The sequence below is a fragment of the Arthrobacter terricola genome (assembly GCF_004354015.1).
GTDB classification, from domain to species: Bacteria; Actinomycetota; Actinomycetes; order Actinomycetales; family Micrococcaceae; genus Arthrobacter; species Arthrobacter terricola.
The window spans coordinates 111,693-155,642 of the sequence record NZ_SMRU01000012.1 but is presented as its reverse complement, the minus strand read 5'-3'; the positions used below and the strand labels follow the sequence as shown (position 1 = coordinate 155,642).

Genomic DNA, 43,950 nt, shown 5'->3' with positions numbered 1-43,950 from the left:
GTCCTGATCATGCAGCCCGGCAATCCCTGCGGACTCGTACCGGCTGCGCCACCCTATGACCGTCGTCCGTGTCGCCCCGACACGCTCGGCGATCACGGTGTTCGACAGCCCCTCCGCGGCCAGCAGCACGATCCGCGCCCGCTGGGCGAGTCCCGCCCGTCCCGCCGAGGACCTGGACAGACGATTCAACGCCTCAAAATCACCATCACGAAGACCCAGGGCAGCAGCAGGACGATTGGCCATAACCAATCCTCCCAAACACCCAAACGTCTAGCTATTAACGACACGCGACACTAGTGCTGGCCGCGTTTGCCGGCTTCCTGTTCCTCGACGAACCCGGGCTCGGGGCTCGCATCATCGCCCGAGGCCTTCCGCTTCGCCAGGACCCCACGGATGACCTCGACGGCCACCGGGATCACGGAGACCAGGACGATCACGACGAAAATGATGTCCAGGTTGTCCTTGACCCACGGGACGCGGTCGCCCAGGACGAAGCCGAGCAGTGTGACTCCGCCGCCCCACAGCACGGCTCCGATGACGTTGAAAAGGAAGAATTTGCGCTTGTCCATTTGGGCGACGCCCACAATCACCGGGACGAACGTCCGGATGATCGGCACGAAGCGGGCCAGGATCAGGGCCTTGCCGCCGTGCTTTTCGAAGAAGGCATGGGCGCTTTCCACGTTTTCGCGCTTGAACAGCTTGGAATCGGGCTTGTTGAAGAGGGCAGGGCCTGCCTTGGCCCCGATGAAGTATCCCGACTGGTTGCCGATGATGGCCGAAACGACAATGAGGGCCGCGAGTGCCCAGATATTGAACTTGATGGTGTCCGTGGCCACGAGCAATCCGGCGGTGAAAAGCATGGAGTCGCCCGGCAGGAAGAATCCCACCAGCAGCCCCGTCTCCGCGAACACGATGCCGCACACGAGCAAGACCACCCAAGGGGCCAGTGCGGGGTCGGACAAAAAGATCTTAGGGTCCAGCCAAGAGGGGAGGAGCGCGGACATATGCGGTTGCACCGGTCCTGCGCCCCCCAAAGCGGATACGGCAAAGTCGTTTATCGCAGAAAGGGTCACTCTTCAAGGGTACGGGACATCCGCCGTCGGGCAGGGGCGTCGCGCGGCGGAGCGCCGGGCGGGGCCGGGGCGCCTGTAACCTTGACGGGTGGCATTGGACTTTACGGCGATCGACTTCGAAACTGCGAACGGCTTCAGGGGCTCGCCGTGTTCGGTCGGGTTGACCAAGGTCCGTGGCGGAGTGGTGGTGGAAGAAGCCTCGTGGCTCATGAGGCCTCCGGAAAACCATGACCACTTCGACTTCCACAACACCCGGATCCATGGCATCAGGGCCGAGGACGTCGCGGAAGCCCCGCGTTTCGCAGAGGTTTTCCCGGAAATCGGTGCGTTCATCGGAGAAGACATCGTGGCGGCCCACAACGCCGCATTCGACCTCGGCGTCATCCGTTCCGGCCTGGAAGTGTCCGGACTCCCCGGTCCGGCGTACGAGTACGTCTGTACCGTGATGCTGTCCAGGCGCTGCTACTCCCTGGTGTCCAACTCCTTGCCTTACGCCGCCGAAGAGGCGGGTGTGCCGCTGGTGAACCACCACGACGCCACGGAGGACGCGAGGGCGTGCGCCGGCATCCTGGTGGATATCGCGCGACGCAACAACGCCAACAGCATCGCCGAACTCTATTTGTCGCTCGGCTTGTCCTTGCCGGTGCAGCCGGCATTCCGTCCCGGCGAAGCGTTGTCGAAGCAAACGCTCGCCGCGCTCGCAGCAGTCGGGACCCGGCGCACTCAGTCGTCCGCAGCGGGCAACGGCGGCCGGAGCTGGAGCAGTTGGCCCGAAGAGGGCTCGAATCCGGAGCCCAACCTCGCTGCGGAGCCGAGCCACCCGTTGTTCGGCCAGACAGTCGTGTTCACGGGCGAGCTCGGCATTGCCCGCCCCGATGCGAAACAACGGGCAGCGGAAATGGGCGCGCGGCCGGAAAGCCGCGTCACGGGAAGGACCACCGTCCTCGTGGTAGGCGATGGTTTCGTGGCGGGCGATCTTCGCACGGGCCGCCTCACGGGCAAGGCCAAACGGGTCCTCGAACTCCATAGCCGCGGCCAGCAGATCGAAGTGCTGTCCGAGGGCGAATTCCTCCAGATGGTCGGCGGAAACTAGGACGACCGCGCGGCAGAGACTACGCGCGGCAGCGGCTATCCGAGAGTGACTGCGACCAGCCGCTGGGCCATTCCCCGGATGACGTCCTGCCCCTCAAGGTGATCAAGCCATTCGGAAGGCAAACCGGCTTCGCCGTAGAAGGCCCCAAGGATGTTGCCCGCAATCGACCCCGTGGAATCGCTGTCGCCGCTGTGGTTCACAGCCACCGCGACTGCGCTGCGGAAATGGTCCGCCGGATCTCCGTGCGCGTCGGCCGTCGCCAAAACCGCGTAGAGCCCGACGGCGAGTGCCTCCTCGGCCACCCAACCCTCACCGAGCCGGGCCGTGAGTTCCTCCGGGCTGAGTAGCGATCCCGACGCCGACAATTCGAGGGCGGCGCGCAAACGCTGCGGGAGTTCCGGGGCAGCGTCCGGCAAGGCCCCCACGACGTCGAGCGCGTGTTCGGCTGCCGTCCGTACCTTCGAACCCGCGGCCACTTTGTGGATCAGGAGGCTGAAGGCGCCCGCGCTCTGCCTGGCCGAAGGGTGGCCGTGGGTCAAGGCTGCGCCGTCCGTGCTGAGTTTGTAGACGGCTGCCTCGGAAATATGCGGGACCAGCCCGAACGGGGCGGAGCGCATCACCGTGCCGCAGCCCTTGGAGTCCGGATTGACGGGGCGCGCAAGGGTGCCCATCTCGCCGGTCCTGAGTCCGCTGAGGCAGGCTTTTCCGGGATGCCGGGCGTGCTTGAGGACTTCGTGGCGGTCAATCCACCGTGGTTGCGGGATGGGAGCGGAGGCCGGGAGGGCGACACCTTGGGTCCCGAGCCATCGCAAGTAGGCAAGCCACAGGCACGCGGTCTCGTCGGCGGCCACGCCGTCGTTTGCCCATTCGAGGGCCTCCACGAGGCCGTCCACGGTATACAGCGTCATCTGGGTGTCGTCCGAAAAGTGGCTGCCGCCGTCGAGCTGTTGAAAGGAAGTGAGCCCGGCGGCGCCGTAGCGCGAACGGATGGCGGCGACGTCGTCGAACTCGACCGCGTAGCCGAGCGAATCGCCCAAGGCGCCCCCCAACAGGGTGCCGTGGATGCGGGACTCGAACGACGGCACGGCGGGGGACGGTTCAGCACTCATAGTGGTAAATCTACCGTGGGCCGTTCGCCTCTCCTCAACGTGGCGATCCGCGGTATCGATGCTGGCAAGCGCGCTGTCCATCATTGCGCCTGGTTGCTCCGCGGTCGCCGCAATCGCATTGGGCGGCTAGGCTCAGATACAGGAAGTGTCCAGACTCGGCTGACAGGATGCTTCAAGGCAGCACCTGCGCCAACAACGCCGCGCCATGCCGTGGAACGCGCCTCCGCGAACGCCCGACTCAACTTCGATTTAGGGGAACTTTCGATATGACCACCACTGCGCCCAATTCCTCCTCCCGCGGAACCGGGCTCATTGCCCGAGCCTGCGCTGAAGCATTGGGGACGCTGTTCCTTGTGGTCATCGGCCTAGGTGTCCTGATCTTCATCAACCCCCAGGCCGTTCCCGTCCCGGCGCCCCTTGCCAGCGGCCTTGCCGTTGCGGCGGCCATGCTCGCATTCGGCTATGTGTCCGGCGGCCACTTCAATCCGGCGGTCACCGTCGGCCATGTAATCGCCGGCCGCCTCAAGCTCGCCGACGGCGGCGCCTACTTGGTGGCCCAGGTCATCGGGGCGTTGGCGGGTGCCCTGGCGATCTACGCCGTCGTGCGTTCCGTGCCCGGGATCACCGACAGCCGCACAGTCTTTGACACCGCGACTTCCGGTTTCGGCACGCATTCCAGCTTCCAGGTCGCTTTCTGGGGCGTGGCCTTGGTGGAGGTTCTGGGCTCGGCCCTCCTGGTGACGGTCTTCCTCAGCGCCACTGCCCGTCGTAATCCCGCAAGAGTTACCGCGCCGATTGCGGTGGGCCTGACCGTTGCCGTGCTCATGCAGCTCGGCCAGTCCACGGGCAACCTCGCCTTCAACCCGGCCCGCGCCACTGCGTCCGCAATCTTCAGTTCGAGCTGGGCGGCCGGGGAGCTGTGGCTCTTCTGGGTGGGACCGTTGGTTGGTGCCGCGATTGTGGGCTTGCTTTTCCGGGTTTTCGGCGAGCCGGCGCGCATCGTGGAGTCCGGGAACGGTGATACCGACGTTGCCGACGAAGCGGCCGACGACGAAGAAGTGCCCGACGACGAAACCGGCGTTGGTGCCGAGGGCATCAGCGACGCTTCGGTACCGCCTGTCGAGCCCGCACCGGAGCCTGAAGCGGATCCTGCCCGCGACTTCTTCGACGGCAAGCGTCGCTGACGCCGGACGTGCATCCATAGGATACGAGCGCTGTTCCGGGTCCCGGAAAGGACAGCTAGGGATAGTTGCGGCCCATGCCGCCGCGCCGTGCCAATAATGTCGGTGGCTCCCGTTAGCGTGAAAATATGAAGCTTCTACACACATCGGATTGGCATCTCGGCCGCTCGTTCCACGGGGTCGGGATGCTGGACGCCCAACGCGACTTCATCGAGCAGTTGGTGGCATTCGTCCGCGAACGTTCGGTGGACGTCGTGTTGATTGCCGGTGATGTCTACGATCGCGCCCTCCCGGCGTTGGACGTCGTGAAGCTTCTCGATGATGCTTTGGTGAGGATCACCGATGCCGGCGCCAAGGTGGTCCTGACCAGCGGTAACCACGATTCCGCGATCCGGCTCGGCTTCGCTTCGCGATTGCTTGAACGCGGGGGAGTGCATCTGCGGACCCGCGTGGAGGATCTTGATTCTCCGGTGCTCTTTCCGCTTGAAGGCGAAGCCGGGGAAACGGCCATGCTCGCGGTCTACGGCATTCCGTACCTTGAACCGCGGCTCGTCGCGGACAAACTCGGCGTCGAGGCAGCGAGTCATTTTGAGGTAACACAGGCCGCTGTGCGCCTGATCCGCGAGGATCTTTCCCGGCGAAAGGAAACCGGTCCCGTCCATTCGGTGGTGCTTGCCCACACCTTCGCGAGCGGGGGCATCACCTCGGACAGTGAACGCGATGTGAGCATCGGCGGCTTGGGAGCGGTGCCCCTGGACCTGTTTGACGGCTTTGGGTACACGGCCTTGGGCCACTTGCACGGGCGCCAGGAATTGGCCGGCCACGTTCGGTATTCGGGATCGCCGCTGGCATACTCGTTTTCCGAATCCAAGCACCGGAAGGGCGCTTGGCTGGTCGAGGTTGGCCCCGGCGGCGTCGGGAACATCGAAGAGGTCCTGTGGCAGGCGCCGCGTGAGCTTGCGGTCCTTCGCGGAAAGCTCGCCGAGCTCCTGGAGTCCACCGAACACGCGTGGGCTGAATCAGCGTATTGCCAAGTCACCCTCACCGACCCGGTGCGGCCGGCCCAGGCCATGGAACAGGTTCGTGTCCGTTTTCCTGACACGATTGTCCTCAGCTTCGACCCCGAGGGCACGGACGGAAAATCCAAAGCCAGCTACAGCGCCAGGATCTCCGAAGCTGAAGACGACCTCGGTGTGTGTTGCGGCTTCCTGGACCACGTCCGGGGAAGACCCGCAGACGAGTCGGAGCAACAGGCGCTGCTCACGGCGTTGGAAGCGGTGCGATTGGAAGGGGCGGAGTTGTGAGGATCCATCGCCTTGAGATCGCGGCTTTTGGCCCTTTTGCCGATGAACAGCGGATCGACTTCGACCACTTGGGAGCGCAAGGGCTTTTCCTCCTGAACGGTGCCACCGGTGCGGGTAAAACCAGTGTGCTCGACGCCATCTGTTTCGCTTTGTACGGCTCCGTGCCGGGCGCGCGCCAAGACGGCAAGCGGCTTCGCAGCGACCACGCGGCCCCGGCTGCCGAGCCTAGGGTCGTATGCGAATTCTCGGCCCGCGGGAGGCGTTTCGAAGTGACACGTTCGCCGGCCTGGGAGCGTCCCAGTGCCCGCGGACGCAACGGCTTCACTACACAGCAGGCGAAAACACTGCTTCGTGAACGCGTGAATGGTTCATGGGAAGACAAGACCTCACGCAACGATGAAGCCGGGGCGGAAATAACGGACCTCCTCGGGATGGACAGGGAGCAATTCACCCGCGTAGTCATGCTCCCGCAAGGGGACTTCGCCGCCTTTTTGCGCTCGAAGGCCTCGGACCGGCTTGACTTGCTCCAGAAGCTCTTCGGAACGCAGCGCTTCGAAGCCATTGAGCGGCAACTGGCGCTTCAGGCCAATGCTGCCCGTGCCGAGGTGGAGGAACAACGCTCGGCACTTCAAGTGCTGTTCCAGCGTGCGGAATCGGAGTTCGCGCAACTGGGCATTGACGCCGGCGCCCATGGCCGGGATTTTGCGAGCCCGGATACTGCGAACCAACACACGGACAACCAGCACCCGGAAAGTGATGCCACTGGTGCCCGGGAACCCGTCCCCGCCGAAGCTACACCGGAAGCGCGACTTGAGGAGCTGGGGGAGCAGGCGCGCGCTGCGTCTGCGGAGCGGGAGGAAGATTCCACTGCTGCCGACGTCGTGCGGCTTCGGCTTGCTGACGAACTCGCCTCCGCCCGCGAACGCGTCCAACGGCATTCCAGGCTCGACGCCGCCACTCGCCGGCGTGAGGCGCTCACCGCGCGTGCGGCCGACGTCGAGGAACTCCGGGATCGCCTTGGCCGGCATCGGAAAGCGGCCGTCCTCGGCGGGCAGTTGGAAGCCGCGGACCGTGCATCCAGCGCTTTGCGGGCTGCGGAATCGAAGGCTGAACTCGCGTCGGCGAACCTTCGTGGGACGGGCTTGGCCCCGGAGCAGCCTGCTGTAGCCTTGGCGGGAATCCAGGAAACCATGGCTGTCCTGGAAGCCCGGATCGCGGACGAAGGCCAGCTTGAGGACATCGCCAAACGGCTTCGTGACCTCCAAGCCGCCGCCGAGCGGCGGGACGTGGCCCGAAAGGCCAGGACCGTCGCGTTGGAAGGGCTGCGCACCGAGGGCGTGGCCTTGGAGGGAGAACGCGAACTCCTCGAGGAGGCTGCACGGAACTTGCCGCTGCGCGAAGGCGAACTCGCTGCCGCGCAAAACACTGTCGCCCTGGTGGCCCGCCATGCGGCCGCGATCGACTCCCGCTCTGCCGCCGGGAAGGATCACGCGCTCGCCCGTGCGCTTTCGCAGGACCTTCGCCAGGAGTGGCTTGACCTGCGCGAAGCCCGTTTGGTGAACGCAGCAGCCGAGCTAGCGGCGAAGTTGCGGGACGGCGAAGCGTGCATGGTGTGCGGGAGCGAGGACCACCCGGCCCCTGCGCCTGCCGGACCCGCAGCCCTCGCTCTCGCCGAAAAGGCCGCGCACGAGCGTTATGAGCAGAGTGAACACGAGCTCCTCCAGGCAGCGGGCGAACTCGCCGCTGCCGAGCAGGAAGTTGCGGTTCTCGCCGGCCAAGGCGGAGGCGTCGATCCGAAGGTGGCAGCGGACGTGGAAGCCGCGGCGCGGGAAGCATTGGCGTCCACCCGGTCCGCCGTTGAAAGGCACGCACGCTGCAAGGGCGAACTTGCCTTGGTGGCAACCCGGATTGTGGAGTTGGAAGAAGAGCAGGACCGGGAGGACAAGGCTGCCGCCCAGGCAGACTCGGCCATGCGGCTGCTCAGGGAACAACAAGAATCCCTCGAAGCCCTGCTTTCCGGACTTCGCGCGGACTTCCCCAATTTGCGGGGAAGGATCGACTCCCTGGCACGCCAACGGGATTTGCTCCAAGCCGCCGTCGCCGCAGACCGGCAGGTGGATAGCGCCCGCGAATCCTCGGAGGATGCGTCCGCAGCGCTGAGCCGTGCCCTTTCGGTCAACGGATTTGAAGACGCAGAGACTGTCCGGGGCGAAATCCTTGAGGACAAGAAAGCCGTCTCGCTGGAGAATGCCATCCGGGATGTGGAGACCGAAGCCGCCCGGCTCGCGGAGCTGTTCGAATCGGAAGACCTTGTCCTCGCCGCCAAGGAAGCCGGGAACGGGGAGCTGCCCCTTGGCCCGGCAGAACTCGCCGCCCTCGAAAGCGAAACAGGGCAAGCGGAGGAAACGGCGCGCCGGCTTGCGCTTGCGGCAGGCCTTGCCACCAGGACCGTGGCGAGCCTTGCGATGATCCGCGGGCAATACCTCGATGCAGCGGCCGCGGGACGCGAACCCCGCGAACGTGCACGGATGCTCACGGACCTGGCCGACACCGCGCGCGGGGCGGGCAACAACGGCTACAAGATGAGCCTCAACAGCTACGTCCTGGCTGCCCGCCTCGAGCAGGTCGCGGCTGCCGCGTCTGAACGGCTCGTCGCCATGAGCGACGGCCGCTACACGCTTCAGCACACGGATGCCAAGGCGGCAAGGGGCGCGAAATCCGGGCTTGGCTTGGAAGTGGTGGATGAGTGGACCGGCCAGCGGCGGGACACCGCTACCTTGTCCGGCGGCGAATCGTTCATGGCTTCGCTCTCGCTGGCATTGGGGCTCGCCGATGTGGTCCAACAGGAAGCCGGCGGCGTGGACATCGAAACCCTGTTTGTGGACGAGGGATTCGGCAGCCTCGACGAACAGTCCCTCGAACAAGTGATGGATGCCCTCGAGGGCTTGCGTGACGGTGGCAGGGTAGTCGGACTCGTCAGCCACGTGGCCGACATGAAGCAGCGGATCACCAGTCAACTGCAGGTCCTCAAAGGCCGGAACGGATCCACAGTGCGCATAGTCGACGCAGCAGCGTTGGCCGCCTAGGAACGTCGGGCCCGAACCTCCCAAAGCGGGCTATCGGCTAAGCTTGGAGGGTTATACCGGGTCGCGCGCATCGGGAGGAGGGACGATGCGCACCCTTCAGCGAGCCTGGAAAGATGAACACGACTCCACAAAACGCCGCGGCCACTTCCGCGTTGACACACGCACACGATCTTCAGTCAACCGTTGATCCTGCCGCTGCCATTCACGGCGCTCCCGCCGCATCGCGTCGTTCGCGCCTGCCAGGCCGCTTCGCGAGGCTTCCTGAACTTGCCGGTAGCGGCTTCTTGCCGTTGGGCCTTTTCGCCAGGCTTCCCCTCGCCATGCTGACCGTTGGCACCCTGACCCTCGTGACCGCCGTCAGCCATTCCTACGCTATTGGCGGCATGGCCGCCGGAGCTGTCGGAATCGGGTCGGCCGTAGGTGCACCCATCCTCGGTTCGCTGGCCGACCGGCTGGGGCAACGGTCCATCCTCCTCGTTGCCGCCGTGGTCAATACCGCGATGGTTGTGGCACTTTTGCTGGCGGCCTACCTGACCCCTGGGTTCGATGAGCCAACAGATCCGATCGCCGTGCTCGTCGCAGCGTTCCTGGCGGGCTCGAGCTGTCCACAGGTGGGGCCGATGGCGAGGGTCCGTTGGATGGGGCTCACTACCCGAAACCTCACCCGAAACGGTTCTGCTGGACCCGGGAACGACGCCGGACGTGCAGCGCCGGGTCCGCTTGGTCCGGCGGCACACAGCGTTGCCGGAAGCCGGGCAGACCTGGATACAGCCCTGTCCTACGAAGGAACGGCTGACGAGATCACCTTCGTCCTCGGGCCGGCCCTGGTCGGTCTCCTCGCCAGCCTCGTTGCCCCGTGGTTGCCGCTCGCGCTCGCAGCAGCACTCACGGCCACGCTCGTTCCCGCGTTCGCGGTCCATCCCTCCCACCTCGCAGTGGTGCCGCACCAGCGAAAGGCGACGGCCGCCGTCGAGCATGTCCAGGGTGAAACCAAGCCGGGCGTCCGCTCGCGGGCACTGGCGAAGGTGGCTGTTCCGGTTCTTGCCATGGTGTGCATGGGAACGTTTTTCGGTGCTACGCAGAACGCTTTGAGCGCATTCTCAGCGCAGTTCGCCACAGCGGAAATCGCGGGACTGATGTATTCCGTTGTCGGTCTCAGCTCCGCCGTGGCGGCATTGTCGGTGGCCTACTGGCCCCGGCGTTTCGGGTTCGCCGCCCGCTGGGTGGCAGCCGCGGCACTGATGACGGCGTCCTCGCTGTTGTTGTTCCTGCCGTCCGGGATCTGGCCCATGGTCGGCGTGCTCCTGGTACTCGGAATTCCTGTGGGTCCCGTTATGGTGACGGTCTTCACCATCGGGGGAATAGTGGCTCCGGACGGTCGTCTCGCTACCGTCATGACGGCGCTCGCGAGCGGAATCGTTGCCGGAACTGCGTTGGGCGCTTATCTCGCCGGGCAGTTGGCGCAAGCCCAGGGACCTGCCGCCGCCTTTGCGGTGTCGTGTGCCGCGTCGGCTTCGCTCCTTGTCCTCGGGATCGTGGCGGGACTCATCCTGGGACGCAAGAAGGGATAGCCCCTAGGCGAGCTGGGACTCGATCCGGGCAGCGCTCGCGGCCAGGGCCTCCCCGACGGCGGCCTGGTCCTGTTCGCGGCGGATGTAGACGACGGCGATGGCAGCAGGCCTGCCGCCCGGAACCATGATCGGGGCGGCGAGGGAAGACAAGCCTGCGATGACTTCGTCGTGGCTCGCCGCGTAGCCGAGTCGTCGCGCTTCGAGCGCCTCGTGCCGGTACGGAATCCCCGGCACGCGGTCAGCCCACTCGTCTTCGCTCATGGTGGACTGTATGGCAATTCCAGGAGCCCCTGTATTCACGGGGTGGCGTGTTCCCGGATGCTGTGCCAAGGTCGCGGGGGAATGGCGCGGTTCAACGGTCACGAGGGTGACGCAGTCCTGGTGGTCCCACACGGCCACGAAGGCAGTCATGTTCAGTGTGTTGGCAAGCTGGGTCAGTTCGGGGAGGGCCGCGGTCTGGAGGTCGCGCGAGACGCCGCGGGCCAACACAGCCAAACCGGGTCCGGGCTGGACACGTCCGCCGTCGTCACGGATGAGGAGGGAGTGGTCTTCCAGGGTGCGCAGGATCCGGTAGGCAACGGAGCGGTGGACACCGAGTGCAGCTGCGAGTTCGGCGATTGTCAAGGGATGTTCCGCGGCGGACAGGATTTCCAGGGCCTGGATTCCACGGGAGAGGGTCTGCGAAGGCGAGGCGGCCGCCGTCGTTTCCTGTGGCTTCTTGGTGGCGCTGGGAGACATCATGGGCTCCATCCTATGTTGGCGGTATCCTGCAACCGGCCGGGTGTTTCGCGGGTTACCGCCGTCTTGTGCTGTGCTTCGCGGAAGACTATGGTCTATATGAGAATCTACTGTTCAACTATAGAACATTCAACAGGGATCAACGATGATTGCCAAGTCCAGCCATAACGCGGAACCCGGCGCCGTGGGCCGAACCACGCGGCCGCGGGAACACCATTTCCGCGGAAGCCTGGGCCGGTTCGCTACGGGCGTCGCGATCGTCACGTTCGATGGAGCCACCAAGAGGCATGGCATCACCGTCAACTCCTTCACCTCGGTGTCCATGGAACCTCCCCTTGTGCTCGTCAGCATCGCCCGCTCCACCAAAGCCCACGACGAACTCGCCGGGCGCCCGTTCAGCGTCAACATCCTTGGCGCGGAGCAGAAGCAACTCGCCCTCCACTTCGCTGGCCGCCCGGGCCCCGATCCCGTGTGGGTGGAAGGCGCCACCGCACCGCGGCTCTCACACGTCCTGGCATATTTCGAATGCACTCCCTGGGCCGCTTACGACGGCGGAGACCACACCCTCTATGTCGGCGAGGTTGTCGACTTCAACTACCGGAACGGCGATGCGCTCGCCTTCGCCAACAGCTCCTTTACCACCATCCCGGAAAGCCAGCTGGGAATGGAGGAGCTTCTGTAGCCGCTTGGCACTCCCGCCGCGCCCATCCCCCGCGATGGGCATTCAGCCTGACCAGCATTGGAGACGACCATGGGAATCCGGACCGGACAGCAGTACTTGGACAAGCTCAATTCGATGAACCCGCACGTCCTGATCGACGGCGAGATGGTCACCGAAAAGATCGCGGACCACCCGTCTTTCAAGAATGTGGCGCGCAGCTATGCGCAGCTCTTCGACATGCAGCATGACCCGAAGTATGCGGACGCACTCACCTACGAATCCCCGACCACGGGCGACCGGGTCAGCGCCTCGTTCCTGGTGCCGCGGACCAAGGAAGACCTCGAGCACCGGCACGCGGCCATCCGCACGTGGGCAGAGTATTCCAACGGATTCCTGGGACGGACGGGGGACTACATGAATGGAGCCCTCACCGCGCTCGCGGCAGCGGAAAAGTGGTTTGCGCAGGCTGATCCGATGTTCGGCGAGAACATCCGGCGGTATTACGAGCACTGCCGCGAGAACGACCTCCTGGCCACCCACACCCTGATTCCTCCGCAGGCCAACCGTTCGGTGTCCGGATCCGAGCAGCTTGGCGGCCAGTTGTCCGCGAGGGTGGTTGAGGAGCGGGAGGACGGAATCGTCATCCAGGGCGCACGCATGCTCGCCACGATCGCCCCCATTGCCGACGAGCTCCTGGTCTTCCCCTCGACCCTCCTTCGCGCCACGCCCGAGGACGCCCCCTACTCCTACGCCTTCGCCCTCCCGAACGATGCACCCGGCATGCGCTACTTGTGCCGGACGTCCCTGTACAACGGCGGAAGCACCCACGATGAACCCCTTGCCGGCCGCTACGAGGAGATGGACGCCGTCGTGGTGTTCGACCACGTCTTCGTTCCCAACGAGCGCATCTTCATGCTCGGCCACCCGGAGCTGTGCAACGCCTTCTATTCGGAAACGGGCGCGGGCGCCCTCATGACGCACCAAGTGGTGACCCGGACCATCGCGAAGAGCGAGTTCTTCCTGGGCCTTGCTTCGGAAATAGCCGCGTCCATCGGCATCGACGGTTTCCAGCACATCCAGGAGGACCTTGCCGAGCTCATCGAAACGGTGGAGATCGGCAAGGCGCTCATCGTCGCCGCCGAGGCCCAAGCGGCACCGAGCCCGGACGGGGTGCTGCTCCCACACTGGCCCACCCTGAACGCCGCCCGCAATTGGTACCCCAAGGTTGCCCAACGTTTCCCGGCAATCATCCGGAAGTTCTCGGCGTCGGGACTCATGGCCCTTCCGGGGGAAGCGGACGTCGCCAGTGAGGCTTTGCCGGACATCGAGATGTACCTGCAAGCGAAGACGCTGACCGGGCCCGAGCGCGTGCGGCTCTTCAAGCTTGCCTTCGATGCCAGCATTTCCTCGTTCGCCGGGCGTCAATCGCTGTATGAATACTTTTTCTTCGGCGATCCCGTCCGGATGGCCGGCGCGCTGGTCAACAGCTATGACCGCGAGCCCGCCCGCGCCCGGGTCCGGGAATTCCTCGAGCGCAAGGACTAGCGCAAGGACTAGCGCATGGGACCAGCTAAGCGAGCCGGGACGGTCAGGCCTGTCCGGCCCGCTCGAGCAGGCGCACGGCGTCGTCGTCTGTGAGTTGCTCGAAATGTTCGTAAAACGCGCCCACGGCATTGAACCGGCCGGGGGTGTGGAGGCACATCACGAGGTCGCAGACGCGGGTGATGGATGCCTGCGCCTCCAAGGAAGACACGGGAACCGCTGCGATGACCGTCGCCGCGCCGGCAGCCCGGACACCTTCGACGGCGGCGCGCATCGTAGCGCCGGTTGCAAGGCCGTCGTCGACAAGGACGGCGGTTTTGCCCTCGAGGTTGAGGTTGATGCCGGGATAGGTCCTGGCGCGCCTGAGGAGTTCTCCGCGCTCGCGCACCTCCACGGCGTCGAGGGATTCCTGGGTGATTCCGTGCTGGAACATCCGTTCGGCAAGCGGCCGGTTGACGATCCGGACTACCCTGCCGTTGGACCAGGCGAGCGCGCCGAACGCTGTCTCCTCCCGCCCCGGCATGCCGAGCTTGCGAACCAGGACGGCGCCATAAGGCTGGCAGAGATCGACGGCGGCCGCGGCAGCTACGGGAATCCCCCCGCGCGCGAGGCCCAGCAGAATGGTGTTCGGCCGCTCCCGCAGTTGGGGGAGACCTGCAGCCAGCCGGCGGCCCGCTTCAGTGCGGTCCTTGAAACGCATGCCCATTCGTCTCACTTCCACGTAATCCGGCGCTGAATCAAGCCTACCTTTCTTGCCGGGACCGCTCTCCACTGCCACGATTGCCGTGTGAACAAGCCCATCGGTTACTGGATCAAACGCCTGGACGCCGCGCTGGAGGGGCATCTTGACGCTACCCTGGCGAGGCTGAGGCTCAGCCGCAGGCAATGGCAAACACTCAATGTGCTTGCCGAGTCCCCGCTCAGCCCCGGCCAGTTGGAGGGCATCCTCAACCCCCTCTGGGGTAGCGACAAGCGGCTCCGCGAAAACGAATTGGCCGCTTTGGTGGGCCACGGCTTGATCATCATGATCGACGACCGCATCACCCTCAGCGAATCGGGCCACGCCAAGTACCTCGAGGCGCAGCGGATAGTCGAAGAATCCCGCAAGGACCTCTCGATGGGGATCGGCATCGACGAGTACGCCATGGCCCTCAGTGTCCTGGAGCGCATGACCCTCAACGCCGAGCGGCTGGCGCGCTAAGCGCCAACCCGCCCTAAGCGAATCCGTCCTAGGCGCCGAGGAACGCCACCGCGGCGTCCTTGAAGACCCTGCTGGTCACCGCATTGCTGTGGTTCCGTCCCGGCACCAACAGTTGTTCCACCATGCCCCCGGCACGAGCAGCCAGTTCGGCCAGCTCAGGCATGGTGGTTGCCCGTTCGTCTTTCTCTCCCGCCACCAGCAGCATCGGCATGTGGGGGACAGCTTCGGCGGGATCGAACGGTTCGCTCTTGATGGCTTCGATCAGGGAAAGCAATGCGAAAAGGTCGTTGCTGGGCAAGAGCTGCGCCATCTTGAGCAGGCCGGCGGTGGATTCGTCTTCGATGGGGGTGCCGTCCGCGAGGTAGCGCTGCGCGGCGAGGAGGTCGAAGGACGCCAAAGGGTCCTCCTTGTTGGGACCTCCAAGGACCAGCCGGTGTACGAGTTCCGGCTGGGTCGCCCCGAACTCCCAGGCGAGCCGGGATCCCAGGGAGTAGCCAATGACGTCGAGTCCGCTGGAAGGATCGCCGGGACGCACTGGGCGGGCTCCGGCGTCGAACACTATCTGCAGGAGATCCGCGCGGATCCGGCTGGGGGAGTACGAGTCCAGGTCCTCGGGCGAAGCGCTGCGGCCGTGTCCGGGAAGATCCACGCTGATGACTCGGCGGCCCGCGCCCTGGAGCGTTGAAATCCAGCCGGTGTCACCCCAGTTGAGCTTGCTGGACGAGGAGAAACCGTGAATCAGCAGGACGGGGCGCAATCCGGCGTCGGCACCTTCGGCGGGTTCGTGGACTTCCACGTGCAAGTGGGGATCCGTTCCTTCCACCGTGTGAATGTGCTCTCCTGTGTGCCTGCCGCTCATGGTGTCAGTCCTCATCAAGTACGGCGCTCAGGCGGACCCGGCGCTTGGGTGCGTCATCCTTTGGAACCGTGCCCACGATGCCGGCCGTGTTGTCCGGCACCTCGAACACCACCAGCGGTTCGCCGACGTTGATCGTTTCGCCCGGCGCACCGTGGATACGGATCACTTTACCCGCCTGCGGGCTGGGCAACTCGAGTGCGGACTTGCTCGTTTCCACCTCGACGAGCGGCTGGTTCCGCTCCACTTGGTCCCCCGGCGAGACGAGCCAGTCGAGGACGGTTGCTTCAATGAGGCCTTCGCCGAGGTCGGGCAGGGGGAAGCTGATTTCAGCCACGTCGATACTCCAGTACTCGTTGGATCCCCAAGAGGATGCGGTCAATGTTCGGGATGTATTCGTCCTCCAGGTCGCCGGAGGGATAGGGCACGTCGAAACCGGTGACCCGCTCGACCGGCGCCTTGAGGGTGTCGAAGCACTGTTGGGTGATGAGTTGGGCGACTTCGGCGCCTAGTCCGGAGGTCAGCGGAGCTTCGTGCACGACGACGGCGCGGCGCGTCTTCCCGACGGACCTCGCCAGGGCCTCGGCGTCGATCGGCTTGAGCCAGCGCAGGTCCAGGACTTCGACGTCGATGCCGTCCTCCGCGGCGAGCTCAGCCACCTGCAGGCAGCGGGCAACCATGGCGCCCCACGCCACCAAGGTGAGGTGGCGGCCCGGGCGGACGATGCGCGCGCCGCTCAGGGTACCGCCGTCGCGCATGTCGACTGGGCCCTTTTGCCAATAGCGGGACTTGGGTTCCATGAAGATCACCGGGTCCGGCCGGGAAGCCGCGTACTTGAGCAGGTGGTAAGCGTCATGCGCGTCGGATGGCGAAACAACCTTGAGTCCGGGAACGTGGGCGAACAACGCCTCGAGGCTTTCGCCGTGGTGTTCCGGAGCGCGGATGCCGCCGAAACTGGGCACGCGGAGGGTCACGGGCATGGGAAGCTTGCCGCGGCTGCGGTAGTTCATCCGCGCGATCTGGCAGACGATTTGGTTGATGGCCGGGTAGGCAAAGCCGTCGAACTGGACTTCCGGGATGGGGTGGAAGCCGGCCATTGCCAAGCCGACCGACATGCCGAGAATGCCCGATTCGGCGAGGGGCGTATCGAACACACGGGCATCGCCGTGCTTCGCCTGCAGCCCGTCAGTGATACGGAATACGCCGCCCAGGCGGCCGCAGTCCTCACCGAAGACCAGGGTTTTCGGGTCGGCGGTGAGGACGTCGTCCAGCGCGCGGTTGAGCGCTTGCTGCATGGACAGGTGCTCTACTTCGGCATATTCGACGGCGGCGTCGAGGGTGGCTGTGGTGCTCTCAAGCATGGTCGGACTCCTCTCGCCAGCGGTTGGCCTGGGTTTCAAGGGACGGGGTGGTTTCCTGGAAGACGAACTCGAACATTTCGCTTCCCGGCCGGGGGCCGAGGGCTTCGATTCCGGCCCGGATGGCTTCTTCTTCGGACCGGGCGGTTTCGTGCGCGGCGGCGAAGAAGTCGTCGTCGGCGATTCCATCGGCGAGCATGCGCTTCCGCAGCCGCTCCAAAGGGTCTTTGCCGGCGTCGATGCGTTCGTCGTCGAGGCTGCGGTAGCGTCCCGGATCGTCCGCGGTGGAGTGCGGGCCGCGGCGGTAGGTCATCGCTTCGACAACCATGGGTCCATGTCCCGTGCGGGCGTGGTCCAAGGCGCGACGGGTCGCCTCGTAAACCGCGACGACGTCGTTGCCGTCCACTTGGATGGCCGGCATGCCGTAGCCGGCAGCCCTGGCCGATACCGAGCCGCCGGCTACTTGCTTTTCGGTGGGGACGGAAATCGCCCAGCCGTTGTTCTGGATGAAGAAGACAACAGGGGCGTTCATCACTGCGGCGAAGTTCATCGCTTCATGGACATCGCCCTGCGACGAAGCGCCGTCGCCGAAATAGCTGAGCGCCACCCCAGGGGTTCCTTGGAGCGTTTGGCCGTGGGCCCAGCCGACGGCATGGAGGACGGACCCGGCAACCACCGCCTGGATGGGTGCCAGCCGGCTTTCCTGTGGATCGTACATTCCGCCGTGCCACGTCGCCTTGTGCGTGGACATGTACGCGACCATGTCCACGCCTATGGTCCTGGCAACGCCCATCTCCCGGTAGGTCGGAAAGGCGAAGTCACAGTCCAGGTCCAGCGCATAGGCGCTGCCCACCTGGGCTGCTTCCTGTCCGAGTTCCGGGGCGTAGCCGGGAATGATGCCTTGGCGTTGCCAGGCGACGGCGGAGGTGTCGAGGAACCGGACAGAGGCCATGAGGGAGTACAGCTCCCTGAGCTGCTCCGGTGCCAGGCCGGGGGTCGTTTCCGAAGCCGACGGCGCTGTCCCCACAGTCACCGGGCCGGGTTGAAGTATGTCCATGGACGTGACCGTAGTCACTCGCCGATCAGTAGGCAATCAGCCTATTCAATGCTGGGCAAACTGCCAAGAACTGTCAGTAGAATCTCTGGATCAATAGGCAGTTTGCATAGTCGTGGCTCGCCTACTTGAGCGGCAGTTCAGCGGGTTGCGGCGCGCGGGCAGCCTTGGCCTTGGCACCCAGGCGGCATGCCACTGCGATGCAGGCGACCAGCAGGAACGTGCCGAGCAACTGGCCCGCGCTGCCTGCGTCCGAGAACCCCACGCCGAAAATGAGGGCAAGGAGTGCCAGTCCGAGGATCGTCAGGGCCGGGAACCCCTTCATGCGCAACGGCAGCGGCGTACCTTCACGGTCGGCCCGGCGTCGAAGGATCAATTGCGAGACCAGCGCCGTTCCCCACACCACGAGGCACGTTGAGCCGACCAGGTTGAGCAGTGCCGGGAGGACGTGGTCCGGGAAAAGCAATTCGAGGATCGTGGCGATGAAGCCGAATGCGACTGAAACCCCGACGGCGGCCATCGGCACCCGGGCGCCGCGCAGGCGCGAGAGGAATGCCGGGGCTTCGCCGCGCTCGGACAAGGAAAAGACCATCCGCGACGCGCCATAGAGGTTCGCGTTGAGGGCCGAGAGCAGGGCGACGACGGCAACGAGGGTAATGGCCGTGCCGGCACCAGGGATTCCGGCGAGGTCCAGGACGCCGGCGAACGGAGACTTCAGTTGTGCGGATGTCGACGGCAGGACCGCGGCGATAACGAAGACCGATCCGATGTAGAAGACGAGGATGCGCCACACCACGGTGCGGATGGCCCGCCCGACGCTCCGGGCCGGCTCCGCAGTCTCCGCAGCGGCGACGCTCACGATTTCAGTGCCGCCGAAGGCGAAAATGACCACAAAGAGGGCCGAAGCGATTCCTCCCCAGCCCGAGGGTGCGAAGCTCCCGGTGATGTTCCCGAGGCCGGGCGAGGCCACGCCGGGAAGCCAGCCGAACAGCAATGCCGCGCCGATGATGAGGAAAGCCACAATCGCCGCGACTTTCAGGATGGCGAACCAGAATTCGAATTCGCCGAAGTTCCGGACGCCGGCAAGGTTGATCGCAGTGAACGCCACCATGAAGGCGAGGGCCAGCGCCCAGACGGGAATGACCGGCCACACTGAGAACAGCAAGCCTGCGGCGCCGAGTGCTTCGGCCGCGATCACCACCACCAACTGAAGCCACCACAACCAGCCGACCGTGGACCCCGCCGTCTTCCCCAAAGCCTTTTCCGCATAGACCGAAAAGGCACCGCTGTTCGGGTTGGCGGCCGCCATTTCGCCCAAGGCCCACATCACCAGGATGATCAAAGTTCCGGCCACGAGGTAGGAAATGAGGACGGCGGGACCGGCCGCGTGGATGCCCGCGCCGGAGCCGAGGAACAGGCCTGCGCCGATCGCGCTCCCCAGGCCCATCATGGTGAGTTGCCGGGGCTTCATCGAGTGGCCGAGCTGCTGCGAAGAAATGGAGGGTTGAACAGCGGCGGACTTCGTTGTCATTCGTGTTTACCTTCTTGTGGACGGATTGTCGCGTGGTCCTTATGGGACCTATCGAATTTACCGCTTCGCAGCGAAAGTGGCGAAGGACACGTGTGAGAACATGGATGCAGCGTGGCACCATTCCCGCCGCTCGGGTATCGATTTGCGCAGTGCTGGCGCGGATGGAGGAAAAATTGGCAATAGTTGACGAGCTTGACGCCAAGATTGTTCGATTTTTCACGGACGCTCCACGGGCGTCGATCCTTGAGGCATCCCGGGTCTTGAAGATCGCGCGCGCCACAGTCCAGGCCCGCTTGGACAGGATGGCCGAACGCGGCGTCGTGGCTCCGTGGGTTCCGCAGCCCGATCCTGCGGGCTTTGGCTACCCGGTGGTGGCCTTCTGCTCGTTGACCATCAACCAGGACCTTGGCCATGACGCGGTCGTCGAGGCCTTGGCCGCCATTCCGGAGCTCATTGAAGTCCATACTGTGTCCGGAAATTCGGACCTCATGGTGCGGGTAGTGGGGAAGTCGAATTCGGACCTGCAGCGGGTACTCGATTCCCTCATCGCCACCCGGGCGGTGCTGCGATCGTCGTCGGTGATCGTCTTGAACACCCACTTCCAAGGCCGCACCTTGCCGCTCCTTGAAGCGGCCGCGAAGGAGAGCGCGGGCTGAAATATTTGGACACCGTCCCCGCGCGGTCGTACCATTAGTTCTAGTCATTTTGACTTTAACTAATTTTCCGGACTCCGGCGGTCCCGACGACGCCTGCGAGGGGCTGTCCCGGCGAGGGCGCAGTGGAGACCGGGCAACGGCAATGGAGCGGGGTGAATAGCGTGTACGCAAACTCGGCCAACGTGGCAGAGCGCAGGCTCGCGCCGCCGTCGTTGGCTATTTCCACGGTGATTTTCGCCCTCCGCCCGAGCGAACGATCCGGCCGCCCCACGCTGTGGCTGCCGCTGGTCCGGCGCATCCGCGAACCGTTCAAGGGCCTGTGGGCCTTGCCCGGAGGCCCGCTGCAGCACGACGAATCCCTCCAGGACGCCGCTTCGCGGAACCTCCGCGAAACCACGGGACTTACCCCGCACTACCTGGAACAGCTCTACGCCTTCGGCGGTCTCCACCGCTCGCCCGCCCAACGTGTCGTGTCGATCGTGTACTGGGCTCTCGTCCAACCCACCGAGGCCGCCCTGGCCGACGAATCCGAGAACGTCCGCTGGTTCCGCGCCGACAGGCTCGCCGAGCTGGCCTTCGACCACAACGCGATCGTGGACTACGCCTTGTGGCGGCTGCGCAACAAGATGGCCTACGGGTCCATCGCCTACCACCTGCTCGGGGAGTTCTTCACGTTGGCGCAAGTCCGCGAGGTCTACGAGGCCGTCCTGGACCGCCAACTGGATCCGGCGAATTTCCGCCGGCAAATCAAGGGAACGCCGGAAATTGAGGAAACCGGTGAATACCTCCAAGGCGGAAAACACCGCCCACCACGCCTCTACCGCTTCACCGGCACGCCCGGACTCGGGCCAGACAACAGGAGTACACCATGAGCAGCGTCAACACGGCGATCCAGCTGATCACGCGGGAGGAAGCCGAGAACGGCCGTTCGGCCGCCGGTGCCACGTGCAGCCCCGCGCTGGCCCAGGGCCCGTGGGAATACGACCTCGCCGAAGCAGCAGCCGGTATCCCCGCCTACGGGCCCGGCGCATCGAGCTCCGACGCCGCCCCGAAGGCTACGCCCCGTCAAGGCCAGCTCCCCGAAGAGTACAAGCTGGCGAGCGACGCCGAGCTCGACGCCCGAATCCGTGCCGCCAAGGCGACCCTGGGGGACCGTGCCGTCATCCTGGGCCACTTCTACCAGCGCGACGAAGTGGTCCAGTACGCCGACTTCGTGGGTGACTCCTTCCAGCTGGCCAACGCGGCCCTGACCAAGCCGAACGCAGAGGCAATCATCTTCTGCGGCGTGCACTTCATGGCTGAGACCGCGGACATCCTTTCCAGCAGCGAGCAGTCCGTGATCCTGCCGAACCTTGCCGCCGGTTGCTCGATGGCCGACATGGCCGACGAAGACTCCGTGGAGGAATGCTGGGAACAGCTCGAAGAGCTCTTCGGGTCCGCTCCGGATTCCGAAGGCCGGGCCCCCGTCATTCCGGTCACGTACATGAACTCCTCTGCGGCGTTGAAGGCCTTCTGCGGCCGCAACGGAGGCATCGTCTGCACATCCTCGAACGCCAAGACGGTCCTCGAATGGGCCTTCGAACGTGGCCAGCGGGTCCTGTTCTTCCCGGACCAGCACCTCGGACGCAATACCGCCAAGGCACTCGGCGTTCCGCTGGAGCAAATGCCTATGTGGAACCCCCGCAAGGAATTCGGCGGAAACGACGAACAGACGCTCCTGGATTCCCGCGTGATCCTTTGGCACGGATTCTGCTCGGTCCACAAGCGCTTCAACGTAGCCCAGATCGAGAAGGCGCGCGCCGATTTCCCGGGCGTCAACGTCATCGTGCACCCCGAATGCCCCATGGAGGTGGTTGACGCGGCAGACGGCGCAGGCTCCACGGACTTCATCAAGAAGGCCATCGCAGCAGCCACCGAGCCCACCACCTTCGCCGTGGGCACCGAGATCAACATGGTGAACCGCCTTGCGGCCGAAAACCCGCAGCACACCATCTTCTGCCTCGACCCCGTCATCTGCCCGTGCTCCACCATGTACCGCATCCACCCCGGCTACCTCGCCTGGGTCCTTGAGGAACTGGTCGAAGGCCGCGTCGCCAACCGCATCACGGTGGACGAGTCCGTCAAGGACAACGCCAAGATCGCCCTCGAACGCATGCTGGCCGCCAAGCCCCTCTAGTCCACACCCGACCCACCCAGCCGAATCGAGCTTCACATGACCGCAGAACGCTTTCCCGGTGCTTCGGCACGGCGGCGACTTGTCGTCGTCGGCAGCGGCATCGCCGGACTCTATTCGGCCCTGCTCGCGGCCGAAGCCGGGCAGGATGTCATCCTCCTTAGCAAGGGCGCGCTCGCAGACAGCAACACCTTCCTGGCGCAGGGCGGCATTTCGGCAGTGCTCGATGCTCCCGCTCCGGGCGACACCGTGGCGGCGCATATCGCAGACACCCTCAAGGCAGGCGGTGGGCATTGCAACCCCGAGGCCGTGCGGGTACTGTGCAGCGAAGCCCGGCAGGACATTCTCGGGCTTGAGCGCTTTGGCGTCCGTTTCGATGTGGGTCCCGACGGCGGTCCCGCCTTGGGACTCGAAGCCGCCCACTCGGCTCCGCGGATCCTCCACGCCGGCGGCGACGCCACCGGCGCGGGAATCGCGAAGGCGCTCATCCTCGCTGCACTGGACGCGCAGGAAGCCGGGAAACTGAAGGTCGTAGGCCACGCGCAGGTGACGTCGCTGATCCAGTCCGAGGGACGGGTTACCGGCGTCGAGTTCCTCAGGGGCGGCCGGATGGAGAGCATCGACGCAGACGCGGTGCTGCTTGCCACTGGCGGAGCCGGGCGGCTTTTCTCCCAGACAACCAACCCTTCGGTGGCAACCGCGGATGGACTGGCACTCGCCTGGCGGGCCGGAGCCGAGCTCGCGGACCTGGAGTTCTTCCAGTTCCATCCCACGAGCATGGTGCTGGCCGCTGCGGGTGACACCGAGCCTGAGCCTCTCCTGGTCTCCGAAGCCGTCCGCGGTGAAGGCGCCATCCTGGTGGACGCGACGGGCGAGCGGTTCATGCCGGCCTACCACCCCGATGCTGAGCTCGCTCCCCGAGACGTGGTCTCGCGCAGCATCGCCCTGCACCTGGCGTCCCTGGGCGATCCCAGCGGCCACGTCTTCCTTGACGCGCGCGTGGTCGAAACCGCCAAGGGGCCGGGCTACCTGGAGAAGCGCTTCCCGACCATCAGCGCCAGAACCCGTGAAGCCGGTATCGATTGGACCCGCGAACCCGTTCCCGTCGCCCCGGCGGCGCATTACTGGATGGGTGGCGTGGTCACCGACTTGCACGGCCGCACTTCCGTGCCCGGCCTGCTCGCGGCTGGTGAAGTCGCGTGCACAGGTGTCCAGGGCGCCAACCGCCTCGCGAGCAACTCGTTGCTCGAAGGGCTCGTCTTTGGGCGGCGGGCTGTTGAGCGATTCCTTGGGACGCCGCCGAACGGTGGGAGGACCGACTCGCTAGTTCCCTCGGCGCCTGCGCTCCGGTCTCACGCCGGCGAACGCCTCGCAAGCCCGGCGGCCAGCATGGACCTCCACGCAACAACGGCGCTTTCGGGAGCCAGCGAGCCGGCTGAGGCGCTCACCGCGTGGCAGCCTGAACTTGTCCCTGAGCCCTTCTCGCGGGCTGCCCTTCGGCGGCTGATGACTGCCAACGCCGGCGTCCTGCGCTCTGGTGAGCTCCTCAGGGAGGCGGCGGGGGCACTCGGCGCGTGGGCCGACGTCGTACGCCCTGAAAGCGTGTCCGCCTCCCTGGACCCGCACCGGCACGAAGACGCCAACCTGCTCCTCGCGGCGCAATTGCTAGTTCAAGCCGCGCAAGCGCGGCGAGGCTCCCTTGGCGCGCACCACCGAAACGATGCCGGGCAAGAACCAGGGACCACCACCGAATCCACACAACAGCGATACACCATCCGCCGGAAAGCGAGCCTCGTCAATGACTAGCCTGACCCTCCCCGCAGCACCCGTCCGGGAGATCCTCGAGCGGGCGTTCGCGGAGGACGCCCCGAACGGCGATATCACCTCGCAACTGCTCATTCCCGCCGACGCCCGAGCCACCGCGGTGCTCAACGCCCGGGTTCCGGGCGTCTTCAGCGGCGGAACCGTGTTCCGCGACGCGATGCTGCTCATCGATCCGGACACCGAGGTTGAGCTCTTCCTCGCCGACGGTGAAGCGTTCGACGCCGGTACCCACCTCGCCCGGGTCAGCGGCCGCGCACGCTCCGTGCTCCTCGCCGAACGCGTGGGACTGAACCTCGTGCAGCGAATGAGCGCCATCGCCACCAAGACTGCGGAATTCGTCAAGCTCGTCGACGGCACCAAGGCCCGTATCACGGACACCCGGAAGACAACCCCCGGGCTCCGCGTCCTGGAACGCTACGCCGTGCGGTGCGGCGGGGGAGCCAACCACCGCTACAGCTTGTCCGACGCCGTCCTGGCGAAGGACAACCACCTGGCTGTCATGACGGGTGGCGATTCCGCGAAACTCACTGCCTTGCTGATTGCCGCGAAAGCCCAGCTCGGACACACGACGCACTTCGAAGTGGAAGTGGACAGCGCTGAGCAGATTGAACCGGTGCTCGCGGCAGGCGTCGGCACCATCATGCTGGACAACTTCTCCCTTGAGGAACTCCGTGCCGGAGTGCGGCAGGTGGCCGGACGCGCCGTGGTCGAAGCGAGCGGCAACGTCAACGTCAACACCGTGGCGGACATCGCGGCTGCCGGCGTCGATGTGATCTCCATCGGTGGGCTGACGCACAGCGTCTCGGCGTTGGACCTCGGACTTGACGTGACCCTCGACGTGGCCAGTGAATCGCCGCTTGCTGCGACAACGGGAGTCGGCTAGTCCCGTGATTTTCCTCGACGCGGCGGCGACCACTCCGGTCCGCAAGGAAGTCCTCGAAGCGATGTGGCCGTATTTGACCGGTGAATTCGGAAACCCGTCGAGCCACCACGCCCTCGGGGAATCCGCTGCCAACGCACTCTCCGCGGCCCGCGCGACTGTGGCGAAGGCGATCGGATGCAGGCCGGGGGAGATCACCTTCACGTCCGGGGGCACGGAGGCCGACAACCTCGCCGTGAAGGGAATCGCGCTGGCGAGGCGCGCGCGGGATGCCGCGCTCAACCGGATTGCCATCAGCGCTATCGAGCATCCGGCAGTCGAGGAATCCGCCCACTACCTGGAGCGGGTCCATGGGTTCGTCGTGGACGTCGTGCCGGTTGACCGCTACGGGACGGTGACGCCGGAAGCCCTCCGGTCCGTGCTGCGACCCGAAACGGCCCTCGCAAGCATCATGTACGCGAACAACGAGATCGGCACGGTTCAACCAGTGCGGCAACTCTCGGAGATCTGCGCCGAATATGGTGTGCCTTTCCATACCGATGCCGTCCAGGCCGCCGGGTGGCTGCCGATCGACGCCAAAGAATTGGGCGTGGATGCCTTGAGTATCTCCGGCCATAAGCTCGGCGCCCCGAAGGGCAGCGGTGTCCTCTACGCCAAGGGGAGGTTGCGGCTCGAACCGCTGGTCCACGGCGGCGGCCAGGAACGGGGACGGCGGTCCGGAACGGAAAACGTGGCAGGCGCCGTGGCGTTGGCTACTGCCCTGGCCCTTGCGACTTCCGAGCAGTCCGAGCGCGCCGACCGGGTCTCGCAGCTTCGGGATGCCTTCATCCGCACGATCCTCGAAACCGTTCCCGGAGCCCTGCTCACGGGACATCCTTCGCAGCGACTGCCCTCAGTTGCGTCATTCTGCTTCCCGGGCACCAGCGGGGAATCGGTGTTGCTTGAGCTCGAGCGGCTCGGCGTGGTCTGTTCGAGCGGATCGGCGTGCGCCGCGGGATCCGATGCCCCGTCGCCAGTGCTGACGGCGCTCGGCATCGAGGCGGAAGTGGCGCAGACCGCGGTCCGCTTCAGCTTCGATTCCACGGTGACCGCGGCCGAACTCGAGCAAGCCGTCGACGCCGTGGCTGCCGCCGTCGGGAGCGTGCAGGGGCTCGGGAAGCGCTGAGTGCGCGAGCGCTGGGTTCGAATTACAACGACAATGGGGGCCTTATCCCAGTCTCCCGTCGAGGAACGTGACCCCACACAAAGGGCCCATTCGTGCCCCGCGGAATTCCCCGCCCGCCCTTGAGGGTGAACCGGTTGGCTAGGTTGAATTGATCCTATGAGATCGAGACCCGACTCCGGTCCAGATGGACCGCATCGGAGCGGCCTCGACTGGCAGGAGGCGGCGCAATGACACTGGAATACACGCTCACCCTGGCTGACCCTCGCGCGATCTTGGAGACTGTCGGCGGCAAGGGTGCCTCGCTGGCTCGCCTCGCCAGCCGGGGCTTGCCCGTGCCGGACGGCTTCCATGTCACCTGCGAGGCGTACAGACGCTTCGTCGCTGACCACGACCTCGGACCTACGATCCTGGGGATGCTAGGCGCGGTGGATCCGTTTCAGCCCTCCTCGCTCATGGCGGCGTCGAGCGCCATATCCGATCTGTTCGCCAATGCTCCGATGTCGCCCGGGATCGCCAATGCCATCGCCCACGCGTATGCACAGTTGCCCGAAGGTGGGGCGGTCGCGGTGCGCTCTTCCGCCCCCGCGGAGGACCTGCCCGGGATGTCCTTCGCGGGCCAGCAGGAGAGCTATCTCAATGTGCGCGGCCAGGATGAGCTGCTGGAAGCCGTGGCGCGCTGCTGGGCTTCCCTCTGGACAGATCGTGCGATCGCCTACCGGCTCATGATGAGGGTCGACCAGCGATCACTGTCGATGGGCGTGGTGGTCCAGGCCATGGTGGCTTCGGAGGTTTCGGGGGTGCTGTTGACAGCCGATCCGACAACGGGGGAGCGGGGGGAGATGGTCGTCAACGCCAGCTATGGCCTCGGGGAAGCGGTGGTGTCGGGCCTGGTGATGCCGGATGTCTTCGTGGTGGACAAAGCGAACCTAGCTGTGAAAAAGGCGACGCTCGGGGTGAAGGAGGTGGCCGTCGTGGCGGCGAAGAAGGGCACGGCCACCGAGTCCGTTCCGCCGGATCGTCGCGGGCGGCTGGCGCTCTCGGAGCTGGAAGTACGGGATCTGGGGGAACTGGCCCTTCGGGTGGAGAGGGAGTCCGGGGGCGTGCCCCAGGACCTTGAGTGGGCGTTTGCCGAGGGGCGCTGCTGGCTCCTCCAGGCCCGGCCGATGACGGGCCTGCCGCCTGCCCCGCTGAAGGACGTGCGCTGGGAGCCTCCCATACCGGGCACGAAGTGGATTCGCCGCCAAGTGGCCGAGAACATGCCCGAGCCCCTTTCCCCGCTCTTCGAGGAGCTGTACCTCAGCGAAGGAATGGAGCTCGCCATGGCCAAGGACATGGAGATGTTGGGATATCGCGGTGTCGTCGCCGACACCGGAGTCCCCTCGTACGCCACGGTGAACGGCTACGCCTACCTGTGCGCCAGCTTCACGATCAACTGGAGGGGCCTGCTGAAACTTCTGACCGCCCTTCTCGGCGGCAAGACGATGCGCGCGACCTTTGTCAAAGCGATCCCGTACTGGCGGGATGAAGTCCTGCCCGGACACCTGAAGACCGTGGAGCGGTGGAAGGAGCTGGACCTGGCCTCTGCGACCGACGAACAGCTTCTCGATGGGATCCGCGAACTCACTCGATCGGAGGCCATCTACTGGGGCAGCACCACCCTCGTCCTGGCCGCCGCGAAGAACAGCGACATTGCCCTCGGCCGCTTCCTTGCCATGGCCATGCCGGGAAGTGGCCTGAGCAGCGCGCTCTTCCTGCGGGGTTTCCCGTCGAAAGCCCTCGAAGCCGAGGCGGAGCTGCAGGCAATAGCCGGGCAGGTCCGCGCCTCCGACGATCTGCGCCAGCTGGCCCGATCTACCCCTGCCCAGGGGCTGCTCGATGCCCTGAACACCGGCTCCAGATGCAGCGTCGTGGCGGGGCGCCTCCAGCGCTACCTAGATCGCTACGGCCACCAGGTCTACAACCTGGACTTCGCGGATTCGACCCAGGCCGAGGACCCGATACCGGTCCTGCTCAGCCTGAAGGCCAACGTGCAGCAGCCGGGGGTGGAAGTGAGCACGCGCCAGGCGGAGATGGCCCGCGACCGCGAAAATCTGGTGGAGCAGATGGCTCGCTCCCTGGACCCGCTGCGGCGGCGCCTCTTCCTGAAGGTCGTGCGCTGGGCGCAGGGCTTCGCCCCCTACCGGGAAGAGACCCTCTTCTACATCGGTTCCGCCTGGCCAGCCCTCCGCCCGCTCGCGCTGGAACTGGGCCGGCGGCTGGCCGAGGCCGGTTCCCTCCATGCCCCAGTTGATGTGTTCTACCTTCGAACGAGCGAGCTGCTGGCAGCCAGCCAGGCTCGAAGGGCAGGACAGGCCCGCCAGGACCTCGCCCGGCTGGCCGCGGAGCGCCACGAGCTGCGGGAGGCCCGAAAGCGGCTGCATCCGCCCGCGGCCGTGCCCCTCGCCGCTAGGTGGAAAATGGGTCCCATCGATCTGTCCGGCTTTGAGACCCAGAAGAGGAACGTCGATACGGGGCCGACCTTGAAGGGCTTCCCCGTGAGCCCTGGCCGGGTCACGGCCCCGGCAAGCGTGATCCTCTCTCCCGGCGACTTCGACAAGATGGTGCCCGACACTATCCTCGTCTGCCCTACGACCGTTCCCGCCTGGACGCCTCTCTTCGCCCAGGCGAAGGGTTTGGTCACGGACATCGGCGGAGTGGCAGCCCACGGTTCCATCGTCGCGCGGGAGTACGGCATCCCCGCGGTCATGGGTACGGGCAACGGCACGCAACGGATCGTCAGCGGGCAGCTGGTGAGCGTGGACGGAGACACCGGCACAGTGACCTTGACCGTCTAACTCTTCGCGCCGGGATCTGAACCATTACGGAGCGAAACACCGGACTCACCCACGAGGCCGCCTCCGCGGTTGGCAGCGAAGGGTGATCTCCAACGGCAAGGTGATCTCCAACGGCGCGTGGGACCCACGGCTGCGGGACATGACTCACGCCGAACTATCGGGCTTAGCTGTGAATCGCAGCGATAAGTGGCGGCATTTTCGCAGAGCTAAATGTCACCGCGGCAACCCGTGAGTCGGCCAGATGGCCTTAACTGTGATGTAGTTACGCGGTGATGTGGCGGAGAACGGGGTCCGCGATTCTGCGAGTCGGTGCGCACAGGGTTTGTCCGAGTTCCCTGAAGGCGTCGTCCCGGTTCGCGAAGTACCCGTAGTCGGCTCGGACGAACCGTGAGAGGTTATACGCATTGTCGTCGGCTCGGCCATCCCAGTCGACGGCGCAACGCCCGGCGGCTTCGAACAGCGTTTCCGGGCCGCGGTTTGTGAATGATCCGCCTCCCCGGCATCCGATCGTACCGAAGAGCTCGGACGCGGACTGCCACTTTTCAAGGCTGAATTCCGGCCATGCGAGCAGTATCGGATCCGGAAGCGCAAAGCCGATGTGGGGAAAGCGCGGATACCAGAAGGATCGATCGATGAGTAGGGCGCGCACTCTTGTGGCAACTCCGATGGCCCGCGCTACACTTTCGAGAATTGCGAGGCGTTGGCTGCATGACCCGAAGCCGCGCGCGAGTGTTCTCGAGGCTGGAGTGCTCTCCTCCAGCGCATAAACGGCGCGCACCTCATCGCGGATGATCGAGTGAGCAGCCTGGAGCACGGCAACCTGCCTACGGGACTGCGCCAGGTCTTGCGAGTGAACCACGAGACGCGCAATCGCCGATGATTCACAATCGAGAATGCCTGTTGCGGCAACGGAGCCTGGCTGTGCCGCGCCCCCTCCAACCCGGGCAGGTGCACGCCTGTACCAGGGGGTGAGGATCGCAGTGATGGGGGTCAAGCCTGCGTCTCCGCTGGCTGGCCGGTGCTGCGCTTCCGGACCTGGCGTAGCACAATCTGCTCGGGGCAGACGGTAGAGAGGAAGTCACCGACCGAGAGGGCAAGCCGTTCACCTGCCAGCGAGTAGAGGATGCGATTGGCGTCCCGCCGCTCAGTGACCAGGCCCGCCTGGCGCAGCACGCCCAGGTGCCGGGAGATGGTCGGGCCCGTGGCTTGGAACCGCGCGGCGATCTCACCGGCGGCTAGCTCGCCGTCCTTGAGGTCCTGCAGGATCTGCCTCCTCGTCGGGTGCGCGAGAGCGGCGAAGACGTCTGATGCCGTATCTGTCATTTTTGCAATATAGCATAATTGCTATATGAAGTTTAGCTTCATTGCTAATAAGCGAAGGAGCAACATCATGCGTGTGGCTATCACCGGCGGTACCGGGTTCGTCGGACATCACCTCGCCGAGCGGCTCGACCCCGCGGACACCGTCATCGTGTCCCGCCGCACGGGTGTGCCGATCGACGACGTGGGGGCATTGACGGCAGCATTTGCTGGCTGCGATGTTGTCGCTCATTGCGCGGGGATCAATCGCGAGATCGGCGACCAGACCTTCGCGCACGTGCACGTAGACGGCACCCGCAATGTCATCGAGGCTGCCCGCCGGGCAGGTGTGCAAAGGATCGTCATGCTGAGCTTCCTTCGGGCACGATCGGACTGTGGCTCGGCGTACCACGAAACGAAATGGGCTGCCGAGGAACTCCTGCGGCAGTCCGGAATCGACCACACGATCCTCAAAGCGGGGATGATTTACGGCCTGGGCGACCACATGGTGGACCACGCCACCAGAGCCGTGCGCACCTGGCCGGTTTTCTTGACTGTGGGGCTTCGTGACCGGACTGTCCGGCCAATACCCGTCGACGAAGCCGTCAACGTACTGCTCGCGGCCCTGGAGGGGCGGGTTTCCGAACCGACCGTCGCCGTCCTGGGAGCCGAGGAACTCGAGTTCGCTATGGCTGTTCGCCGGATCGCCCGTGTTGCCGGGCGGCGGCCGCTCTTCGTGCGCGCCCCGGTCTGGGCTATCCGCGTACTCGCGCAGCTCACGGAGTGGATCATGGTCGTGCCGCTTGTCGCGAAAGCACAAGCGCAGATGCTTGCAGAAGGCGTCAGCGAGTCCGCGCCATTCGCACCCGAACTCCCCGAAGGTATCCGACCGACCCTCCCGTTCGACGACGAACGCATCCGCGCCGCGCTGCCCGAGGGTCGATTCGACCTCAGCGACCTCCGAATCACGAAATGGTGGGCCGAGAAACGCCTCCGCAAAAACAAATAGCTAGCGAGCCCGCGCCGTGAGCATCAGAATTCGAATGTTCGCAAACGATCGTTCGCAAGACGCCGTGCCACAGGTCCACTTCTCCGCGCGATCTCGCGGGACTGGTGTAACGCTTGCCGCGTACGCGCTTACGGCAAGCGTTGGCACGTTTCTGATTCACTTGGTCATCGCGTCGCTCGGACATCTTAGGACGAGCAACGCGATGACGGCAGCCCTGGCGTCGGATATTTCACGAATTCACAGGCCGCCCCTGGTAGGCATTTGCTGGGGGCAATACTAAGTTTGCTTTTCACCGAAATGCCACGCCGATGCGCTCAAAACCCTTGACAAGCTTGGAAACCTCGCAAATGATCACCACGTGAGCATTGGCGAGGATCAACCCGTTCTCCCACGTGACACCAAACTCCATGGGTCGTTGAAGAATTTGTTTAATTGGGGGCTTCGCATTGAACGCTAAATTGGTTGATCTCTGCAGAAATCGATTTTTCAGTGTACTGACGATTTTCGTGACGATGGCCGTGGTTGCGGCTAGCGCTCTTGTTTCTACTGCCGATATTCGTCGTGGCACTCGTCATTCTAGTAATTTCGGGACTCCTGAAAATCTAGATCCGTGATTGCCGCCACGCCCGGTCTGGGCCCAATACTGTCGCCCGGTTGGATTCTGTGCGCTGTTCAATGGCATCGACGCGCCAACTGGCTCAACCGACCAACCGCGCTCAATTTTCCCGAGAACTCGCTCGAAATGAGCGGTCAGACCGGGCTTAGCTGTGGTGAATAGATTGACGCAGCGGTTCCCGGCTTTGATTCCCTCCTCTGATTGGATGTGCGCATGTCTGTCGAAGAACCTGAAAACCCTGATACTGATGCCGAGGGCCACGAAGATCAGGCTCGAGAGCGCGAGCTGAGCGACGAGGAGCGATCCGATCAGGAGGACCGACTCGAGCACGAGCTGGTTGCCTCACCTTCGGGGGCGGAGACTGTTCAGCGGATCGGACAGCTCAGGTCGAGCATTGACGCTGTCGGCGACGCAGCCTTCGAGGTTGAGATGGGTGATCTTGGCCAGCGAGCTGCCGCGAGGGCTGAGGCGACCACAGTGGCGGTTGCCGAGCCCAGCTCCGCGGATGCTCGGATTAACACCTCGCCTTCCGAGTGGAGTCGCACGCGGTGGAGCAGAGAGAAACTCATGTACGTTCGCGCGATCGGGGCAGCCATCATCCTGGGAGCTGCGGGGCTGATCGGTGGCCTCACCGGATGGCTCATGCTCCGCAAGAAGGACCAGATCAAACCGGACAGCCCACTGATGCCAGCCGCGATCGCCGCAGCGAATGTGGACGAAACCTGGCGTGGGATGCCGGACTCGGAGTTCTTCGCCCACGTTTCGCGGGTGGTACAGATCAAAGGCATCCATGCCCCGATGCAGCATGCGGTTGCCAACGAGCTCGCGACGATCCTGCACGAGCCCAAAAACCCGGGTTCCGTTCTTCGGGACGGCCAGCTGATTGGCCTGGCACGCGCGGTGAGCGAGAGACAGGACCAGCTCAGGAGCGCAGACGGCAAGGAGAACACCGTTTTCGATGCCCTCGCCCAGATCCCGCTGCAGGCTGTCGGCATCACCGGCGACACCGTCTCGCTCACCCGCAGTCAGAAGCTCGTCATTGCACAACTCGCCTTGACACTGCGAGCAGAGCCGGAGACCACAGGTGCTGCCTGACCCCGCCCGACCTCCCGCGGGCCCGATCTACGCGCTTGCTGCGCCAGGATTGGCGGAGCTGGCCGGGGGCAGGTCCGACGACGCAGCGGCTGTGTCCGCCGCAGACGGCGTCGTCTTGCACACGGACTGGCCCGTACTCGTTGACGCTGAGGAGGCACTGGCAGCGTTGGGACAGCCAGCGGCTGACGACCTGCGCGAGCGGGCCGCTGATTACGCGGATCTCGTCAGTAGCCTCTTCGACGGTCCGGCGCTTCTCGTCGGGCAGCTTCCGCGCCTGATCCCGGGCAAGGACCAGGTCACTGTCCTGGCAGAGAGCTGGCACGGATTTCCCGCAGGCTCCCTTGCCTTCGCCGCAACCACAGACGCCGGCGAAGCCTGGTGTTTCGTTCGACGTGACGTCGTGATCGACCCCGCGACCGGTGAGGTGCGGCACCTGTCCGTTTGGCCCAAGGTGCAGCCGATCACCGGGTTCCGGGCCCTCAGCGGTGGGCCGATGGATGCCGTCTTCACGCTCGGCGAGTATGCCTCATTTCTGATTCCGGGGTGGGGACCGCTTGTTGCCGGTGTGGTTCACGTCATCCGCGACAATATCCATGGCGGCGGCGAGGGGAAGAAGCCGCCCCCGCCTCCGCTGCCCGCGGCCGATGCGATCCTCATTGCGGCCCGCGCCTACATCTCGGAGAGGGTCGAAGAGTACGAGACGATGATCCGTGAGCTGTATGCCGAGTACCTGATCAAGTCTGCCCAAGCGAAGGACGACGGCGACATCGCCAGGATGTCCCAATTCCGGGGCACAGTGAACGCGATTCTCACCTCATCCTCTTTCACCAAGCTGGCTGTCCTCGGCGACTCCACGTTCCGCAGGCGAGGAGCCTTTGCTTGGGCATTCGCCAACCAGTTCCAGTTGCTGCTGTTCCGTCAAGGGATCGTTCTTGACGGCTGGGCGTACCAGCACCTGCCAGCGGACAACTCAGGGGTTGTCTTGAAGAATCTCTCGGACAGCCCGTCGTGGCCCGAGCTACCTAACCGGCTGCTTGGATTCCTGAGCTCCCTCCGGGATTTGGCTGACACCCTGCGCGCCGACGCTGAGGAGTTGGCCAGCCACGTCATCTCGAAGATCCAAGAGCACGGGTACTGGGGGCAGAGCTACAGCCGTGACGGATTCCAATCCCCGCCAGAGTGGCATGTCGAGTACTACTACTACACCGACTCGGCCCGCCCGGGCGAGGAACTGGGCAAGGAGATCCCGAGCAAAAAAAATTCCAACGCCAAGGGGAATGCTGAGGCGGCATGTGCCCGCTACGCTGCCGAGCTCCCAGGCAAGCTCTATGGGGACAAATACGGCGTTGGGCTCGACCAAGTCGCCCAGCTCGCGTCAACAGTGGCCAAGACAGCCTGGTCAGCGCTGGAGAATCTCGAGCTATTCATTGTCCCCTGCGCCAAGGATTGGGACAGCGGCGATGTGCTGCGGGCACTCGGCGTGTGGCCCGGCGAGGACCTCAAACCGACGCTCTACGGCGGTGCTCAAGTCCGGCGGTGGGGCGACTTTCAGCCGCTCGACGCCGCGGAGATCACCCCAGGGTTTCTCAACGCGGACAGCAGTGCCGTCTGCAACGTCCGTCGAGGACAGGGCTTAGAGCTGCGGCTGCCCGAAGACGTGATTCCCGTGGGCGAACCGGCGGGTACTGCCCCCAAGCCGGCGTTCGCCGTCCAGGTACGTTGTCTGGTGCCGGAAGAGGCATCAGGTCCGAGGGACGTCCGTGGCCGGGAGCTAGCTGTGGGGTGGGCGGACCTTATGGCTTCCTCCGACGAAGGTACGCGGCGGTCCGGATCCCGTGTCGTGTGGCTGCCGCCGACGAAACACACGGCCAGCGGCAAGGTCTGGCTGAGTCGGACCGTGACCATCCCGCTGCCTGCGTATGGCGGCTCACCGGTCATCAGGATCGAAGGCCACGGCGACCACTGGGCGCCCGACATCGTCTCTGTGCGGGTCGCCATCCTCGACCCGACATTCCCAGCAATCGTGGTGTGACCCCTCGAGCATCAGTCCATGGGAGTCGCCTTTTATCGACGGTCGCGAGAACTCATGAACCAGCACCGTGCCATTCAACTCTGAAGATTTGCGCAACTAACCTCTGAAGGTCACAACCGAGATGACCCCTTCCTCATTGCCCCGAGTGGTTGCGGGCGTAGCGGTCTGCCTCGGCGGCTGCTTTGAGGAGATCCGACGTGGACATATTCCCGTGCATGGTGTTGATTTCAACGAGGATTGAGCTCGCCGCCTAATTGTGGTCGGGTAACCCGTCCTGCGTGTTGGCTGTGACGTTCCGCGCGCTAGATTCGATATGGTCTGCGGCGCGACGCAACTGGTCAGCGATCCGCAGGCCGGGGGCCTCCATGTTCGAAGACGGGCACGGCATGCATTGGAAGACGGTCTTGCGCTACATCGATGCCAACCAGGCAGTCTGGTCCGCAGCACTCAGAGGAACGTCCGCGATGTGCGGCTAGACGTCCTCACGGATCAAATGCGTTGAAGAGTCGAGAAGCCGGGGTCCGCCGGGACAGAAGTCCTAGAAGTGCTCTCCGCGTACCTGGCTTATGCGAAGCTCCTTCGATACGTCTTTGGAGCCTTCCTATTGGAAGGAGAAAATCGGTAAGGGCGGCCCCGTCTTGCGGGCACCTGGCAGATAGAGCTAGATCCGGCCACGGAAGGTCTTGTCCGAGTGCGGAGCGGCTACTACCGTTATGCGCAGTGGGCCTGCGGACCGCTGGCCCCTCGTCGAGAGGACGCGCCATGCCAACCGTGATCGGCCACCACGATGTGAAAGACAAAGATCATTGGCTTGCTTCACCGAAACGCGAAGAGGTCTTCGGCCCCCTCGGCGTCACCAACATCCGGACGTTCGTCAACCCACAGAACCCAACGCAGGTGGCGGTGCTGATGGACGTTCCCGACATGGATGCCGTTATGGCCCTGATGCAGTCCGAGGCCGGGGCCGAAGCGATGGAGTACGACGGCGTGCTGCCCGAGACCTTGGTGATCCTCGTCGAAGCGTAGTTTTTTCGCGAAAAGCGCCGGTACACGAAAACCACATAGCGGCCGTGAACGACATTACCGCGTGTCGCGATGGACGATCCTTCAGCGGGCAGCGCGCCAACTGATAGCTGCCATTAAGCGTGATGATTCGGTAGCCCGCGGTTCCGCGGAACCTGCGTTTGCGTTCCTTCGCGAGCTTGTTCAAACTCCGGGCGCTGGATTTCGCGAATGTCGCATCTCGGGGGCTGACGTCGGTGCGGTGCGGTCCGCTGTGTCGACACGACCGGGCAAGAGGACTAACGCCGCCAGTGCGGCGGCGATTGCGATGCCAACGCAGATCCAGAGCGTTGTTGCCATGCCGGTGTCGAATGCGTCACGGACGGCACTGCGGACGAGGGGCACCCGGTCGGCGACGGCCAAGCCTTGAAAGACACCCGACTTGATCGTATCTGTCATACCCCCGGGCAGGTCCGGTGGCAGGGCAAGGTGCTGTTGGTACGCCTGGCTCAGAGCGCTGCCGATTACCGCGGCCCCGAGCGGACCTCCGGTCTTCTGCAGTGCCTGAAACACGGCGGATGCCTGGTTTGCCTTGTCTGCCGGGACATACCGCAGCGCGACGGATGCCGCCGTGACGAGCCCGAGTCCCATGCCGAGTCCGGCGATGGCGAGCCAGACTGCAACATAGAGGTCGCTGGAGACAGCGGTCATCCGCGCCCCAAGAAAGACACCCACCGCCATGATCAAGTAGCCGCCTGTCGCGACCGCCTTGGGGCCGAGCAGTTTCGCCAGACGGTCGCCAAGGACCGCCGCAACGATGAATCCCGCGATGAGCGGGAGCAGCCGGATTCCCGAGCCCATGGCATCCTCGCTCCGGACCGCCTGCCCGTACATAGGCAGGATGAACAACATTCCGACCAGCGCGAACTGGCCGATCCACGGTACGAGGGTGCCGGCAGTGAACCCGCGGAGCCGGAACAGCGAGGGCGCAATAAGCGGGGCTTGGCCGGTGGCGGCCATGTGCTGCTCCCACCCCGCGACGAGGACCAGCGTGACTACGCCGCTGCCGATCCATGTGAGCGCCTCAAGGTCTGCCCAGCCATTACTTCCTGCGCGCACGAACCCGTAGCACAGTGCAGTCAAGCCGCCGATGCTAAGGACCAAGCCGATGAGGTCAAGCGGGCCGGGCGTGTCTGGCCTGGACTCCGGCACAAGTGTCAGCACGAGCACGAAAGCCAGTCCGGCGACCGGCACGTTCATCAGGAAGATCCAGCCCCACCAGAAGTTTGTCAAGATCCACCCGCCCAGAAGGGGCCCGATCGGCAGGCCAAGGAAGGTGGCCACCATCATGACTCCGATCGCCTTCCCCCGTTCGGCGGAGTCGAACAAAACCGGGATCACGCCGAGAGTGACCACCGAGATCAGCGCGGCGGCGAAGCCCATGATCGCCCGCGCCGCAATGAGCTGCCCGGGCCCCGTCACGTAGGCCGACCACAGGGCACTTCCGCCGAAGATGACCAGCGCGGCCAATAGCGTCTTCTTGCGGCCAGCACGGTCAGCGATCACGCTCGCCGGAAGCATTCCTCCGGCAACGGTCAGCAGGAAAGCGGTACTGAACCACTGCAGTTCGGACTGGGTCGCGTTGAGAGCCCGGGCCAGTGTCGGCAGCGCCACCGCCAGAACGGTCGCGTCCAGACCGATGACGAGGGTGGACAGGCTGAATGCGGCCAAGGCCAGCCATTTGGATGAAGTACGCATCTCACACCCTCCACGCAAATACGTCAGTTAGAGTTATTTGTCAGTATATGCCAGATGGCGTCTCATGCCAATTGGCATTCTTGGTATTGTTGTTTCCATGGTGATGGCAGCGGGCGAGGGCCTGCGCGAACGCAAGAAACGCAAGACCCAGAAGGCGCTGCAGGCGGCTGCCATCCGGCTGATGAGCGCGAACGGATTCGCGGGCACCACCATCGAAGAAATCGCAGATGCCGCGGAAGTGTCGCCCCGAACGTTCTTCCGCTACTTTCCCACCAAGGAAGCAGTCCTCCTGACCGACCTGCAGGACGAGACCGTCGCCGCGTACCTGGCCCAGGCATCCGATGACCTAAGCATCATCGACACCTACGAGGCCGCGCTCACCGCCGTGTTCAAAGACCTCACTCCCGAGGAGTGGGCCGTGGAACAGGCCCGGGCCCAATTGGTGGCCAGCACGCCGGAACTGCGCACAACGGTCGCCCTGATGACAGCCATGCGGCCCCTCGATGACGCGAGAGAATTCATCGCCCGCCGCCTCAACACGCCGCCCGGGGACCCCCGCCCTCGCGTCTACGCCGCAATGCTCGTGGCCGCAGCCGGAGCGGCGGTCGCGCCCCTTTTCACTCTGGCCGCCGAGACACCCCTGGATCGCACCACTTTCCTCGACGCCCTCACGGTCGGGCTCGAGCTTCTAAAACAAGGATTCCCCACCGGGTTCGCCATTCCACACTCCCGCTAGGCCGGCGTCCCTTCCACTGCTGCGGGCTGTCGGTGCCCGGAAAGGTGTGGATTTGATCGCTATTTGGCGGTAATTCTTAATCCGGCGACGGCCCCTGTCCAGGCACCAGCCGGGTCGTGACGCATCAGCACTGCTCCGACGTAGCCCTCCTGAAGCTCGACGACCTGCGACAACACGCGGGAGCAGTCAACATCGAGTGCCAACAGTCACCGGACAGCTGCATCGGGCACTAAGCGCGTCCGGTAGGCTGCCGGCCTACCCGCATCAGAGACGCGACATGTAGCGACGCGAAGATGCTGTCACCTATCGCTGCAATTCACATGCTAAGTTCGGCAGGCGCCGGGCGCGTGCCGGCCAGCGGTCACGCGTTGCGGGCCCGCCGGAAAATCCAGTGCCGCAGCATCGAGAAACGGACGGCCGTGGCGAAGAATCCGGACAACGTGGTGGTCAACAGGTCCTCGGTAACGGTGGCCTCGGGACGGAAGGCGTGCAGCACGGCCAGGCTTCCGCCGGTGATGACCAACGCGACCGCAATGACGATCAGCCCGTTCACGTGGTCCCGGGTTCTCTTCTGCTTGCCGCTGATCTTGAAGGTCAGCCGCCGGTTCAAGGCGGTGTTCATGAGCGACGTGATGATGAGCGCGGCCGCGTTCGCCAATTGCGGCCCCATCCATGGACGGGACACCGCGTAGAGGCCCAGCGACGACGCCGTGCAGACGATCCCGACGCCGGTGAACCGCACGAGTTGCCGGACCACCGGATAGCGCATGAGGCCCTTGAGCTGCTCGCCCGCCGGTGGGAGGACATGGGACTCCTGCCGCGATGCGGTGACGGGTGCAACTGACGAATCCATGGGCCAAGCCTGTCACATCAAACTGTATTTCTCCCATGAAGTAGCTGTGACGGGATTGCTCAGCTCGCCGATTCCGCCGATTTTGCAGGTCACGATGTCCCCCGGAAGGATCCGCGCGCTCTCGGCCGGAAAGCCGGTGAGCACGAGGTCGCCGGGGTGCAATGTCATGAACGAACTGAGGTAGACGAGGATTTCGCCCACCTTCCAGCCGAGGTCCGCGGAACTGGCCGCGCGCAGCTCCTGGCCGTTGTGTACAACCGCGATCGAAACGTCGCCCTCGTCAAGATCGGTGACGATCCATGGTCCCGTCGGCGTGAAGGTGTCCTGGCTTTTCGCGCTGATCCACAGTTCATCGCTCTTCTGCAGATCCCGGGCGGAGACGTCGTTGCCGATCGTGAATCCGAGGATCGCCGTGCGGGCATTGTCGAGGGTCAAGCCGCGGGCCTTCCGGCCGACGACGACGGTCAGCTCGGCTTCGGGGTCTACGTGTCCCACATCCGCGCCGATCTCGATGGCCTCGCCGGGGCCGATGACGCTCGTTGCGGCCTTGTGGAACGCTTGGGCCGGCAAGTCCCTGCCGGGCTGGCCGGTGTTGTGCGCCATGCCCAGGACGTTCGCGGGAACGGACGGTGCAAGGAAGACGAACCCGTCCTCAAGCACCTCGGCGCCTGGCTCCCATCCTGTTCGTGCAGGGCTGCCGGCGTTTGCGGGAGAGCCAGGGAATGGAGTTTCGACCACCGTCCACTTCCTGCCGTCTGCGGAATGGAAATCCGCGGCGTCGTTCGCCACGAAAAACTGTTCGTCCGGCGACGCGGGATGGACGGGCCGGACCCGGGCGATCCGGCGGGGGCGTGAGGAAGTCATGAAGACATCCTACGTCCTGTGAGGGGTCGGTACGGTACTGCTGGCCGGTCTTAGGTCCGGCGATGCCTGCTGCAGCCGGAGGCTGCTCAGTCCGGCACGTAAAGCTCGCCCACCGGGATGTCCGCCGCGAGGCGGTTCGCGGGCCCGGCCAAGGGACATGCCCACGCCTCGTTGTACGCACAGGACGGGTTGTAGGCGAAGTTGAAATCGAGGATGAACTCCTGCTGCCCCGAACCGCGCAGGCCGTGGTGGGCGCCCTTGATGGTGTCCAGAAGGTACCGGCCGGCGCCGTAGCTTCCTCCAGGTTTGCCCGCCGTCGCATCCCGGAAGGGCACAAAGATCCCGCCTCCGTAGCTGCGGAGGCGCCACACCGCGAGGGACCCGAGGTCGTCGAGGTCGAAGGTACCCAAGCGGACGAACGGCACAACGCCGTCGGTACCGGTCTGGACATTCATCTCCTGCCCGGCGCCTTCGGGAGAGAGCGACGCGAAGCGGCGAAAACGGGGATCGTAGTCGGCGGTGCGCAGCCCGGAGAAGTTCGCCTTGGCCGCAGCTGTCAAGGCCGACGCTGGATGCGTTCCGAACATGCGGTCCCGCTCCTGGCGCCAATACACGTGGGCTTGGAAAGGATCTCCGACGGCGATCTTCCGGACCTGGTCATAGAGCGCGAACGTCCGCAGGCGCCAGTCGGCTATGTCCACGGCGGAGATTCCCGCCACACTGTTTTCGTCCTCTTCGCGCTGATCGGGATCCATGCGTCCAGCCTAGTCCTCGCGCCGCGACCCTGTGGTGTGCGCTACTTGACCCCGCTGTGGTCTCCGCTACCGACTCAGCCGTGGAGCAAAACGCGGCACGGCAAGACCGGACCGGGTCCGTCCGCCGCTAGGCTGTTGCCCATGGGAGCGAAGCGGATTCCGTTGAGTTTTTCAATAGCCGTCCTGGCGGCCGTCGTTGCCATCGCCGCTGCGGGCTGCAGTGCCGATGGCAAGGCCGGTTCGACGTGGACGGCCGGAACCAGTACGGCACCGGGCCCGAGCGGCGCTGGCGCGGTCCCGCCGTCGGGCGCTTCCGGCAGTCCCTCAGCCAGCGCGGGCGCCAGCAGCCCCTCGGCCGGCGCGGCAACTTCCGGTGCCACCGCCGCTGCTTGGAAGACCTACACGGACGCCGCCAAGACAGTCAGCTTCGACCTCCCGAGCGACTGGATCGCACAATCGCTCGCGCCCGACGCCGGCACTTTGCCGGGCGCCCTCAAGATCGTGGTCAAGGATTCCAAAGGCACCTACATGGCAACCTTGGAGACCGGTTTGCCCGCAGCAAGTCCGGCAGCGTGCGACGACGCCGCAAAGCGGCCCTACGTGGTGGTCAGCAGCGTCCCTGTCGACCTTCCGCACGCGGACAGCGATTCCACGATTCCCCCGCACGTGGTGTTCCGCGTCATCCAGGGGTACAAATTCTTCGGTTCATACGGGATTACCAACATGGTGGCGGGGACTGATGGCAAGGCCTGCGAACTTCGCAACCTCGTGGCGGCTCCGGCCGGCAAAGGCAATTACTCTTTCGGGGACATGTCCGCCATCCACGCATTTGCCACGGACGAAGTGGTCGCTCCGGCGAAGTCCTTCGACACCCTTGACCAGGCCGCAAAGTACGTGGACGATAGCTCGGAATTCGCCAACGTCCAACGGATGCTACTGTCTCTGAAGGTCAATCTGTAGAACCGCGATTGACGCACCAGCAGATCGGCGACATGGGGGATGTCCAGCCGCAACCCTCCCGGAGATCCATGGAACGCAACGTTTCCGCCAAGCTCGTTTTCAAGACCGTCGCCAGCACCAAAGTGGCCATGGCAATCGCTGTAGCAAACAACCCAGGCTACGAATCGATGACTGAGGAACTTTCCGTCACGGTTGAAGGCGAAGCCGTTCCCCTGACCGAATTGACCGACCACCACGGCGGTCGCTTCCACTACATGGAATTCGACGAACCGAGTGAAGTCACCGTGGATTACCAGGCGTCGGTCCGCGGTTTCGGCGTCCCTGACGCTTCCTCACGGATGGAACTCATCCGGTACGTCCGTCCCAGCCGCTACGCCGAATCGGACCGGCTCCTCCCGACGTCGTACGCCGAGTTCGGCGGGCTGCACGGCGAGGAGCTGTTGCACGCCGTCAGGAACTGGGTCAACGGCGAACTCAGGTACGTCAGCGGTTCGTCGCGAGGAACGGATGGCGCCGTCGAGACGCTCCTGCACCGCAAGGGAGTGTGCCGCGACTTCGCGCACCTGGCCATCGCCCTCCTGCGCTCCAAGGACATTCCGGCCCGCCTCACCGCGGTCTACGCGCCGGGACTCAGCCCCATGGATTTCCACGCAGTGGCCGAAGCCAACATCGATGGAACCTGGTACGTCATCGACCCCACGGGCCTTGCTCCCCGTGAAGCCATGCTGCGGATCACGGCCGGACGGGACTCATCGGACACGGCGTTCCTTTCCACGGTGGGCGGGAGCCTCTCGTTGAAGACGTTGAAAGTCACCGCCGACGTCGCCGACGAGCTGCCGGAAGAAGATCCGGACCAGCTCGTCATCCTGCGCTGACGGGCGCGGACCGGGGTCCAGCCGAACCGGGAACCGACGACGACGGCGGGAACGCGCCTGCGCGCCGCTACGGACCTGCGCCGCTACTTGCCCGCTACGAACGCCTGCAGCTTCTCTGTGAGCCGCAGGAGCTCCCGCTGTTCCTCCGCCGTCAGGGCGGGGGCCACGAGCTCGGCGATATCGCGCACGTGCTCGCGGCCGATCTCCTTCTGAAGCTCGCGCCCCGCGTCGGTCAGCCCCAGCAGGATCCCGCGGCCGTCGTCGGGGGCGACGCTGCGCTCCAGGAGCCCCCGCTTCTCCAGCCGCTCGACCAACCGGCTCAGGCTGGATTGGCTAAGGAGCACGTGGTCATTGATCTCGTTCAAGCGGAGCTTGCCGGTAGGGCAGCGCGAGAGCGTGAACAAGACGTCGTACTCCTTGATGGGAAGCCTCTTGAAGGCCTTCCCCGCTTGGAGCCGGCGCATCACCGCCACCTGGGAGCGGAACAACGACTCCCAGGTTTCGGCGGCGAGGCGTACCGACGACGAAGTTGCCGCCTTGGTGGTCACGCGGTCCCCCCGGAGGCGTGGGCAACGGCGTCTTCAGCCGCGGCAGCCAGGGCCGACGCCGCCACCCGTGATGCATGCGTTGGGGCGTCCGGGACGTGGGCCGGCTTGCGGGCCGCGAATTCCTTCCGCAGGACCGGCAGGACTTCTTCACCGAAGAGGTCCAATTGCTCCAGGACCGTCTTGAGCGGCAGTCCCGCGTGGTCCACGAGGAACAACTGGCGCTGGTAGTCGCCGAAGTAATCGCGGAACGTGAGCGTCTTTTCGATGACTTCCTGCGGGCTGCCGACCGTCAACGGCGTCTGGGACGTGAAGTCCTCCAGTGACGGACCGTGGCCGTAGACCGGAGCGTTGTCGAAGTACGGACGGAACTCCTTCACCGCGTCCTGCGAATTCTTGCGCATGAAGAACTGCCCGCCGAGTCCCACGATGGCCTGGTCCGCGTTGCCGTGGCCGTAGTGCTCGAAGCGCTCGCGGTACAGGCCGATGAGCTGCTGGTAGTGCTCCTTGGGCCAGAAGATGTTGTTCGCGAAGAAGCCGTCACCGTAGTAGGCGGCGAGTTCCGCGATCTGCGGGCTGCGGATGGATCCGTGCCACACGAAGGGCGCGACGCCGTCGAGCGGCCGGGGCGTGGACGTGAAGTTCTGCAGCGGCGTGCGGA

General features: G+C 65.0%; 40 protein-coding genes (1 of these 40 cut by a window edge). 22 read left to right on the top strand and 18 right to left on the bottom strand.

What is annotated here, in order from left to right:
- Window positions 1-243: helix-turn-helix domain-containing protein (locus E1809_RS12000; RefSeq protein WP_133204173.1), on the bottom strand; the 243-nt coding region annotated here is incomplete at its 3' end.
- 50 nt (window positions 244-293) lie between these two features.
- Window positions 294-1,058, bottom strand: coding sequence for a VTT domain-containing protein (locus E1809_RS11995; protein ID WP_133204470.1), 765 nt, complete (start codon window positions 1,056-1,058; stop codon window positions 294-296).
- A 103-nt stretch (window positions 1,059-1,161) separates the two neighbouring features.
- On the opposite strand from E1809_RS11995, the gene E1809_RS11990 reads away from it, so the two are divergent.
- A complete protein-coding gene (locus E1809_RS11990; RefSeq protein WP_133204458.1) occupies window positions 1,162-2,166 on the top strand; it encodes an exonuclease domain-containing protein in 1,005 nt (334 codons plus the stop codon).
- A 35-nt stretch (window positions 2,167-2,201) separates the two neighbouring features.
- On the opposite strand, the gene E1809_RS11985 is transcribed toward E1809_RS11990, so the two are convergent.
- The gene (locus tag E1809_RS11985; protein ID WP_133204457.1) at window positions 2,202-3,275 is read right to left on the bottom strand and encodes an ADP-ribosylglycohydrolase family protein; all 1,074 of its coding nucleotides are present in this window, start codon (window positions 3,273-3,275) and stop codon (window positions 2,202-2,204) included.
- A 266-nt stretch (window positions 3,276-3,541) separates the two neighbouring features.
- On the opposite strand from E1809_RS11985, the gene E1809_RS11980 reads away from it, so the two are divergent.
- The 4 genes from E1809_RS11980 to E1809_RS11965 all read left to right on the top strand — a co-directional run bounded on the left by E1809_RS11980 (window position 3,542) and on the right by E1809_RS11965 (window position 10,417).
- The gene (locus tag E1809_RS11980) at window positions 3,542-4,459 is read left to right on the top strand and encodes an MIP/aquaporin family protein (protein ID WP_133204456.1); all 918 of its coding nucleotides are present in this window, start codon (window positions 3,542-3,544) and stop codon (window positions 4,457-4,459) included.
- Between the two features lie 125 nt (window positions 4,460-4,584).
- On the top strand, window positions 4,585-5,760 hold the full coding sequence (locus E1809_RS11975) for an exonuclease SbcCD subunit D (RefSeq protein ID WP_133204455.1): 1,176 nt from the start codon (window positions 4,585-4,587) through the stop codon (window positions 5,758-5,760).
- Entirely contained in the window at window positions 5,757-8,846 is a 3,090-nt protein-coding gene (locus E1809_RS11970; protein WP_133204454.1) for an AAA family ATPase, read from the top strand. The genes E1809_RS11975 and E1809_RS11970 overlap by 4 nt, the downstream gene beginning before the upstream one ends.
- A gap of 113 nt (window positions 8,847-8,959) precedes the next feature.
- The gene (locus E1809_RS11965) at window positions 8,960-10,417 is read left to right on the top strand and encodes an MFS transporter (protein ID WP_235835558.1); all 1,458 of its coding nucleotides are present in this window, start codon (window positions 8,960-8,962) and stop codon (window positions 10,415-10,417) included.
- A gap of 3 nt (window positions 10,418-10,420) precedes the next feature.
- On the opposite strand, the gene E1809_RS11960 is transcribed toward E1809_RS11965, so the two are convergent.
- Entirely contained in the window at window positions 10,421-11,155 is a 735-nt protein-coding gene (locus E1809_RS11960) for an IclR family transcriptional regulator (protein WP_133204468.1), read from the bottom strand.
- A 145-nt stretch (window positions 11,156-11,300) separates the two neighbouring features.
- Here E1809_RS11960 and E1809_RS11955 point away from each other — a divergent pair, with 145 nt between their 5' ends.
- Window positions 11,301-11,837 (top strand): flavin reductase family protein, encoded by a 537-nt coding sequence (locus E1809_RS11955; RefSeq protein WP_133204453.1) that lies wholly within the window; start codon window positions 11,301-11,303, stop codon window positions 11,835-11,837.
- 69 nt (window positions 11,838-11,906) lie between these two features.
- The gene (gene hpaB / locus E1809_RS11950; RefSeq protein WP_133204452.1) at window positions 11,907-13,361 is read left to right on the top strand and encodes a 4-hydroxyphenylacetate 3-monooxygenase, oxygenase component; all 1,455 of its coding nucleotides are present in this window, start codon (window positions 11,907-11,909) and stop codon (window positions 13,359-13,361) included.
- Window positions 13,362-13,404: 43 nt separating this feature from the next.
- Here the strand turns inward: hpaB and E1809_RS11945 are convergent, their stop codons facing one another.
- The gene (locus tag E1809_RS11945; RefSeq protein WP_205754166.1) at window positions 13,405-14,064 is read right to left on the bottom strand and encodes a phosphoribosyltransferase; all 660 of its coding nucleotides are present in this window, start codon (window positions 14,062-14,064) and stop codon (window positions 13,405-13,407) included.
- Between the two features lie 81 nt (window positions 14,065-14,145).
- Here E1809_RS11945 and E1809_RS11940 point away from each other — a divergent pair, with 81 nt between their 5' ends.
- Window positions 14,146-14,559 (top strand): MarR family transcriptional regulator, encoded by a 414-nt coding sequence (locus E1809_RS11940; RefSeq protein ID WP_133204450.1) that lies wholly within the window; start codon window positions 14,146-14,148, stop codon window positions 14,557-14,559.
- A gap of 28 nt (window positions 14,560-14,587) precedes the next feature.
- Here E1809_RS11940 and E1809_RS11935 read toward each other — a convergent pair whose 3' ends face one another.
- From E1809_RS11935 to E1809_RS11915, 5 genes are all read right to left on the bottom strand, one after another.
- On the bottom strand, window positions 14,588-15,418 hold the full coding sequence (locus tag E1809_RS11935; protein ID WP_133204449.1) for an alpha/beta fold hydrolase: 831 nt from the start codon (window positions 15,416-15,418) through the stop codon (window positions 14,588-14,590).
- A gap of 4 nt (window positions 15,419-15,422) precedes the next feature.
- Window positions 15,423-15,752 carry a biotin/lipoyl-containing protein gene (locus tag E1809_RS11930; protein WP_133204448.1) on the bottom strand — a complete coding sequence of 110 codons (330 nt, stop codon included), beginning with the start codon at window positions 15,750-15,752 and terminating at the stop codon, window positions 15,423-15,425.
- The gene (locus E1809_RS11925; protein ID WP_133204447.1) at window positions 15,745-16,776 is read right to left on the bottom strand and encodes an alpha-ketoacid dehydrogenase subunit beta; all 1,032 of its coding nucleotides are present in this window, start codon (window positions 16,774-16,776) and stop codon (window positions 15,745-15,747) included. The genes E1809_RS11930 and E1809_RS11925 overlap by 8 nt, the downstream gene beginning before the upstream one ends.
- Window positions 16,769-17,725 carry a thiamine pyrophosphate-dependent enzyme gene (locus E1809_RS11920; protein WP_235835561.1) on the bottom strand — a complete coding sequence of 319 codons (957 nt, stop codon included), beginning with the start codon at window positions 17,723-17,725 and terminating at the stop codon, window positions 16,769-16,771. Before E1809_RS11920 ends, E1809_RS11925 begins: the two co-directional genes overlap by 8 nt.
- A gap of 226 nt (window positions 17,726-17,951) precedes the next feature.
- On the bottom strand, window positions 17,952-19,358 hold the full coding sequence (locus E1809_RS11915; protein ID WP_133204445.1) for an amino acid permease: 1,407 nt from the start codon (window positions 19,356-19,358) through the stop codon (window positions 17,952-17,954).
- Between the two features lie 173 nt (window positions 19,359-19,531).
- Here E1809_RS11915 and E1809_RS11910 point away from each other — a divergent pair, with 173 nt between their 5' ends.
- From E1809_RS11910 to E1809_RS11880, 7 genes are all read left to right on the top strand, one after another.
- Complete coding sequence (locus E1809_RS11910) at window positions 19,532-20,014, top strand: Lrp/AsnC family transcriptional regulator (protein WP_235835557.1); 483 nt, start codon at window positions 19,532-19,534, stop codon at window positions 20,012-20,014.
- Window positions 20,015-20,166: 152 nt separating this feature from the next.
- Window positions 20,167-20,886 (top strand): NUDIX hydrolase, encoded by a 720-nt coding sequence (locus tag E1809_RS11905; protein WP_133204444.1) that lies wholly within the window; start codon window positions 20,167-20,169, stop codon window positions 20,884-20,886.
- On the top strand, window positions 20,883-22,190 hold the full coding sequence (nadA, locus tag E1809_RS11900; protein ID WP_133204443.1) for a quinolinate synthase NadA: 1,308 nt from the start codon (window positions 20,883-20,885) through the stop codon (window positions 22,188-22,190). Before E1809_RS11905 ends, nadA begins: the two co-directional genes overlap by 4 nt.
- A 36-nt stretch (window positions 22,191-22,226) precedes the next feature.
- On the top strand, window positions 22,227-23,993 hold the full coding sequence (gene nadB / locus E1809_RS11895) for an L-aspartate oxidase (protein WP_133204442.1): 1,767 nt from the start codon (window positions 22,227-22,229) through the stop codon (window positions 23,991-23,993).
- The gene (gene nadC, locus E1809_RS11890; RefSeq protein WP_133204441.1) at window positions 23,986-24,894 is read left to right on the top strand and encodes a carboxylating nicotinate-nucleotide diphosphorylase; all 909 of its coding nucleotides are present in this window, start codon (window positions 23,986-23,988) and stop codon (window positions 24,892-24,894) included. The genes nadB and nadC overlap by 8 nt, the downstream gene beginning before the upstream one ends.
- Window positions 24,895-24,898: 4 nt before the next feature.
- Entirely contained in the window at window positions 24,899-26,056 is a 1,158-nt protein-coding gene (locus E1809_RS11885) for a cysteine desulfurase family protein (RefSeq protein WP_133204440.1), read from the top strand.
- 227 nt (window positions 26,057-26,283) lie between these two features.
- Complete coding sequence (locus E1809_RS11880) at window positions 26,284-28,890, top strand: PEP/pyruvate-binding domain-containing protein (RefSeq protein WP_133204439.1); 2,607 nt, start codon at window positions 26,284-26,286, stop codon at window positions 28,888-28,890.
- Between the two features lie 262 nt (window positions 28,891-29,152).
- Here E1809_RS11880 and E1809_RS11875 read toward each other — a convergent pair whose 3' ends face one another.
- Both E1809_RS11875 and E1809_RS11870 read right to left on the bottom strand, forming a co-directional pair.
- The gene (locus E1809_RS11875; RefSeq protein ID WP_133204438.1) at window positions 29,153-29,704 is read right to left on the bottom strand and encodes a transglutaminase domain-containing protein; all 552 of its coding nucleotides are present in this window, start codon (window positions 29,702-29,704) and stop codon (window positions 29,153-29,155) included.
- 176 nt (window positions 29,705-29,880) lie between these two features.
- Entirely contained in the window at window positions 29,881-30,213 is a 333-nt protein-coding gene (locus tag E1809_RS11870) for a metalloregulator ArsR/SmtB family transcription factor (RefSeq protein ID WP_133204437.1), read from the bottom strand.
- Between the two features lie 67 nt (window positions 30,214-30,280).
- Between E1809_RS11870 and E1809_RS11865 the strand changes: the two genes are divergently transcribed.
- From E1809_RS11865 to E1809_RS11850, 4 genes are all read left to right on the top strand, one after another.
- Entirely contained in the window at window positions 30,281-31,198 is a 918-nt protein-coding gene (locus tag E1809_RS11865; protein ID WP_133204436.1) for an NAD(P)H-binding protein, read from the top strand.
- Between the two features lie 829 nt (window positions 31,199-32,027).
- Window positions 32,028-32,909: a hypothetical protein gene (locus E1809_RS11860; protein ID WP_133204435.1), complete on the top strand. Its 882-nt coding sequence runs from the start codon at window positions 32,028-32,030 to the stop codon at window positions 32,907-32,909.
- Window positions 32,899-34,941 (top strand): hypothetical protein, encoded by a 2,043-nt coding sequence (locus tag E1809_RS11855; RefSeq protein ID WP_133204434.1) that lies wholly within the window; start codon window positions 32,899-32,901, stop codon window positions 34,939-34,941. Before E1809_RS11860 ends, E1809_RS11855 begins: the two co-directional genes overlap by 11 nt.
- Window positions 34,942-35,703: 762 nt before the next feature.
- Window positions 35,704-35,967, top strand: coding sequence for a hypothetical protein (locus tag E1809_RS11850; protein WP_133204433.1), 264 nt, complete (start codon window positions 35,704-35,706; stop codon window positions 35,965-35,967).
- A 180-nt stretch (window positions 35,968-36,147) separates the two neighbouring features.
- On the opposite strand, the gene E1809_RS11845 is transcribed toward E1809_RS11850, so the two are convergent.
- Window positions 36,148-37,701, bottom strand: a complete 1,554-nt coding sequence (locus E1809_RS11845) for an MFS transporter (protein WP_133204432.1) — start codon at window positions 37,699-37,701, stop codon at window positions 36,148-36,150.
- 64 nt (window positions 37,702-37,765) lie between these two features.
- Here E1809_RS11845 and E1809_RS11840 point away from each other — a divergent pair, with 64 nt between their 5' ends.
- The gene (locus E1809_RS11840; RefSeq protein ID WP_133204431.1) at window positions 37,766-38,437 is read left to right on the top strand and encodes a TetR family transcriptional regulator; all 672 of its coding nucleotides are present in this window, start codon (window positions 37,766-37,768) and stop codon (window positions 38,435-38,437) included.
- A gap of 361 nt (window positions 38,438-38,798) precedes the next feature.
- Here the strand turns inward: E1809_RS11840 and E1809_RS11835 are convergent, their stop codons facing one another.
- The 3 genes from E1809_RS11835 to E1809_RS11825 form a co-directional block, all read right to left on the bottom strand.
- Window positions 38,799-39,290 carry a GtrA family protein gene (locus tag E1809_RS11835; RefSeq protein WP_133204430.1) on the bottom strand — a complete coding sequence of 164 codons (492 nt, stop codon included), beginning with the start codon at window positions 39,288-39,290 and terminating at the stop codon, window positions 38,799-38,801.
- A 12-nt stretch (window positions 39,291-39,302) separates the two neighbouring features.
- Window positions 39,303-40,154, bottom strand: a complete 852-nt coding sequence (locus E1809_RS11830) for a fumarylacetoacetate hydrolase family protein (protein ID WP_133204429.1) — start codon at window positions 40,152-40,154, stop codon at window positions 39,303-39,305.
- An 86-nt stretch (window positions 40,155-40,240) separates the two neighbouring features.
- On the bottom strand, window positions 40,241-40,909 hold the full coding sequence (locus E1809_RS11825) for a DUF1684 domain-containing protein (RefSeq protein ID WP_133204428.1): 669 nt from the start codon (window positions 40,907-40,909) through the stop codon (window positions 40,241-40,243).
- Between the two features lie 141 nt (window positions 40,910-41,050).
- Here E1809_RS11825 and E1809_RS11820 point away from each other — a divergent pair, with 141 nt between their 5' ends.
- Both E1809_RS11820 and E1809_RS11815 read left to right on the top strand, forming a co-directional pair.
- A complete protein-coding gene (locus E1809_RS11820; protein ID WP_133204427.1) occupies window positions 41,051-41,869 on the top strand; it encodes a hypothetical protein in 819 nt (272 codons plus the stop codon).
- 68 nt (window positions 41,870-41,937) lie between these two features.
- The gene (locus E1809_RS11815) at window positions 41,938-42,744 is read left to right on the top strand and encodes a transglutaminase-like domain-containing protein (protein WP_133204466.1); all 807 of its coding nucleotides are present in this window, start codon (window positions 41,938-41,940) and stop codon (window positions 42,742-42,744) included.
- Window positions 42,745-42,827: 83 nt separating this feature from the next.
- Here E1809_RS11815 and E1809_RS11810 read toward each other — a convergent pair whose 3' ends face one another.
- Window positions 42,828-43,292 carry a MarR family winged helix-turn-helix transcriptional regulator gene (locus tag E1809_RS11810; protein WP_133204426.1) on the bottom strand — a complete coding sequence of 155 codons (465 nt, stop codon included), beginning with the start codon at window positions 43,290-43,292 and terminating at the stop codon, window positions 42,828-42,830.
- A protein-coding gene (locus tag E1809_RS11805; RefSeq protein WP_133204425.1) for an LLM class flavin-dependent oxidoreductase crosses the window boundary here: on the bottom strand, window positions 43,289-43,950 show its 3' portion. The gene runs 463 nt beyond the window's last position; 662 of the gene's 1,125 nt are visible here — the last part of the coding sequence; its start codon lies off the right edge, out of view — the gene reads right to left on this strand; it ends in the stop codon at window positions 43,289-43,291. Before E1809_RS11805 ends, E1809_RS11810 begins: the two co-directional genes overlap by 4 nt.

Coding starts and splice junctions, on each gene's coding strand:
- nadA (WP_133204443.1), top strand. CDS start 20,883: ATGAGCAGCGTCAACACGGCGATCCAGCTGATCACGCGGGAGGAAGCC.
- E1809_RS11840 (WP_133204431.1), top strand. CDS start 37,766: ATGCCAATTGGCATTCTTGGTATTGTTGTTTCCATGGTGATGGCAGCG.
- nadC (WP_133204441.1), top strand. CDS start 23,986: ATGACTAGCCTGACCCTCCCCGCAGCACCCGTCCGGGAGATCCTCGAG.
- E1809_RS11825 (WP_133204428.1), bottom strand. CDS start 40,909: ATGGATCCCGATCAGCGCGAAGAGGACGAAAACAGTGTGGCGGGAATC.
- E1809_RS11830 (WP_133204429.1), bottom strand. CDS start 40,154: ATGACTTCCTCACGCCCCCGCCGGATCGCCCGGGTCCGGCCCGTCCAT.
- E1809_RS11980 (WP_133204456.1), top strand. CDS start 3,542: ATGACCACCACTGCGCCCAATTCCTCCTCCCGCGGAACCGGGCTCATT.
- E1809_RS11845 (WP_133204432.1), bottom strand. CDS start 37,701: ATGCGTACTTCATCCAAATGGCTGGCCTTGGCCGCATTCAGCCTGTCC.
- E1809_RS11965 (WP_235835558.1), top strand. CDS start 8,960: ATGAACACGACTCCACAAAACGCCGCGGCCACTTCCGCGTTGACACAC.
- E1809_RS11865 (WP_133204436.1), top strand. CDS start 30,281: ATGCGTGTGGCTATCACCGGCGGTACCGGGTTCGTCGGACATCACCTC.
- E1809_RS11880 (WP_133204439.1), top strand. CDS start 26,284: ATGACACTGGAATACACGCTCACCCTGGCTGACCCTCGCGCGATCTTG.
- E1809_RS11860 (WP_133204435.1), top strand. CDS start 32,028: ATGTCTGTCGAAGAACCTGAAAACCCTGATACTGATGCCGAGGGCCAC.
- E1809_RS11925 (WP_133204447.1), bottom strand. CDS start 16,776: ATGCTTGAGAGCACCACAGCCACCCTCGACGCCGCCGTCGAATATGCC.
- E1809_RS11945 (WP_205754166.1), bottom strand. CDS start 14,064: ATGGGCATGCGTTTCAAGGACCGCACTGAAGCGGGCCGCCGGCTGGCT.
- E1809_RS11815 (WP_133204466.1), top strand. CDS start 41,938: ATGGAACGCAACGTTTCCGCCAAGCTCGTTTTCAAGACCGTCGCCAGC.
- hpaB (WP_133204452.1), top strand. CDS start 11,907: ATGGGAATCCGGACCGGACAGCAGTACTTGGACAAGCTCAATTCGATG.
- nadB (WP_133204442.1), top strand. CDS start 22,227: ATGACCGCAGAACGCTTTCCCGGTGCTTCGGCACGGCGGCGACTTGTC.
- E1809_RS11955 (WP_133204453.1), top strand. CDS start 11,301: ATGATTGCCAAGTCCAGCCATAACGCGGAACCCGGCGCCGTGGGCCGA.
- E1809_RS11915 (WP_133204445.1), bottom strand. CDS start 19,358: ATGACAACGAAGTCCGCCGCTGTTCAACCCTCCATTTCTTCGCAGCAG.
- E1809_RS11975 (WP_133204455.1), top strand. CDS start 4,585: ATGAAGCTTCTACACACATCGGATTGGCATCTCGGCCGCTCGTTCCAC.
- E1809_RS11985 (WP_133204457.1), bottom strand. CDS start 3,275: ATGAGTGCTGAACCGTCCCCCGCCGTGCCGTCGTTCGAGTCCCGCATC.
- E1809_RS11820 (WP_133204427.1), top strand. CDS start 41,051: ATGGGAGCGAAGCGGATTCCGTTGAGTTTTTCAATAGCCGTCCTGGCG.
- E1809_RS11835 (WP_133204430.1), bottom strand. CDS start 39,290: ATGGATTCGTCAGTTGCACCCGTCACCGCATCGCGGCAGGAGTCCCAT.
- E1809_RS11870 (WP_133204437.1), bottom strand. CDS start 30,213: ATGACAGATACGGCATCAGACGTCTTCGCCGCTCTCGCGCACCCGACG.
- E1809_RS11935 (WP_133204449.1), bottom strand. CDS start 15,418: ATGAGCGGCAGGCACACAGGAGAGCACATTCACACGGTGGAAGGAACG.
- E1809_RS11960 (WP_133204468.1), bottom strand. CDS start 11,155: ATGTCTCCCAGCGCCACCAAGAAGCCACAGGAAACGACGGCGGCCGCC.
- E1809_RS11850 (WP_133204433.1), top strand. CDS start 35,704: ATGCCAACCGTGATCGGCCACCACGATGTGAAAGACAAAGATCATTGG.
- E1809_RS11920 (WP_235835561.1), bottom strand. CDS start 17,725: ATGGCCTCTGTCCGGTTCCTCGACACCTCCGCCGTCGCCTGGCAACGC.